The sequence below is a fragment of the Kosakonia sp. YIM B13571 genome (assembly GCF_042788095.1).
Classification (GTDB): domain Bacteria; phylum Pseudomonadota; class Gammaproteobacteria; order Enterobacterales; family Enterobacteriaceae; genus Kosakonia; species Kosakonia quasisacchari.
Genome location: NZ_JBHZPL010000002.1, coordinates 113,116 through 170,786, shown reverse-complemented (window position 1 = coordinate 170,786; position 57,671 = coordinate 113,116). Strand labels below are relative to the sequence as shown.

Below are 57,671 nucleotides of genomic sequence, written 5' to 3'. Positions count from 1 at the left end.
CAGAACGATGACGGTAGTAACTAAAGAATACTTCAGATCGGTGCTCATCAATTTTCCCCTTTTTAATTTCCCCACAAAAAGTGAGATAACGCATTTTTGCACAAATTATCTTAAAAATCTTGCGGGAATTCACAGGAGAAACGTTTTAATACTTCCCCTTTTGCTCAAGATCAGACAAAATTCGACGCTAAATTTATTAGCGTACCGGCCATTGACTCCCCTCCTGACGTCCCGTGTCGTTTTCCCGGCGTACCGCACCCCCTTTGATGGGTACAGGGTGATTAAAGGCAAACGTTTACCTAAAGTATTATCAGGAGCTTATGATATGGTCTGGAGTGATATCTGATGGCAACGATTAAAGACGTAGCGAAACGAGCAAACGTTTCCACTACAACCGTATCACATGTAATCAACAAAACCCGTTTCGTCGCCGAAGAGACACGCAACGCCGTGTGGGCGGCAATTAAAGAGTTGCACTATTCCCCCAGCGCCGTCGCTCGCAGCCTGAAAGTCAATCACACAAAATCGATCGGCTTGCTGGCAACCAGCAGCGAAGCAGCCTATTTTGCCGAAATTATCGAAGCCATAGAGAAAAAGTGCTTCCAGAAGGGTTACACCTTAATCCTCGGCAATGCCTGGAATAGCCTGGAAAAACAGGGCGCTTATCTGTCGATGATGGCGCAAAAGCGCGTCGATGGTTTACTGGTGATGTGTTCCGAATACCCGGAATCACTATTGAGCATGCTGGAAGAGTACCGTCATATTCCCATGGTGGTGATGGACTGGGGCGAATCGAAGGCCGACTTTACTGATTCCGTTATTGATAACGCCTTTGAAGGCGGGTACATGGCCGGGCGTTATCTTATCGATCGTGGACATCGCGATATTGGCGTGATCCCCGGGCCTCTGGAGCGTAACACGGGTGCTGGCCGCCTGGCAGGCTTTATGAAAGCGATGGAAGAAGCCCTTATTACTGTGCCGGAAAACTGGATAGTACAGGGTGATTTCGAGCCGGAATCCGGCTATCGCGCAATGCAGCAAATCCTTGGTCAAACGCATCGCCCTACCGCAGTCTTTTGCGGCGGCGACATTATGGCGATGGGCGCGCTTTGCGCTGCCGATGAAATGGGTTTACGCGTACCGCAGGATATTTCCCTGATTGGTTATGACAATGTTCGCAACTCACGCTTCTTTACCCCGGCCTTGACCACGATTCACCAGCCGAAAGATTCGCTGGGGGAAACGGCGTTTACCATGCTGCTTGATCGCATCGTCAACAAGCGCGAAGAGTCACAGTCTATTGAAGTGCACCCGCGCCTGGTTGAGCGCCGCTCCGTGGCCGATGGCCCGTTCCGCGACTACCGCCGCTAACCGCTTCTGACGGAGCCGTTAATTCGGCTCCCGTAACCACTCGTCATTCAGCGTTTCACTATCCCCCAGATATTCCAGCAGCCAGTTTAACGCTGGGGAAGCCTCATTTTGTTGCCACGTCAGACAGCACGCCGCATCCGGGAAGGGATTTTCCAGGGTCAGCGCAACCCAGTCGCCACTGTCGAGGCGCGGGCGGGCAAAGTGTGCCGGTACCATTCCCACGCATAACCCTGCAGATAAGCAAGCCTCTGATGATGCCCAATCAGGGACAATCACGCGTTTCTGATTATCCAGCAGCCAAGTAATACGTTTCGGCAACGAACGGGACGTATCTTCCTGGATAAGTGAAGGCCAGTTGCGCAAGGTGTCGTCGCTAAGCGGGCCTGCCATCGACGCCAACGGATGGCGGCTGGAAACCACACATTTCCAGCTCAGCATTCCCATATCACGAAACGCATAACGTCCACCGACGGGGATTGCTTGCGTTGCACCAATCGCCAGTTCAACCCGCCCATCAGCAAGCGCATCCCAGACTCCGTTAAAGACTTCCTGATAAACCTGCAACTCAACATCACTGAAATGGCGATAGAAATCGACGATCAATTGCCGGGTACGTTCAGGTTTTACAATGTTGTCGACGGCAATCGCCAGTTGCCCGCGCCAGCCATTGGCGATTTGCTGGCACTGCTGACGAGTGACCTGCATTTTTTTGATAACAGCTCGCCCTTCTTTCAAAAACCAGACCCCGGCAGGCGTAAGTTCTACATCCCGATGACGGCGCTCAAACAGCGGAACGGCAAGCCACTCTTCAAGCTGCCGCACGGTATAGCTCACCGCAGAAGGTACACGATGTAACTCCTGCGCCGCACCGCTAAAACTGCCATTACGCGCTACAGCATCAACCACTTCCAGCGAATATTCTGACCACATAATCTGCCTGCAAAAATTTTGAAACCACTACGCAAATATTAGCGTTTCACAAGCGCTAATGCACTCCTTACACTCGACAGCCCTGATTACCTGCAATAAAGAGAACCCCTAATGCAACCTGGCAACGGATTTTTAGTCTGGCTCGCGGGATTAAGCGTGCTCGGCTTTTTAGCCACTGATATGTACCTCCCCGCCTTCAGCGCGATACAGCAAGATTTACACACATCGTCTGCGGTGGTTAGCGCAACTTTAAGCCTGTTTCTGGCGGGCTTTGCCATTGCGCAATTGGTATGGGGGCCGCTATCAGATCGCTATGGTCGCAAGCCGGTTTTACTGGCCGGGCTGGCGATTTTTGCGCTGGGCTGTCTGGGAACATTATGGGTACGCGATGCAACCTTGTTACTGGTGCTGCGTTTTGTGCAAGCCGTGGGGGTCTGCGCCGCCACGGTAAGCTGGCAGGCGCTGGTGACGGATAACTACCCTGCACATCGCGTCAATCGCATCTTCGCCACCATTATGCCGCTCGTGGGTTTGACGCCAGCGCTGGCACCGTTGCTTGGCGCCTGGATCCTTGCGCATTTCAACTGGCAGGCCATTTTCGCCACCTTACTGGCGATTACGTTAATTCTGATGATCCCGGCATGGCGACTGAAATCACCGGCGAAGAAAATTGAACACCACGAACAACCGCTAACATTTATGGATCTGCTGCGCGCTCGATACTACCGCGGAAACGTAATTATCTATGCCGCCTGCTCTGCCAGCTTCTTCGCCTGGCTGACCGGCTCGCCGTTTATTCTGCATGAAATGGGTTATGGCCCATCGGTTATAGGCCTCAGTTATGTGCCGCAAACCATCGCCTTTTTAGTGGGCGGTTACGGTTGCCGTGCCGCGTTGCAGAAATGGCAGGGTTCTCGTTTGCTGCCGTGGCTGCTGGGGGCTTTCGCGTTAAGTGTCCTCGCCACCTGGGCCGTCGGTTTTATGCCGGACGTTTCGCTGACCGCGCTGCTCATCCCCTTCTGCTTTATGGCAATGGCGAACGGCGCGATTTACCCTATCGTGGTCGCGCAGGCTCTGCGCCCTTTCCCGCAGGCAACCGGTCGCGCGGCCGCATTGCAGAATACGCTACAGCTGGGTTTATGTTTCCTGGCAAGTCTGGTCGTCTCATGGCTAATCGCAACGCCACTGCTCACCACCACCAGTGTTATGGTGTCAATGGTGTTACTGGCCGCGTTGGGCTATCGGCTACAGCGCCGTACTCAGGATGAACTGGCTGATAAAAAGGTTGTGGCTCCCTCATCGCATTGATAATTGCGCAAGCGACTATCAATAACACAGTGATTAGCTTGCTACCTGCTTTTTATTGAATCACCCGATATTGAAGCCTATACTCATTTTCGGCTGTTTCATAAATACGATAAATATTATGCATTAACGGGTACCGGATTGTACCCGTTTACCCATGGAAGGCCTTTCGGCAAGGGTTCTCTCCCTTCCTCTGTTCTACGTCGGATATCAGCCTCACGGTGAAAACCGTGAGATTTCTCACAAGCCCGAAAAAGCGTCTACGCTGTTTGAAGGTTCTGATCACTGCGAGTGATGGAGAAGTTATGAGTTCATCGTGTATAGAAGAAGTTAGCGTACGGGATGACAATTGGTTCCGTATAGCAAACGAACTGCTGGGTCGCGCAGGTATCCGCGTCAACGGTCCCGCAGCGTCAGATATTCAGGTGAAAAACCCTGATTTTTTCAAACGTGTTTTACAAGAAGGTTCGCTCGGACTCGGCGAAAGTTATATGGACGGCTGGTGGGATTGCGCCCGCCTGGACATATTCTTTACCAAAGTCCTGCGCGCCGGGCTGGAAAACCAACTTCCACACCATCTCAAAGACACACTCCGCATTGCCGGAGCAAGATTATTTAATCTGCAAAGTAAAAAAAGGGCCTGGATTGTGGGCAAAGAACATTACGATCTCGGTAATGATCTGTTTACCCGCATGCTGGATCCGCAGATGCAATACTCTTGCGCCTACTGGAAAGACGCTGAAACGCTGGATGACGCACAACGGGCAAAATTGCGGCTTATTGGTGACAAGCTGCAATTGAAACCCGGTATGCGCGTGCTGGATATTGGCTGTGGATGGGGTGGACTGGCGCAGTTTATGGCGCAAAATTACGGCGTCAGCGTGGTGGGTGTGACAATTTCTGCAGAGCAGCAAAAACTGGCACAGAAGCGTTGCGAAGGGCTGGATGTCGATATTCGCTTGCAGGATTATCGCGACCTTGACGAGCAATTTGACCGCATTGTCTCCGTTGGCATGTTTGAACATGTCGGGCCAAAAAACTACGCGACCTACTTCCGCGTCGTCGATCGTAACCTGAAACCCGATGGCATTTTTTTACTGCACACCATCGGCTCAAAACGTACCGATCACAGTGTTGATCCGTGGATCAACCGCTACATTTTCCCGAATGGCTGCCTGCCTTCAGTGCGACAGATTGCGGATGCCAGCGAATCACATTTTGTGATGGAAGACTGGCACAATTTCGGCGCGGATTATGACCGTACGTTGATGGCGTGGCATGAGCGTTTTCTTAATAGTTGGCCGGAAATCGCCGACAACTACTCAGAACGCTTTAAACGGATGTTCAGCTATTATCTCAATGCCTGTGCAGGGGCGTTTCGTGCGCGCGATATTCAGCTCTGGCAGGTGGTTTTTAGCCGGGGTATTGAACACGGATTACGCGTAGCGCGTTAAAAAAATAAACCCCGGCATGCCGGGGTTTATTTTTACTCTTCGCTGGCTGCTGCGACGATCGCCGCTTCTTTCGAGGCCAGTACGCGCTCCACGGTGTCGACAACTGCCTGCGTTTGCGGGTCGATTTCGATATTCACGCGATGCCCCAGTTTTTTCGCGCCAAGTGTCGTGCGCTGCAACGTTTCCGGGATCAAATGCACACAGAACCGGCTACTGGTGACTTCGCCTACCGTCAAACTTATCCCGTCAATGCCAATAAATCCTTTGTACAAAATATATTTCATCAGCGCGGGATCCTGCACTTTGAACCAGATCTGGCGGTTATTTTCCGAGGTGAGAATTTTAACTATTTCGGCAGTGGTCATGATATGACCTGACATTAAATGACCGCCAATTTCATCACTGAATTTTGCTGCGCGCTCAACGTTTACCGTGTCGCCCACATTCAGATCGCCGAGGTTGGTGATACGCAGCGTCTCTTTCATCAGATCGAAACTAATATGGCTGCCATTAATCGCCGTCACTGTCAGGCAGCAACCATTATTGGCAATGGAAGCGCCAGTCTCAATACCATCCAGCATCGTCTCAGGCAGCTCAACAACGTGAGTGCGGAAATTGGGTTTATCATCAATTGACACCAGTTTCGCCGTGCCTTGTACAATACCCGTAAACATGCTTACCACTCCTGTTCCATTCATACGGCCATTACCGTGTTCTTTACGCACAATAACAGGTGAAATTTACCCTTGCCAGTTTCAATCGCCCTGCCGCCCTTTTTCCCGCCGCTCTGGCGAGAAGGTAAGCGTAGCGCCGCGTGCTAAAAGATAACTTTGCTTTATGACTGGCATGGCAAAAACAGGCTTAAGCAGGTAATATTTGTACACATGTCGCACTCATCGCTGTGCGGCATCCTTTTTAGCACAAGGAAAAACTCCTTCCTGATTAGTCGTTCCATTCTTTCTTATAACAACAAGATAAAGGTGTTCTACGTGCAGAAGTATGTGAGAGAAGCGGGTCAATTACTGGCGCTCGCCGTGCCGGTTATTTTCGCGCAGGTCGCCCAGACAGCCATGGGTTTCGTTGATACGGTCATGGCCGGCGGCTACAGCGCCACGGATATGGCGGCGGTGGCAATCGGGACGTCCATCTGGTTTCCCGCTATTCTGTTTGGTCACGGCCTGCTGCTGGCGATGACGCCAGTGATTGCCCAGTTAAATGGTTCTGGACGTCGCGACAGAATTGCCCATCAGGTTGGCCAGGGATTCTGGCTGGCGGGCGTAGTCGCGGTGTTGATCATGATTGTGCTGTGGAATGCCGGTCATATTATTTACGCCATGCATAATATCGACCCACAACTGGCGGATAAAGCCGTGCGTTTTTTGCGCGCGTTAATGTGGGGCGCGCCGGGCTATCTCTTTTTCCAGGTGATGCGTAATCAGTGCGAAGGCCTTGCCCGCACCATCCCGGGTATGTTGATGGGGTTTGTCGGCCTGCTGGTGAATATCCCGGTGAACTACATCTTTATTTACGGCCATTTCGGTATGCCAGAACTCGGCGGCGTGGGCTGCGGTGTGGCAACGGCATCCGTGTATTGGGTGATGTTTATCTGCATGCGCCTGTATGTCAAACGCGCCCGCGCGATGCGTGATATTCAAGAGATGCAACGTTTTGCCAAACCTGATTTCGCGGTGTTAAAACGTCTAACTCAGCTCGGGCTGCCCATTGCACTGGCGCTTTTTTTCGAGGTGACACTGTTTGCCGTGGTGGCACTGCTCGTTTCGCCACTGGGTATTGTCGATGTCGCCGGACATCAAATCGCGCTTAATTTCAGTTCGCTAATGTTTGTTCTGCCGATGTCGCTGGCGGCGGCAGTCACTATTCGCGTCGGTTTTCGCCTTGGGCAAGGCTCAACGCTGGAGGCGAAAACATCGGCGCGCACAGGGTTAATCGTCGGTGTTTGCATGGCGGCGCTGACGGCAATTTTTACCGCATTAATGCGCGAACATATTGCCCTGCTCTACAACGAGAATCCGGAGGTAGTGGCGCTGGCATCACACTTGATGTTGCTGGCGGCGATTTACCAAATCTCCGATTCCATTCAGGTGATTGGCAGCGGCATCCTGCGTGGTTATAAAGATACGCGCTCGATCTTTTTTATCACCTTTATTGCCTATTGGGTGCTGGGCTTACCGGTGGGTTACACGCTGGCGTTAACCGATTTAGTGGTCGACAGAATGGGCCCTGCGGGTTTCTGGATGGGCTTTATTATTGGCCTGACGTCGGCGGCGATAATGATGATGCTGCGGATGCGTTTCCTGCAACGCCAGCCCTCGGCGACCATTTTGCAGCGTGCTGCACGCTAACAAAAATAGCCGCCAAAAGGCGGCTATTTCTTTGTTCGCTAATTAAGTAATAAGCAAGAATAGATATATTCTATACAGCTTTATTTATATATCCTACATGCCAGATATATATTAACGAGCACACCAGCATTACTGTTGATTTTATTCAGTATAAAAATCTTCACAAATATTTATTTGAAAACAAACCAGGATAATTCTACTTTTAATTTGTTGGCAGAAAACTCACCTGCCAATAATGCAATTAACATTCAGCTTTCTACTCGTAGAGGATATTTTATATGTTCACGACAGCTTATGCTATGAATGCGTCCGCAGGTTTTCAGTCTTCCATTTCTGATGGCAGCAGAACAACACTGGGTAAAGGACAAGCAGTAACTTATACCAATCTGCCTAACCAGCCAGTAGCAATTGTGGTTTATAATAATACCGGTAACACCACACCCTTTAATGTCGCTTATAATAACCAAAAACCGCAAAATTACAGCGTGCAGTCAGTTCAGGGACAGGGTTTTTCGCTGGGTCTTGCGTATCTTATTGACCCAAGCGTAACGAAAGCGTTTGAAATTACCGTATCCGTGCCCGATCAGGCGCAGCAGAATTCGTCAGTCGACGTTTATGCCGTTAGCCTGTTCTTACCACTGAGCGGAATTAATAACATTCAAATTCCGACCAATGGTAATGCGGTTTCTTTTAGTGGGTATTCTCGCGCTTACGCAACACCGGATCTGGCATGGTACGATTTAAATATCAACTCAACCAGCACCGGTTTGGTTGGGCTATTTTTTGAAGACAGCACAATCACAGTGGTGGGTATTAATATGCCGAAAGAATCCAGCGCGGCATTGAAGAAAGTTGTTATTAATACATCCGGGAGCGGTGTTCCGGATAGCAATATTGCGATTGTGGTTGAAAGTGGCAACCTTTATCAGAACTCTATTTTCGGCACCTCCAGCCAAATTGTTTATTCTCCCGTATCACCGGTAAATACCGTTAGCGATGGTAGTATTTCACTACAAAAAATCTCATAAATAAACGCAGACTTATTTAACCTGTCATCGAAAGATAATAAAATAATCACAGGTTCATTTTTTATTTCTATGCACACTATTTTATGGGCCTTCACGTGAAGGCCCTCTATTTCTTATGTTGATTTGGACGCTGACTATTTACCGCGATCCACATTTTCACTTCATTCACGATGTCCTGTGGGCTATCTTCTCGCTCTTCCGGCGAAGAGATGTTTCATCTAAGGCAGCGAGATGCCCGGCCAGACGTTTTAAATTCTCCGCGCATTGTTCCAATCGCAGCGGCGGTTCGTTTAACGCCCCACAGAGATCCCGCAAAAATATTTAAAGTTAACTGAACGATGAACAAACTGCCGAATCATCCAGAATCAGAACAAAAACGAGGGAAACTCTGTGCTCAGAACAAGAAGTTGTGCAGTTGATATTGAGAGAGGCGCGCAGCCGACCAGGGTTAATTTGATGAATGATTAAGATTTATTCTTTTACATCAGTAAAATAGCCGCATCTTGCGTAAAAGTTCCGCAGTCGAGCGAATTGCGTAAGAAATTTGCCATTTTCCACTTGCCACATCTCCGGCCTGCCGCTAATATTCGTCCCCGTTGTCAACCACAACATTGCGTTCATAGCTCAGTTGGTTAGAGCACCACCTTGACATGGTGGGGGTCGTTGGTTCGAGTCCAATTGAACGCACCATTCCTTTTCAGTGCGTCCGTAGCTCAGTTGGTTAGAGCACCACCTTGACATGGTGGGGGTCGATGGTTCGAGTCCATTCGGACGCACCATTCTTGGTAACTCTCAGTTTTTTATCTTTCTTTATTCATCTCAGCATGATCATCACCGCCACGCCGACTGCGCGTTAGCAACAGTGATAAAACGCCCTTCCCCGTATGCGCTGCAATCACAGACAAAAAAGCCGCACCTTGCGGCACGGCTTTCGTGTTAACGCCGGGCTATCAGAAGCCGACTTTCAGCGTGATTTGACCGCCGTAGCCGCCGGTGCCTGCGTCGTCGATGCTCCGGGTGTAGCCCGCGCGCACCCCGAGGGTAACGTTATCGCGGATCTGACCGTCGATGCCGACATCCAGCGCCGCAGCGGTGCCGTCCTGATCCGGATTGAACGCAACCTCGCTGCCTGCTACGCCTGGCGCGCTGACGTTTAGCGTGCCCTTCGAGTCGAAGGTCTGGATGAAGGACGGACGCACCCACCAGCTTACCGGTACCGGTTTACCCGTCTCTTTCAGCGTCGCGTTGTTGCCCAGACGCAGACCGGCACGCACCTGCTGGCTGTGGCCGTCGCCGAACTGCACATCTGCAACGTCATCATTGCCATCTTTCAGGTTCACGCCGCGATACTGGTACTGCACCTGCGGTTCCAGCACCAGACCTCCGCCAATCTCAAATGGCAGACCGGTTTCGAAGGAGCCAACATAGCCCCAGCCGTGGGTTTTCAGGCCGTCACCATCGCGCGGGTTGGTATCGAAGTTGTGGCGTGTGCCCTGGGCCACCACATCCATCCACCAGCCGTTCTCATGCACACCGTTGAGATAGAGGCCGCCGCTGTAGGCGTCATCGCGTACCGTACCGGCTTTCGACTTGTCGTTGCGCTGCACGTCGACGGCAGAGAGCCCCGCCGCACCGTACACCCCAACGGTCCATTCCATGGCAGAGGCCGAGCCCTGCCACAGATCGCTACCGATCTGCAGGAAGGTATAGCCGCCTTTACTATCCGGCGTATTGCCGTTGCGCAGATCGTTGCTGCCGTGATCGTGGCTCAACTGACCGGCCTGGAAACGGGCCCACATGTTGCTACCGCTTTCGGCTGCAGTCCGTGCCGCATAGCGACGGGCATCCAGCGAGCCGAGCAGCGCACTGTCGTAGTCCATTGCCTGCGCATAGACGGAGCTATAGAGATACGTCGCCGAACGGTAGTTCTGCGGGCCGTTCTCGTTGCTGCCGGCAGCAGCGGTAGTCAGATACCAGCTCTCGTCGGCGCTGCCCTGTTGCAGAGTGTAGTTATACGCACCCGCCTGCAGGCTACCGTTGAGACTGAAGGCATCATCGGTCGTGGTCGCGCCGTTGATGGCATTCACCACCTGAATGCCGTTGCCGGTGGTACGCACACCCAGACCGCCCAGACTGCGAATGGCAATCTGCGTATTCCCGGTGGCGGTGCCGCCATCCAGCACCAGGCTGTCACTCACTGCGCTATTACCGTTAAACAGGGTGTTCAGGGTAATGGTGCCGCCATTGCCCACCAGGTTGGTGACGGTGAGGGTTTTTGGGACAAACGCCCCGGTCGGTGCCTGGTAATCGATCGAGCCGCCCAGCGTCAGGTTATTGAGCAGGGAGTTGTCGGTCATCAGCCAGTTTGAACCGGCATCAACGGTCAGATCGGTCGGGTCGATCATCCCGGTCAGCATGGTGCCGTTGGTCAACTGCAGCGAGGTGCCGCGCTGGGCGATGATGTCGGTCACGGCATCAAGCCCGCTGAACACCAGCGTACCGCTCTGCAGATAGGTACCGCCCGTCTGATTAAGCGCACCGCTCAGGGTCAGCGTGTTGTCACCTTCTTTATACAGTGTACCGTTGCCGTTGATGGCCGCGTTAACGGTGCTGGCGCTGGTATCGGTGGTGATGCGCAGTTCGCCGCTATTGTTAACATTACCGGCAAGCGTCGCCCCGTCGTTGACTTTGGTTACGCCGGTCAGCATACCGCCCTCGGCGACGCTCAGCGTACCGTTCTCACTGACCACGGTGTTGTTGGCGCTGCCGTCAGCGGCAACCGACAGCAGACCACCGCCTTCCAGCAGCACGCTTTCCGCAACCTTATTGGCAATGGAGAAGCGGCCAAGCGCGTTAGTACCGTTGAGCGTGGTGTCGGTGCCCGCCATCAACGCGGCGCCGGTATTGAGATTGATATTGGTGACCGTGGCGCCATCTTCCAGCGCCAGTATGCCGCCACGCTCAATCGCCGTCAGATCCGCCGCGCCCCCGGCGCGAACGAACTGGGCACCGCCTTTGCTGACGGTAGTGGCAATAGCCGTGCCGCCGAAGGTGACACTCTGGGTGCCGTTTTCGCTGACAGTGGACGAAGTGACGATGCCGCCCTGATTGACTACCTGATCGCCGACCACCTGATTGTCGATAACGATCGCTCCGTCATTAACGTTCTGGATCCCGCCCTCACGGATAATGGTGGAGATCACCGTCCCGCCGCTGTTGACGTTCTGAGTACCGCCACCGTTAATGGTGGTACGGGTAGCGGTACCGCCGTTCAGCACGTTCTGGATCCCGCCCGCCTGGATGACGGCAAGTATCGATTCCCCCCCGCTATAGATATTCTGGATACCGCGCTCGTAGATCATAGTGCGAGTCGCGGCCCCGCCCCGGTAGACGTTCTGCACGGCCTTCGCGGAAAGATCAGTATCAACGGCACTGCCGCGCACATTCTGTTGGCTGGAGTTGATCATCGAGGTGTTCACCGCCGTCGCGCCCGCAGCGATGTTCTGCACTGCAAAATCATCCATCAGGTTGTTTTGCGCACGCCCACCGCGGTACACATTCTGGATGCTGTTACGGTTACGGGTATCGGTCACCACCGCACCGTAGTAAATGCCCTGAACCGCACCGTCGCTCAGCACGGTAGAAGTGGCTGTTCCCCCGCTAAAGATGCGCTGTTCCGCACGGGTGATTTCCGACCCGGTGGTGGTGCCGAGAACGTCCTGAATGCCGCCATCAATCACAATAGAAACTTCGGCATTGGCGTTTTTATTGATCACCTGATGCCCGCCGTTTTTCACGATGCTGACAATCGAGGTACCGTCAACCACCTGCAGGCCGCCATCGACAAACGTGAAGTCGGTGACGCCGCCAGTCGCAACGTTTTGTCTGCCGCCGCTGGAGATGGTGCCACCGTAGGTGTAACCGCCCGCGTTGACGTTCTGCACGCCCCCCTTCTCGACGCGTGTTTCGAAGGCCTGCCCGCCGCTGCCGATATTTTGCGTACCGCCCAGCAGGCGCGCTGCGAAGGATTTCGCGCCGTTATTGACGTGCTGCTCACCGCCGTTCATCACGGTGGAGATCGCCACAGCGGAGTTACTGAGGATCTGCGTCCCGCCAGCGTTAATGACGCTCTGGCGGGCCCAGCCGTACGGGTCAACGATCTGCGCCCCGCCGTTATTAATCACCGCGTCGAACGACTGACCGTTTACGCGCTGTACGCCGCCGCTGTTAATCAGCGTGCCGCTGGCCTGACCGCTCTTGGTCACCAGTTGTACCCCGCCGTCGCTGATGCTGGTGCCGGAAGCCGAGCCTTCTACCAGTTGGGTACCGCCGCCGAACACCGTGCCGTCAGATGCCGCGCCGCCAGCGGAAATGTGTTGCACCCCGCCGTTATTCACGATCGAACCGGCAGCGAGGCCGCCGTAATTGACGATTTGCTGGCCGCCATCATTGATCACTGAGGAGATGGTCGTACCGTCTACACTCTGCACGCCACCGCTGTTGATATGGGTGTCGGTAGTTTTACCGCTCCCTGACACCAGTTGCGTACCCCCATCGTTCACGCTGGCACCGGAAGCGGTACCTTCCACCAGCTGCTTGCCGCCGCCGAAGATGGTGCCATCAGACGCCGCGCCGCCGAGGTTGATGTGCTGCAGGCCGCCGCTGTTCACCGTGGTGCCTGCCGCCAGACCGCCGTTATTCACCAACTGGATGCCACCGTTGCGCACCACCGCCGAGGTCGCGTTGCCATCAACGCTCTGCACACCGCCACTGTTGATCAGGGTGCCGGTCGCTTTCCCGGTGGTCGTGACGATCTGATAAGCACCGTCACTCAGGCTGGTACCGGACGCCGTGCCCGCTACCACCTGTTTACCGCCGCCGAAGACGGTGTTATCAGATGCCGCGCCGCCAAGGTTAATATGTTGCAGGCCGCCGCTGTGGACGGCGGTGCCTGCCGCCAGGCCGCCGTTATTCACCAACTGGATGCCGCCATTGCGTACCACGGATGAGGTAGCGCTGCCGTCGACACTCTGCACGCCGCCGCTGTTGATTTGGGTGCCGGAGGTTTTGCCGCTGGCCTGCACGATCTGCAGACCGCCATCGCTGACGCTGGTCCCGGACGCGGTCCCTGCCACCAGTTGTTTGCCGCCGCCGAAGATGGTGCCATCAGACGCTGCGCCGCCAAGGTTGATGTGCTGCAGGCCACCGCTGTTGACGATAGAACCCGCGGCCAGCCCACCGCTGTTCACCAGTTGCACGCCGCCGTTGTTCACGACGGCGGAGGTCGCCGAACCGTCAACACGCTGCAGACCGCCGCTGTTGATAAGCGCACCCGTAGCAATGCCACCCACCTGGACGTGCTGGATGCCGCCGTCGCCGATGACGGTGTCGCCCGCCATGCCCGCGACCTGCTGCGTTCCCCCTAGCAGCGTCGTTTTTGATGCCGCGCCGCCGGCACGCACAATCTGCACGCCATCTTTGTCGACGCGGGTATTGTTCGCATGACCACCGCTGCGGATCAGCTGTTTACCGCCGGTATAGACGGTCGTGCCATTAGCCGTGCCGTCAACATCCTGGAAACCGCCGTCATAGATTTTGCTGTCGATGGTTTTCCCGGTAACGTGGACTTGCTGCACACCGCCTGAGTCCACGCGGGTGTCGGATGCGGTGCCTTCAACAATCTGGCTACCGCCAAACAGTAGCGCATCCGAGGCAGCGCCGCCTTCGTTGATGTGCTGCAAACCACCGGAATTAACCAGCGAGCCTGCAGCAAGCGCGCCGGAGTGGATAAGCTGCACCCCGCCATCATTGACCACGGCAGAGATCGCCGTACCGTCTACTGCCTGAGTGCCACCGCTGTTGATGATGGTGTCGGTGGCTTTACCGGTGGCCTGCACAAGCTGGTGACCGCCGTTGTTGATGCTGGTGCCGGAGGTCGTACCGGCAACAACTTGCTTACCCCCGCCAAACACCGTGCTGTCGGACGCTGCGCCACCTTCATTGATGTGCTGCAGGCCGCCATTGTTAACGGTTGCGTCGTCCGCCAGCCCACCGCGGTTCACCAACTGGGTACCGCCGCTGTTGACGACTGCGGAGACAGCGGTGCCGTCTACGGTCTGCGTGCCGCGGTTGTTGATGATGGTGCCAATGGCTTTGCCGGTTTGCTGAACCAACTGTGCGCCACCATCGTTGAGGTGCGCACCGGATACCGTGCCGGCCACGATTTGATTGCCGCCGCCAAAGATGGTGGTGTCGTCAGCGGAACCGCCGACGTTAACGTGCTGGACTCCACCGTTGTTTACCGTTGCATCCTGAGAGAAACCGCCGCTGTTGATGAACTGGATGCCGCCTGCGTTAATGACGCCCTGGACTGAACTGCCGTTAACAGCCTGCACGCCGCCAGTGTTAATAATCGTCTGGCTTGCCAGCCCGCTTTCCAGCACAGTCTGCACACCGCCAGCGCCGACAATGGTGCCATTAGCCCTACCGGCGACCGCCTGCGTGCCGCCGCTGTTAAGCTGCGTGCCAGTTGCCGTCCCGTCCGCTTCAACAATCTGTGCCCCGTCAGTGACAACGGTACCGGTCGTCTGTCCGTTCTGCCGCACTATCTGCGAACCGCCGTCCTGAACGCGGGTATCCACGGTCTGACCGCCCGCCACTATCTGAGTGCCACGGGTGCTGATGGTATGGTTGGTGGTTAAGCCGCCAGGACGCACGTTCTGGACGCCCTCCTGCACCACTTCATCCCGCGTCGAGCCGGTGACATCAAGGGTGAACGCCATTGCCCCGCTGCTTGCGAAGATGCCACCCACCGCCGCCGAGATCAACACCGCGCCGCCTGCACGCTTGCCTTTCGCCCGGGTCAGTTCTGAAACCACCACAAACGCCCGCTGAACGTCATTCCACACCAGCCGGTAACTGCAGTTAAGACTTTTTTTCATTTCTATGTCCTCGAAACCCGTCTCTCATCCGTCAGGCGGCATGTTGATCGGGGTCTGCCAATGCTGTTGTTTTGATGCCAAAGGGATTGCTTCGCAGGGCAATCAGCCGACGAAGATGGCCGATGACCTGCTTGCCAGTGATAAAACGTGTGCATTCGTACTGCCGGTCCGTGCCTTTGTGGCGCGGACACCAGAAATAGTCCTGATGATCAAAATTAAACCGCACGTCATCCCAGCAGCCGTTGCAGACATGGGTGTTGATGACGCGCCAGGGGCTATGAAATTCGCTGTTCGGCAGGCTGAATCCACTGATCAGCACCACCGGAATCCGGCAGCCCCAGGCAAGCCAGGAGAGACCGCTGCCGAGGCCGATGAAAAATTCGGCGTGCTCCAACAGCGCCACGCGTTCAGAGAGGGGCAGACTGCCGGTGAAATCTTCTGCGCCGTGGGGGATTTTGTTCCAGATGTAACCGCGGCCTACCACGCGCTCTTTGTCGATACACAAAACGCGGTAGCCCTGCTCTTTCAGATAGTCGATGACTTCATGCCAGCCGTTGCCGTTGTTCCAGAATTTGGCCTGGCTAGTGGACTGGGTCGCGATGCAGACATAGGGTTCGGCGATACGACGCGGGCTGCGCTGGCGCAGATCCGGAACAATTTCCGTAGGGTCAACGCCAAGAATATGCCCGGCGGTTCGGTGCAGACCCACGGATCGAAAATCAAATGGCTGCTTGTCGAGATCGCCGTGGAAAAACAGCCCAACGCGCCAACAGGCGTAAGGCGGCTCGCTCACGCCCGACTCAGCCTGCCACTCTTCCGGGGTAGCGCAATTAAGCTGCGGATAGACCGGCTTGAAGAGATCGACGATCGGCTGCGCCATGGTGCAATAAACGTTGCACTGGTACGTCTGTCGAAAGCGTTCGGCGTAAGGAACCCAGCCGATGAGATCGCCCAGCGTACCGCTGGGAAATGAAACCAGTACCGTTTTGCCGCGCATATCCAGAACGTGGTCCAGCAAAGGCTCCGACTGGACACCGTCCCAGACCCGTAAACGAAACGGCACATAATATTTTTTTGTGCTGATCACCCAGCCCTGCACGACATCGTCGGCAAACAGGATATTTCCCGTTTCGTCATCGCTTATTTCTACCCGCCAATTACCGGCCGGCAACAGTAACCGGGCACCGTCATTAAAATCATACAGGATACCCATCGGCCCCTGCTGGGTCGGAATTTCTGGCGGCGGAATAAAAGCACATCCATGCCCAACAACGGCAGAAGTCGTCATTACCTAACCTTCATCATGAGTAAACGTATTAAATAAGGCTGGCAGTAAATAATAAGCAGGCACCAGCCGACCTCCGGAGGTAATAATCCGGAATGAATGTTTTTATAAATTCATTGTGTCTCATTCAGAGACGTTTAAGAGTAGTAACAAGGCGTTTTATTGCAAACTCTTTCAAAAAGTTAAGATCTATATATATCAATTATTTAGTTTTTATTCATTTACGCCACCCATTCACGTTTCACATAAAAAACAATGATTTAAGCATCAGAAAAAGCAAGCAATTTAGGATTATCCTTAAAGCAAACTTTATGCGAAAACATGATATCAATTCAAAAATATAAAATATATTTCTGGCTTTTTAAGGAGTGTTCAGCCGATATATCCGCTTCGCTGACATGACAGAGTGAAGTAAGAGAAAGGCTGTCTCGACAATTATTTAAAAAGCAAACTGGCGCACATTTTTCATTTAATTCATGCCAGCACATGCTGACTCGAAAAAATAAACGGAACAATCTTATTGTTTGTTTTTCTCATTCACGGAAGGCGCGGGTAAATAAGCGTAGTTGTAGCAGAGTAATCATGTCGCCACAGAGTCGGCCATACTGATGCCGCCACTATGGCCAGGCCACAGGCAGCCTCGGTTGTGCAACGGTTGCGCAATTATGTGATAACGGTTACACAACAAATCGATAATGACGATAAATTCGTATTTTGAAACAGCGTTTTTAATTCCTTTCTGTCACTGTCGACGCTATAATGCCGCCATCCTAATTTGAATGGATTCAGCTGATTGAACTGTAAAACAAATTACTCACATCAATTTTTCCCCGATCTGGCTGAATCTCAGGCACACATTCTTCTGCACGCTTTTTTGATGTCACCTATCCTTAGACTGTGGCATCGCTCTTTTCGCAACACAGGTTTGACTCCGGAGCCGTGCGTTAACCGGAGCGTAAATTCCCAATCCTTCTCAACTCAAACTTAAAGACCAGAACTGTCATGAAAAAGACCAAAATTGTTTGCACCATCGGTCCGAAAACCGAATCCGAAGAGATGCTGGCGAAAATGCTGGACGCTGGCATGAACGTCATGCGTTTAAACTTCTCCCACGGTGACTATGCTGAGCACGGCCAGCGCATCAAAAACCTGCGCAACGTGATGAGCAAAACCGGTAAAAAAGCGGCAATTCTGCTGGACACCAAAGGCCCGGAAATCCGCACCATCAAACTGGAAGGCGGCAATGACGTCTCCCTGAAAGCAGGTCAGACTTTCACCTTCACCACTGACAAATCTGTTGTCGGCAACGCGGATACCGTTGCCGTGACTTACGAAGGTTTCACCAACGATCTGAGCGTTGGCAACACCGTGCTGGTAGACGATGGTCTGATCGGTATGGAAGTGACCGAAATCGTTGGCAATAAAGTTATCTGTAAAGTGTTGAACAACGGCGACCTCGGTGAAAACAAAGGCGTAAACCTGCCTGGCGTTTCCATCGCCCTGCCGGCGCTGGCTGAAAAAGATAAGCAAGACCTGATCTTCGGTTGTGAACAAGGCGTCGACTTTGTTGCGGCCTCCTTCATCCGTAAACGTTCTGACGTCGTTGAAATTCGTGAGCACCTGAAAGCACACGGCGGCGAGAACATTCAGATCATCTCCAAAATTGAAAACCAGGAAGGCCTGAACAACTTCGACGAAATCCTCGAAGCGTCTGACGGCATCATGGTTGCGCGTGGCGATCTGGGCGTTGAAATCCCGGTTGAAGAAGTGATCTTCGCGCAGAAGATGATGATTGAAAAATGTATCCGCGCTCGCAAAGTCGTTATCACTGCGACCCAGATGCTCGATTCTATGATTAAAAACCCGCGCCCGACCCGCGCTGAAGCTGGCGACGTGGCGAACGCCATCCTCGACGGCACCGATGCAGTAATGCTGTCTGGCGAATCCGCTAAAGGGAAATACCCGCTGGAAGCCGTGACCATTATGGCCACCATTTGCGAACGTACCGATCGCGTGATGACCAGCCGCCTGGATTTCAACAATGACAGCCGTAAACTGCGCATTACTGAAGCAGTTTGCCGTGGCGCTGTTGAGACAGCTGAAAAACTGGAAGCTCCGCTGATTGTTGTTGCTACTCAGGGCGGCAAATCTGCTCGCGCAGTGCGTAAATATTTCCCGGATGCCACTATTCTGGCGCTGACCACCAACGAACTGACCGCGCGTCAGCTGGTGTTGAGCAAAGGTGTTGTCCCGCAACTGGTGAAAGAAATCTCTTCTACAGATGATTTCTACCGTCTGGGCAAAGAAGTGGCGCTGGAAAGTGGCCTGGCATGCAAAGGCGACGTAGTTGTCATGGTTTCCGGTGCACTGGTTCCGAGCGGCACAACAAACACTGCCTCCGTACACGTTCTGTAATAATAACCGGACAATTCGGACTGATTAAAAAAGCGCCTCTGTGGCGCTTTTTTTATATTCCCGCCTCCATTTAAAATAAAAAATCCAATCGGATTTCACTATTTAAATCGGCCATTATCTAAGATGAATCCGATGGAAGCGTGCTGTTTTAACACGCGTTTTTTAACCTTTTATTGAAAGTCGGTGTTTCTTTGAGCGAACGATCAAATTTAAGTGGATTCCCATCAAAAAAATATTCTCAACCTAAAAAACTTTGTGTAATACTTGTAACGCTACATGGAGATTAACTCAATCTAGAGGGTATTAATAATGAATCGTACTAAACTGGTACTGGGCGCGGTAATCCTGGGTTCTACTCTGCTGGCTGGTTGCTCCAGCAATGCTAAAATCGATCAGCTGTCTTCTGACGTTCAGACTCTGAACGCTAAAGTTGACCAGCTGAGCAACGACGTGAACGCAATCCGTTCCGACGTTCAGGCTGCTAAAGATGACGCAGCTCGCGCTAACCAGCGTCTGGACAACCAGGCTCACTCTTACCGTAAGTAAGAGTACCTGTAATGAAATGGCGCACTCGGTGCGCCATTTTTTTTGCCTTTAATTTGCCCGTCCTTTCGTCTACTGCATTACCGTCTCATGTTGGGATTCTGCATCCACCGTTGTTCCTTTCGCACTGTTCAGTACGGATAACACACTTTCTTGCGACGCTGCCGCCGCTGTCTTGACCGGAATCGCAATCGGGTAACCTGCCCGACGATTCAACGCTTGCGTAATCATTCCACTATCGCCGCCGGCATGGTGAATAAAAGTATCAAGCGCCGGAGAGAAGTTGATAGGCACCGTCTGCGTATTTTCTTCAACATTTTGTGCCAGCGGACGATGCACCTCAATAAAATGTCGCCCATCAGGCTCTACAGCGTATTTCACCGGTTCGTTGATAATCGTCACGCGCGTACCAGCCGCAACTTGAGCAAACAGCGCCTGGATATCCGGTGCATTCATACGAATACAACCAGAACTGACGCGCAACCCAACGCTGTCAGGCGCATTCGTACCGTGAATGAGATATTCACCATTGCCAATCCCCAGACGCAGCGCAAAGCGCCCTAGCGGGTTGTTTGGCCCTGCGGGTATTACCGGTGGCAATTCAATGCCGTTCGCCAGTGAACGTGCACGAATACCTGCCGTTGGTGTCCAGGTTGGGTTCGGGATCTTCTGGCTGACCCGCGTCACAGAAACCGGCGTTTCCAGTCCCTGTTGACCAATACCTATCGGGTAAACCTGCACACTATTTTTTCCCGTCGGGAAATAATACAGCCGCAATTCAGCCAGATTAACCACAATCCCTTCGCGCGGCGTATCGGGCAAAATCATTTGTGAAGGGATGGTGACGATCGTGCCCGGTCTCGGTATGGGCGCAATCGTGTTATTGGCTTCAAGGATCAACATTGCTGCTGTGTCGAAATGGCGGGCGATCGCCTGCAGGTTTTTATCCCCCGCCTGCACGGTATAAGTCTGGTTTTGCCCAATTACACGGCTACCGTCGGCAGGCAGGGGATATTCTGCCGCACGAGCCACCTGGAGTGCGCTTAAAGCGCCGAAAAGACATAAGGAGAGCAAAGGCACGCGTTTCATACGGGAGTTCCTGTATCCACTGACAAGGTGTCAGAAAGCTGAAGATCCAGCGAGGCGTTCAATGCCTCGCGTCGTAACAGGATGAAAAATGGTCTTTTAAGTTTAGCTAATGTTGGCGGCTTTGTTGCGAATCGCGCGAATCATTGCTTCAAGCCCTTGCGAGCGGGAGGGGGTCAAATGTTGCGTGAGGGACATTTTTTCAAACCACGGGCGTACATCAAACGCCACAATATCTTGCGCGGTCATCTGCTGATAGAGCACAAAGACGATGGCAATAAGTCCTTTGACAATAGCAGCGTCGCTATCGCCAGCAAGCTCCATAACGCCCGCTTCATTACGGTGCATGACAATCCAGACCTGGCTCTGACAGCCCTGGATAATGTTCTCAGGATTGTGTGCTTCGGCACTTAATTCCGGTAGCCGCTGCCCCAGTTCAATAATATAGAGATACTTCTCTTCCCAGTTGGCACAGCGGCTAAAATTGCGCAGCAATTTCTCTTTATCGGGTAATGCGGCCATTTTTGCCTCTCAGGTTAGCCCAGCAACTGATGAATGCGTTTCAGGCCAGCCACCAGACGATCCACCTCTTCTTCCGTATTGTACATAACCAGCGACGCGCGACACATAGCGGGCACATTGTAAAACGCCATTAGCGGCATCGCGCAGTGGTGCCCCGTGCGCACCGCAATGCCGTAATTATCGAGGAAACTGCCAACATCATAGGCGTGATGTTTCCCGAGATTAAACGCGATTACCCCCTGGCGCTGCGCCGGGCCATAAAGCGTCAGATCCGGCACGTCCGCCAGTGTGTTGAGTGCGTAATGCATCAGCGTCTGCTCGTATTCACCTATCGCCTCCAGCCCCAACTTGCGGACATACTCAATTGCCGCGCCAAGCCCGATAATACCGCCCGTATTGGGCGTACCGGCCTCAAAACGCCACGGCGCTTTCGCATAGGTTGTGCCTTCAGTCAGGCTAACGGTGGCGATCATTGAGCCGCCCCCTTCCCATGGCGGCATATCCTGCAAAATGTCCTCTTTGGCGTACAGCACGCCAATACCGGTTGGCCCATACAGTTTATGGCCGGAGAAAACATAGAAGTCGCAGTCCAGCGCCTGCACATCCACTGGATGGTGCATTACCGCCTGCGCGCCATCCACCAGCACTTTCGCGCCATGCTGATGCGCCAGCGTAATGATGTCCGCTACCGGGTTTTCGGTCCCCAGCACGTTTGACACCTGAGTTATCGCCAGTAGACGCGTGCGTTCATCGAGCAGCGTTGGCAACACGTCCAGTTGCAGCGTGCCATCCTGGTTGAGCGGGATCACGCGCAACTCAGCGCCCACGCGCTCGCACAGCATCTGCCACGGAACAATATTGGCGTGGTGTTCCATCGCGCTAATAATAATATTGTCGCCCGCTCGCACCTGGCTGGTCCCCCAGCTGTTCGCCACCAGGTTAATTCCCTCGGTAGTACCGCGCACAAACACCAGCTCTTCAGGCAAACGTGCATTAAGAAACGCCGCCACCTGCACCCGCACGTTTTCCATCCGCTGGGTGGCTTCCGCGCTCAGCGTATGAATACCGCGGTGTACCGCCGCATAACCGTGGCGGAAAAATTCAGCTTCGGCATCAATCACCTGGTTCGGCTTTTGCGCACTGGCCGCACTGTCGAGATAGGCCAAAGGGAGTCCGTTCACTTCACGCTGTAGCACCGGAAAATCGGCACGAACGGCGTTCACGGGAAAACTCATATTCTGCCCCCTGCCAGGCGTTGGCTGATACGCGCCAGAACCTGTTGTTTCAATGCTTCGTCGCTAATGGCTTCCGTAAGCTCAGCCGCGAAAGCATGGATTATCATCTGTTGCGCTGCCTGTTGATTGATCCCGCGCGAGCGCAAATAAAACATCTGTTCATCGTCGATGCGACCAATGGTCGCGCCGTGGCTACATTTCACATCGTCGGCATAAATTTCCAATTGTGGCTTGGTATCCACTTCCGCCAGACGCCCGAGCAACAAATTATTGTTGGTCATCTGCCCGTCGGTTTTGATGGCGTGTTGCGCAACCTTGATCAGGCCATTAAACACCGCGCGGCCTTTATCGCTGACGATGGTTTTATGTAGCTGACGGCTGTTGCAGTAGCCCTGATTATGCTCAAGCCAGGTGCGGGTATCGCACACTTCCGATTTCACGGGCATCGCCAGGCTGTTGATGCGCAACTGCGTGTTTTCGCCATTAAGTTGCGTGCTGGTGTTATGGCGCAACACGGCCCCGCCGAGCAGGAAACTGTGGCTGTCTGCCGCCGCATCTGCCGCAAGCAAAATGTCATTATGCGCAAAGTGGTAGCTATACGGGTTTTCAAACGCCAGTTTGACGTGGTGCAGATGCGCATTCGCCGCCACATTCATCGTCAGGCGTGAACCGGTAAAGTGGCGCGCGTCGTTCAGGCTGACGTAGTGTTCGTAAACCGTCGCTTCCGCGCCCTGGGCAAGCTCAAGATGGTGGCGGTAATGGGCTGTATTCATCTCGTCGCCCGCCAGCCCTTGAGTAATATGCATAAGCAGCAATGGCTTAGCCGGCCGCTGATTACGCGCCACCTGAATCCAGGTCACACTCTGCGCCAGGCTTTCTGTCAGATGCAGGAATACTTCCGGCTGCACCGGCGCAGGCAGATCAGCCCGCACATCAGCAAAACTGATCTCAAAACCGGAACCGGCAGTGTCGTCGCTCAGCGCCGCGTTAAACTGACCATCGACAAACACCAGCCGCACGGCATCCACTGGCAATGCCAGCGCATCGCGCTGTGCGGCACCAATCGTGCCGGAGGTGCTAACAAACTGGCTATTCAGCAAGCCTTCCAGCGGCGTGTATTTCCAGTTTTCATGTTGGCGTGTCGGCAACCCTAAACGCAGCATTTGCTGCAGATGCTGCTGCGCCGATTCAGAACGCGCCCCGCCCTGGGTTTCAAACAGATGATGCCATTGCTGCAGCGCGTTACTGCTGTTCGGTAAGCCAGCCATAGCCCTGCTCCTCCAGTTGCTTAACCAGCGTGAAATCACCGGATTTCACGATGCGCCCCTGATACAACACATGAACGAAATCCGGCTTGATGTAATCCAGGATCCGCTGGTAGTGCGTCACAATGATAAATGCGCGTTTTTCATCACGCAGCGCATTCACCCCTTCAGCAACAATTTTTAGCGCATCAATATCAAGGCCGGAGTCCGTTTCATCCAGAATGCACAGTTCAGGTTCCAGCACCGCCATTTGCAGAATGTCGTTACGTTTTTTCTCACCGCCAGAGAAACCAACATTGACCGAGCGGGTAAGCAAATCTTCCGGCATCTTCAGCAGCTTGATTTTGTCTTCCATCAGATCCTGGAAGTCAAACCGATCCAGCGCCTCTTCGCCGCGATATTTACGGACCGCATTAAGCGCAGTTTGCAGGAAGAATTGGTTACTGACCCCGGGGATCTCCACCGGATACTGAAAAGCCATGAACACGCCTTCACCGGCACGGTCTTCCGGCGATAGCTCCAGCAGGTCTTTGCCTTTAAACTCAATGCTGCCGCCCACCACTTCGTAATCTTCACGTCCGGCCAGCGTCGCAGAAAGCGTACTTTTTCCGGAGCCGTTCGGCCCCATAATTGCGTGAACTTCACCGGGGCGCACGTCCAGGCTCAGGCCACGCAGGATCTCTTTATCTTCAACGCTTACCTGCAAGTCTTTAATACTTAACATTTCTTATCCTTTCATTCTTAACCGACGCTGTGTTCAAGGCTGATAGCCAGCAGTTTTTGTGCTTCAACGGCAAACTCCAGCGGCAGTTCAGAGAAGACGTCTTTACAGAAACCATTGACGATCATGGAAATGGCATCGTCTTCACTGATTCCGCGTTGCAGGCAGTAGAACAGTTGGTCTTCACCGATACGCGATGTTGTGGCTTCATGCTCAAGCTGCGCGCTGTTATTGCGGCACTCAACATACGGGAAGGTATGCGCGCCGCAATCTGGGCCAATCAGCATTGAGTCGCACTGCGTGAAGTTGCGGGCATTGGTCGCCGTCGGCATGATTTTCACCAGCCCGCGATAGCTGTTCTGGCTATGCCCGGCGGAGATCCCTTTCGAAATAATCGTCGATTTGGTGTTCTTCCCGATATGGATCATCTTGGTGCCGGTATCCGCCTGCTGATGCCCGCTGGTCAGCGCGACAGAGAAGAATTCACCGATCGAGTTATCACCGCGCAGAATACAGCTCGGGTATTTCCAGGTAATGGCGGAGCCCGTCTCAGACTGCGTCCACGACATCTTGCTGTTTTCGCCTTCACACAGCGCACGCTTGGTCACAAAGTTGAGGATCCCGCCGGTGTTGTTATCCCCCGGGAACCAGTTTTGCACCGTGGAGTATTTCACTTCCGCGTCTTTGTGGATGATGACTTCCACCACCGCTGCGTGCAGCTGATAGCTGTCGCGCACCGGTGCCGAACATCCTTCGATATAGCTGACGTAGCTCCCTTCATCCGCCACCAGAATGGTGCGCTCGAACTGGCCAGTTTTTTCTGCATTAATGCGGAAATAGGTCGACAGTTCCATCGGGCAACGCACGCCTTTCGGGATATAGATAAAAGTGCCATCTGAGGCAACGGCAGCGTTAAGCGCGGCGAAAAAGTTGTCGTTAGAAGGCACCACCGTTCCGAGGTATTTTTTTACCAGTTCCGGATGGTCATGAATCGCCTCACCGAACGAACAGAAGATGATGCCTTGCTCTGACAATTTTTCACGGTACGTCGTCGCCACGGAGACGGAGTCAAAAATGGCGTCGACCGCGACTTCTTTACCTTCGCGCACTGGTACGCCGAGTTGGTTAAAGGCCTCTTCAACTTCTTCCGTCAGCCAGGCATTTGAACCGGTCTGTTGCACTGCACCAGGCTGAGAGGCACAGGTGTCGTCGCAATTACCGCAAGAAGGCGCAGAGTAGTAACTGTAATCCTGGTAATCCAGTTTTTCGTAATGGGCTTTCAGCCAATGCGGTTCTTCCATCTCCTGCCATGCCCGGAAGGCATTCAGGCGAAACTCAAGCATCCATTCCGGCTCGTTGCGTTTCGCAGAAATGGCCCTCACGACATCTTCACTGATGCCTTTTGCCAGCTCGTCGGTGCTCAACCGGGTAAAAAAGCCCTCTTTATAATTGAGGTTGCCACCGGTCCAGGTTTTGACATCGTCAGTTGCTTCAGTATTACGAGACATAGTACCGCCTATACCCCGAAACTTTCGCCACAGCCGCATTCGTGCTGTGCTTTCGGGTTATGAAATTTGAAGATCTGATTTAAACCTTCGCGCACGTAATCTACTTCGGTGCCGTCAATAAACGGCATCGCTTGTAGCGGTACGTAAAGGCGTGCACCGTCAGATTCGTAAAGCAAATCGTCTTCGTTCGGCTCCGTCACGGTATCGAGTACATAACCAAAACCTGCGCAACCGGTCTGCTTGATACCAAGCCGCACGCCGAGCACACCAGCCTGCTTACTGGCTAACGCACGGATGTGTTCTGCGGCAGCGGGCGTCATGCTTAGCCCCCGCCACGTAAAATCTTGCGGATTAAATGATTCCATCGTTTACCTCACATCATCAGATCAAAGGCTCATAATGCTATGTTAGTGATAATGATTATCACTTCAACCTCTTTTCCGAAGGGTTATTACCCACAAGCCCTTTTTTTCGGCACATGCTATAAGCATAGACTCTGTGCAAGGGCTTTACAGGCAAGTGAAAATTTGTTTAATAAATTGATAAATAATGACTTTAGAAGGTACAACGGTGGGTAAACGGTGAAAAAGAAAAGATGCATAGCTAATACCTATTATTGAGATAGGATTTTGGAATTTTTTAATGCGAAAAGTGACTCGCTTATCAAACCATTATCTTTTCGCAAAACGGCGTCCTAACGGCGCAGCCCCACTTCAGCGCTTTGTGCTTTAAAATTAATCTCCAGTGATATCAATAGCCCGCACGTCGCTGACAAAATAGTCATAGTAAAAAGTTGAACCGGATGCTGGAATGAGTGTCCGAAAACGAGAATTTCTTACCACATTTGAGCATGTTATGGATAAAACGGCGTTGATTTTGCTGCTGCTCGCGGTGGTGGTTTTGGTGGTGGGTTTATGGTCAATATTCAGCGAAACGCTGTGGCTGGTTGTGAGTTTCCTGGAAACGTTGCTTTACCCAACTATCTCCACGCCGGGGTGACATTATGACGTTGAGCTGTTCTGGTCGCTATAGCAAAAATAGCATTGGGATAAGAAAAAACGTTCGAAAAGAGAAGATTAACCTTTTCATTTCTGAAATGAAGTCAGTAAATGTTCAGTTTTTGAAAATGTGCTCACGTCGTTGAGCCATCAAACAAGGAGAGTATTGATGAATGCAAAACCAATGATGTCTTTTTTAGATAGCGGAACGGGTTTTCCCGTGCTGTTGGGCCATAGCTATTTGTTTGATAAATCGATGTGGTTGCCGCAAATGGAAATGCTCAGCCAACACTTTCGTGTGATAGCGCCAGATTTGTGGGGTCATGGTGATTCTCCCGCGTTGCCCGGCACGCCCTCTTCTTTGACCGATATTGCCGCAGACCATTTAGCCTTAATGGACTCGCTCAATATCGACCAGTTTGCCGTGGTCGGCTTGTCGGTTGGTGGAATGTGGGGAGCAGAACTCGCTGCCGCCGCACCGGCACGGGTTAAGGCTATGATGTTATTTGATACCTTTATTGGCGATGAAACCGATCTGGCGCGTGAGCGCTACTTCGCGATGCTCAACGCCATCGATGCAACGGGCACCATTCCCCCTGCGTTACTCGACTATATTGTCGGCCAATTCTATTCGCAGTTCGCCTTGCCTGCAGACGTTCAGCAGCTCACCGCTTACCTTTCCTCCCTTTCTGCAGAGCAGTTACGCAGCAGTATTGTGCCGCTCGGTAAATTGATTTTCGGCCGACCGGATCGTATGGCCATTCTGGATTCTGTAACATGCCCGGCGCATGTGGCAACTGGCGAGCTGGATCTGCCGCGCCCGCCAGTGGAAGGGCGGCAGATGGCAGAAGCATTAGACTGTGAATTCACTCTGATTCCGAATGCGGCGCATATCAGTAACAGAGAGAACCCTGAATGTGTTTCGCAGTTGATTGTCGATTTTCTGAAACAACATTGCTGATCCTTCATCACATTGCCAAAGTCGGACAATGAGCACATCCGGCGATAGTATATTGCTAACCATTTAATTAACCGGGCGGGAAACAGGATCAGACGATAAGTTTTCCGTTCGTTTTTTATTATTACCGACCAAGCTATAACTGTCATAAAACTGTCATTATATTTTTATTTTCGGCAGTCTATTTTTACGCCTATCCCAAATACACCTTTAATTCGGCTGATAATCAGCGATACCAAAGAAAGCAATAATGCCTGGGGTTTATAAGTATTTACGCATTGTCAGCAAACATCTTACTCATGGTTAATATTGCTCATTCACTCGTGGTTTATTGTCGTAACCTAAACTTCGAGCTGGAACACGTTAAGCATATTCACGGCGAATTCTCTTTCTCGCTATAAAACAACAATCTAATGCAAACTAAATGCGATAAATACGATCATAAAATCGACGAAATATAAATAAGAAGAATAAACCACTTTGCCAATTTATAGATTTAAGCGATCATTTTCATGATAGCAATAGATACAGGCTATCAAAATAGGATAATCGATCATTCAAAACAATTTTCAATCGTTATCCGGGCCTGTGTAGAATTGAAAATTGTCCATTAGGAATGTCCTGATCTTTTGAGTGGGGGCTAAATTAGGGAAATGAAAATTAACACACTGGAAATTAAAGGCAAAAAATTCCTGATGACGGCAGAGTTTCACCCCATCATTAATCTTTCAGGAAAAAATATTCTCAGCTATCAAGCAGTGGCACAATTTTTTAACACTGAGGATTTTCTCATTCCCGCAAAGCAGATAGCAACGCTGTTCGAAGAAACGGCGGTCATCAGAAAAGTAACCGATTTTATTTTTGAGGTTATTTGTCACGTTCTAAAAATGAAGGAAACAATGGTGGTTTCATTCATTTTATCGCCGCAGTTGATTAATGATATGGGTTATCTCACCCAGCTCAGAGAACGCTGCCAGCGCAATAATATTGCCCCGCAGCGTATCGAAATAGAAATCAGCGACAAAATTACTTACTCTCAATTTATCAGTAGCTTACCTTTATTAAAGAAAGCCAAAGAAGACGGTTTTATGGTGTCACTCGGAAAGTTTGGCAGCGGACATGACCATGCGGAGCGCCTGCAGCTATTTGCATTCAATACCATTAAAATCGATCGTTCCATTGTTGATGGTATCGCCCGTCACCCGGCAAAACTTTCTACACTGTACCGTTTCATTGACAACGTGATACCTGCCGGTACGAACGTTATCTGTGAAGGCGTAGATAGCGCCGCCGACCTCGCTCTGCTTAACAGATATAACGCTGGCGGTATTCAGGGATACACATTTTCCCGTCCGCTAACTTTTAAGCAGCTCCAGCTACTGGAAGGGTTGTGAGCTCACACAAAAGCCGCTGGCGGAGGATCGGGTAAACACTCAGCATCAAACAGGCAACGCTTGTGCTATTCCTCTTCGTTTTCGCGTGTGCAGATGATCGCTTTATCGTTAGTATGCTTGCTATCCGCATAGAAGAAGGCTTTTTTACCCGTTTCAATCTGCGTGATGATATGAATCGCCGCCCAGTTGGTATCCTTGTTTTGATCCTGGCTGTCGGTATAAATCAGCGAGCGCCCGGAATATTGATCGGAAATGTCATACGGCTTCTCCTGTGGGTTCGTGTAATGCCGGCCATTGATAGTGAGCCCATCGGGTTCGACGCTGGCACGGTATTCATCGCACTGCAGCGTGATACCCGCAGCAGATGAATACGCCGATAACATGGCTAAACAGCAGCCCGCAATAAACTTGACCATAACCATCCCGTATACGTCTTGTTGGCAACAGAATAATACAACGCCCCTAAGAAGGGGCGCGTTAACAAAGGTTAGTTATAAAGCGAAGGTTCGCCGACCGGGCGAGTTTTAAAGCGCCGGTGGATCCACAGGTACTGCTCCGGTGCGCGCAGAATTTCGCACTCAATCACTTTGTTCATGTAGCTGGCGGCGGCGAACTCATCCTCAACCGGATAGTCATTCAGCGCTTGGCCGATATGCAGCGAATAACCGGAGAAATCCTCTTTGCGCACCATCGTGACCGTCAACATTTTTGCCCTGGAAAGGCGCGATAAAACATATGTGCCGTTGGTGGTTGCCGCGTTTTTAACACAGAAGAACGGTGCGAAAATACTGCCTTTGCGCCCGTAATCCTGATCCGGCGCGAACCAAACGGCTTCACCTTGTTTCAGCGCATTGACCAGCCCCTTCAGATTACGGCGATCAATCATCGATTTATTTGAACGCATACGCCCACGCGTCTGCACCCATTCCATCAGCATATTATTATGGGGACGGTAAGTTGCCATCATTGGCTGACAGAGCCCCATTACGCGCCCACCCAGCTCCAGCGACATAAAATGCACACCAACCACCATTACGCCACGCTGGCTGGCCTGAGCAGCCTGCAAATGCTGATAACCTTCGACATCAAACCAACGGCGTACACGCTTATCCGACCAAAACCACGCCATGCCGGTTTCAATCAACCCCATGCCCAATGACATAAAGTTTTTCGCGATCAGCCGCTCGCGCTGCTCATCATTCATATCGGGAAAGCATAATTCGAGATTACGGCGAGCGATACGCTCACGCCGTTGCAGAAATCGGCGTGATTGCCGACCCAGCCCCGCGCCAAGGCGGGCAAGAATAGGATAAGGAAGTTGAACGAGAAGCCAGAGCAAACCTAACCCGGCCCATGTCACCCAATGTCGCGGGTGTAAAAATGCAAACTTGAACGATGTCATCACTGTTACCTAAAAGCCTCTATTCAGTAGCGCTTAAGAGACAATGAATCACTTCATCAAGTCATTACGCGTTACAATCACTCGCTCCGGTTGCAGGCAACTGAGCGATATATCCATTGCTGAGCAATATAGCACGGAGGGCTAAAATCTTAAGCCAGGAATAATGAATAAAACATGAAGTTTTTTCGGCGGCATAACCGCCGAAAATGATCAGACAATGGCCGTGGTCAACCGGGATGAACAACACAAGCGGGATTGTTCGTCGTAAATATCGATTTGCCAGACCTGGTGCCGACCGCCCGTATGCAACGCCCGACAAACGCCGCGCACGCGCCCGCTGCGCACCGAGCGCAAATGGTTGGCATTAACCTCCAGCCCCACCACCTTCTGCTCCCCCTCCGTACACAGATAGCCAGCAACAGAACCGAGCGTTTCCGCCAGCACCACCGACGCGCCACCGTGTAGCAGACCAAACGGTTGATAGGTTCGTTGATCCACCGGCATACTCGCCTCAAGCGCATCGTCACTGATACGCTCAAAACGAATATCCAGAAGCCCCACCATATTGCCATCGCCCATTGCATTCAGGGCTTCCAGCGTAACCGCGCGTTTCCAGATCATCCCAAAATCTCCAGTAAAGCCTGTAGTGGATGGCGCACGCCATTCCCTTCGATTCGTTTAACCTGGCTGCGACAAGAGTAGCCGGTCGCCAGACAGCGATTCCGCGGCAAACGTTGCATCGCCTGATGCCAGGAAAGCTCATAAATGCCCAGCGAACTGGCATGGTTCTTCACTTCATGTCCATATGTTCCGGCCATACCGCAGCAACCAACGCTGACATTTTCCAGTACTGCACCAAAGCGCGCAAAAATCGACGCCCATTGCCCTGTCGCGCCGGGTAGCGCAGTCACTTCAGTACAGTGGCCGAACAGATACCAGGGTTCGCCGCTGGGCACTCGCTCACCGATGTTATCCAGCGCCGCGGGCAGCCATTCATGCACCAGTTGCACATGAAAATCACCGCGCTTATCGCCTAACGCCAGCTTGTACTCATCGCGGTAGCAGAGCACCAATGCGGGATCAACACCTACCATCGGCATACCCAGTTGTGCTACGCGGTTAAGGAAATCTGCGGTTTTTTGCGCCGTTTTGGCAAAGCGATCCAGAAAACCTTTAATGTGTTGCGCCTTGCCATTTGGCGAGAAAGGCAGCACCACCGGCTGGAAGCCCAGCCGTTCGACCAGACGAACAAAATCGGTCACCACCTGCGCATCGTAGTAGCTGGTAAACGGATCCTGCACCACCAGCACGGTTTTCACTTTCTGCGCGGCATTGAGCTGCTCAAGCTGCTCAAGCGTCATGTTCGCGGTGCGATGCCCGACCATCTGACGCTGCAATGACGGCACCGACAGCAGCGGCAAATCCACCATGCCAATATGCTTCGCGGAAAGGGAACGTACCCACGGCTGGCTCATAAAAAAGTTAAACGTTTTCGGCGCGCGCGCCATCAGTGGCGCATAGCTCTCGACCGTGGCAACCAAATGGTCGCGTACCGGGCGCAGATAACGGCTGTGATAGAGCTGTAAAAAGCGTGACCGGAACTCCGGCACATCAATCTTGATCGGGCACTGCGTTGAGCACGCTTTACAGGCCAGGCAGCCGGACATCGCCTCTTTGACTTCATGCGAGAAATCATACTCACCGCGACGTGCGTGCCAGCTATTGCGCGTACGCTCAATTAATGTACGCAAACTCGCCCGTTTTTCCGGCAACTCTTTTTCCAACTTAATGGGGTCGATCCCACGATCTGCCAGCAGACGCAGCCATTCGCGCACCAGCGTTGCCCGCCCTTTTGGCGAATGAATACGGTTCGCCGAGATTTTCATCGAGGGGCACATCGGGCTTTTCACATCGAAGTTAAAGCACAAGCCATTACCGTTACACTCCATGGCGCCACGCCATGACGAACGCACAGCGATAGGAATTTGCCGATCAAGCGTACCGCGTTTGACGTCATCCACCTTCTTCATCGGGGCATCGATGCCTTCAGGCGGGCAGATTTTACCGGGGTTCAGACGGTTTTCCGGATCAAAGGCCGCTTTGATTTTGCGTAACTCACCATATAGCTGCTCGCCAAAAAAGGCCGGGCTATATTCTGCGCGAAAACCTTTCCCGTGTTCGCCCCACAGCAAACCGCCATATTTCGCCGTCAACGCGACCACATCATCGGAAATGGATTTCATCAACACTTCTTGCTGCGGGTCGCACATATCCAGCGCCGGCCGCACGTGCAGCACCCCAGCGTCAACATGACCAAACATGCCGTAGCTCAGGCCGTGCCCATCAAGTAGCGCACGGAATTCAACGATGTAGTCCGCCAGATGTTCCGGCGGCACGCAGGTATCTTCCGCAAAGGGAATCGGCTTAGCCGCGCCTTTGGCGTTCCCTAACAGACCCACGGCTTTTTTACGCATGGCATAAATGCGCTCAATGCCCGTCAGATCTTCACACAATTGCCAGCCAATCACGCCACCTTCACCATTGGCCATTAACGTATCGAGGCGCTGGCACAGCGACTGCACTTGCGCATCAATCAGCGGCTGATCGTCACCGGCAAACTCAACAATATTCAGCCCAAGCAGGTTTTTGTCCGGCACATCGGTAATCAACTCTTTTACCGAATGCCAGACAATGTCTTCACGCGCCAGGTTAAGCACTTTCGAATCCACGGTTTCGACGGATAGCGCACGCGCTTCCACCATAAATGGTGCATTGCGCAGCGCGGAATCGAAAGAGTCGTATTTGATGTTCACCAGACGGCGAACTTTTGGCAGCGGCGTGATATCAAGGCGCGCTTCGGTAATAAACGCCAGCGTCCCTTCTGAGCCGGTCAGAATGCGGGTTAAATCAAATTCGGTCATTTCGTCGTTAAACACATGACGCAGATCGTAACCGGTGAGAAAACGGTTCAATTTGGGGAATTTATCCAGAATCAACTGGCGGTTATCGCGACAGCGTTCCAGCACCGTTTTATAGATCCTCCCGATAGCGGTGCTGGTATTACCCAGCGTTTGAGCCAGCGCCACCGGCATCGCCTGCGTATCGAGGATATCGCCGCCCAACAACACAGCGCGGACACCCAGCACATGGTCGGAGGTTTTCCCGTAAACCAGAGAACCCTGACCGGAGGCGTCGGTGTTGATCATTCCTCCCAGAGTCGCACGGTTGCTGGTCGACAACTCCGGCGCGAAAAAGAAGCCATAAGGTTTCAAATACTGGTTGAGCTGATCTTTGATAACGCCCGCCTCAACGCGCACCCACCCCTCTTCGGGGTTAATTTCCATAATGCGGTTCATATAGCGGGACATATCAACGATGATGCCCTGGTTCAGTGCCTGGCCATTGGTGCCGGTTCCGCCGCCGCGCGGAGTAAAGACCAGCGTGCGAAAACGCGGCTCGGCAGCGAGGCGTGTGATCAAGGCAACGTCGGACGTTGAACGAGGGAAAACGACGGCATCGGGTAATAGCTGGTAAATACTGTTGTCTGTCGCCATCGTTAGCCTGTCGGCATAGCTGGTGGCGGTATCACCGGTAAAACCTTGTTGCTCCAAAGCCTGCAAAAAATTCAGCACCAGTTGAACGACGCCCGGTGCCTGGGAAATCTGTGGGATCATTATGCTTGACCCTGCCTGACTGTTAGTGTTGTGAATAGTTAATCGTTTGCTTTAAGCATTCATCGTTGTATCACATTTTTTTCTTATGCGCCCATGAGAATTACAGGCAGAATCGGACTGTCCAAAACTGCTGAAATCATTAATCATTATCACTGGTGATTTCCAGAAACACCGAATTTTCAGCCACTCAATAAGGTGAGTAAATCGTATGGTTGATCTACGTCAGTCCAGGGATGTACCGCAAATCATGCTGTCGGTACTGTTTTTAGCAATCATGATTATCGCCTGTCTGTGGGTCGTCCAGCCCTTCATCCTCGGTTTTGCCTGGGCGGGCACGGTGGTGATCGCCACCTGGCCACTGCTGGTGCGCCTGCAACGCGTGCTGTTTGGCCGCCGCTCGCTGGCGGTGTTAGTGATGATGCTGCTGTTAATCCTGCTGTTTATTATTCCGGTCGCGCTACTGGTTAATAGCCTGGTGGACTCCAGCGGCCCGGTAATCCATGCCATCAGCACCGGCGCCATGTCGCCGCCGGATTTAGCCTGGCTAAACAGCATTCCTTTCGTTGGTGAGAAGCTCTACGCGGGCTGGCACAGTCTGCTGGATATGGGCGGCAGCGCCATTATGGCCAAACTGCGCCCGTACGTAGGCGCGACAACCACCTGGTTTGTCGGCCAGGCCGCACATATTGGACGCTTTATGCTGCACTGCGGCCTGATGTTGCTGTTCAGCGCCCTGCTCTACTGGCGCGGTGAGCAAGTTGCCAGAGGGATCCGGCATTTTGCCATTCGCCTTGCCGGAAAACGTGGCGATGCCGCCGTGCTGCTGGCAGGCCAGGCGATCCGCGCCGTAGCGCTGGGCGTGGTGGTCACTGCGCTGGTGCAGGCCGTACTTGGCGGCGTTGGCCTGGCCATTTCCGGCGTGCCCTACGCTACGTTGTTTACCGTGGTCATGCTGATGACCTGTCTGGTGCAGCTCGGGCCGTTACTGGTACTGGTCCCGGCCATTATCTGGCTTTACTGGAGCGGAGATTCCACTTGGGGCACCGTGCTGCTGGTCTGGAGCTGCGTTGTCGCCACGCTGGATAACTTCATCCGCCCGGTACTGATCCGCATGGGCGCGGATTTACCGCTGATCCTTATTCTTTCAGGGGTCATTGGCGGACTGGTCGCTTTCGGCATGATTGGCCTGTTTATAGGCCCGGTATTACTGGCCGTCTCCTGGCGGCTATTCTCCGCGTGGGTGAATGAAGCGCCCGAACCGGCAGCAACAGATAATGCATTAAGCGAAGTCGACAATGTAGATAACCCTTCCTGAAAATAATTGAGGCGGGGTAGCCCGCCTTAATTATTATTAAGCACTACTTATCATTTCAAACGCGAAACCCCATTCAGATCCCTCTGAAAGCGGAATAATGCGCGGTTTAACCTATATATTCTTCACGTCCGTTTAACTAATGAGACGAATCTGATCGACGCAAAAAATCGACATGCCTACTATTAGCTCACGGTTATAAATCAACACCTTGATTTATAAGCATGGAAATCCCCTGAGTGAAACAACGAATTGCTGTGTGTAGTCTTTGCCCATCTCCCACGATGGGCTTTTTTTTCGCCGCTTTCCGTTCAGGCACTTATTTGCCGGATGCAGACGCGCTCCCCTTGTTGCTCACCGCGCAGGCACCATTATCAATAGCCGCACCAATCGGTAGATAATCGAATGCTAAATGCATCGTGCTCACATCGTGTCCATCACAGGCACGAATATGATCGTTATAAGACGCGCAGCCATTAAGCCCCGCGCATGCGAGCACGATAAACATGAATAAAAAACGTTTCATTTGAATAACCTCACGACTATTGCAGGCAAATAAAAGATATATACTTTCCGCTACAGCGAAATAAAAACTGCAATAGTTAATAAATTAAAACGACGAAAAGACAATTAACATATACCCGCTTACGTATTTACCTGTGCCAGCTGCTGATAAGATTATGCTGAGACAGCACGTGATCAACGACGTTACGTAACCGGCCCTGCAATGCTCTATAAATCCTGCGTTCGCCCGCATAGTTCACCCACCGGATACCGTCGGGTTCAACTTCGACAAACCCCGTCACGCCATTACAAATAAAATGGACATAATGGCGCTCAGCTATTTTCCCCATTACGTAAAACCTCAATATAATTTTCTCTGCAAGCACAGAAGAAAATAGAAAACCACGAACAGATAAGTCACTGGAGAGAATTATATGCAGGGTAATTATCAATACAATAAATATATACCAGGGGCAGGCACAAATAGCTTACGATCACACAAATACCTTACGCAATTGTAAGCCATGCAGCGCGGTTGTTATTTCAGCAGGGTTATTGTTGCCCGTTTGTGCAAAAAATAGCCCATCATTCGATGGGCTACGATTTTATCACTGGCTGACTTCGCACTGGCTCATCATTTTCCAGGCGGAGGGAAGTTCGCGGGTTTCGCCGTAAACGTTCACCGTGAGCGTTGCGCGGATATCAGCAGATGAGGCGCCCATTTGCAGCTCAAACTCACCCGGTTCGACAATGCGCTGCCCGTCACGACGCGTAAAGTTGAGCATATCCACTGGCACGATGAACGTTAGCGTTGCCGTTTCACCTGGCGACAACGCCACACGCTGGAACGCTTTTAGCTCATGTACCGGGCGCACCATCGACGCTACCTTATCCCGGACATACAACTGCACTACCTCGCTGCCGCTGCGCTCTCCGGTATTTTTCACCTGCACCTGTACGCGAATATCGCCATCGATCGCCACATCTGGCGTCAGCAGCACCGGGTTCACATACGCAAACTGCGTCCAGGTTTGTCCGTAGCCAAAGGGGTAACGTGAACCAAAATGGAAGGCAAATGGCGTACCGCCGCTTTTCAGTTTGTGGTTGTAATAATAGGGCATTGCACCCGCGCTTTTCGGCACGCTGACAACCAGACGTCCCTGCGGCTCTGCTCGCCCGGTCAACACATCGGCAATCGCCCAGCCCCCCTCCTGCCCCGGTGCCCACGCCATCAACCATGCGGCAACGCGCGACTCCAGCCCTTGCAGGTTATAAGGCCGCCCACCAGTCATGACCACGACTACCGGTTTCCCGGTTGTCACTAACGCCTCCAGCAACTGTTGTTGCACACCCGGCAACGTCAGACTGTCCGTGTCAGAACCTTCCCCCACCGTCCCGCTCTGGAATAACCCGGCAAGATCGCCCACGCAGGCAATAATCACGTCGCTTTCTTGCGCTACGCTAACCGCGTGCGGGATCAGGCTCAAATCCACGGAGACCGGCGACTGCTGCATCGGTTTGCCCGAAGCGTCTCCAGGGAAAACGGGGGCACCTGCCATACGTTTTTCAATAATATGGCAGCCTTTGGCATAGCGGACATTCCCCTCTCCCAGCGTCTGGCGTAGCGCCGCAAGCGGTGTGGTAACCTGCGTGGTCTCCTCCAGCATATCGCTGATGATCAAATGCACCGGGAAACTGTAGCCGCTGAGCAAAGCCAGCGGATCGTCGGCGGTCGGGCCAATCACCGCCACCTTCGGCGAACCGTTCAACGGCAGGATGCCGTTATTTTCCAGCAGCGTCATTGAACGCGTAGCGACCTCACGTGCTACCTGCCGCGTCTCAACCGACTGCAAGTCGATGCCCTGTTCATCGGTATAGGGATGCTCGAACAAACCGAGACGAAATTTCACTTCCAGTACGCGAGCGACAATTTCATCCACTTTTGCCATGGAAATAAGGCCGCGCTCGACGGCCTCTGCCAAATGGCGCGCACAGTCATCTTTTGGCAGTTCAACATCCAGCCCGGCATTAAATGAGAGCGCAGCGGATTCTGCGGCATCGTGAGTCACGCCATGATGTTGATGCAACAGGCTGACACCGCCGTAATCGGCGACAATAATGCCATCAAAGCCCCACTGTTCACGCAGCAAGGTGGTGAGCAAGAAGTGGTCACTGTGTCCCGGCTGGTTATCAATGTCATGATAGGCTGGCATTACCGATCCGGCTTTCGCCAGTTTCACCGCCATCTCGAACGGCAGCAAAAAGATGTCGTTCAGCTCGCAAAAGCCCAGGTGCACAGGCGCATGGTTACGTGCGCCTTCGCTAAACGAGTGACCAACGTAGTGTTTGAGCGTCGCCAGCATATCGCCCTTTTCACCCTGCAGACCTTTCACGTAGGCGCAAGCCATCACCCCCACTAACCATGGATCTTCGCCAAATGTCTCTTCCGTGCGCCCCCAGCGGACATCGCGCGAGACATCCAGCACCGGAGCCAGCCCCTGCTTGCAACCGGTTGATCGCGCTTCCAGCCCAATATGATGAGCGGCACGCTGCACGAGTTGCGGATCCCAGGTGGAGCCGTAGTTCAGCGAGGAGGGAAATAACGTCGCGTCTTTACACAGTAAACCAACCAAACACTCCTCATGGAACAGCGCCGGGATACCCAGTCGCGTCTCTTCCACTAGCGTTTTTTGCAGCCGATTAGCCGCGCGCACGCCGCTTTTTGCCTCCACAATATGCGTGCCCAGCGGGCGGGTTATCTGCCCGACCCCCAACGTAAGCCGCTGCGCCAGCGCCGCCTGAGCACTGACACCGGCAAATTCATCACTGAGATCGGTACGCTCGCGGTGATTACCCTCTTCTGAGAGCATCAGCCACAAAGCATGCATTTGCGCGAATTTTTCTTCCGGCGTCATCCGCGCCAGTAAGTCTGCCACGCGTTCAGCTACGGGGCGGTGTGCGTCCTTGTAAATTGCGGTCATCGGGTCACTCCTGTGTGATTGAAATCCGGGGAGGTTTGCGGTGCGGTATCGCGGTCATCGCGTTTGCGTATTAACTCTTGCGCGATACTGTCGGCAACCTGGCTATTCAGTTTGTAGCGGGTCAGCAGCAGCGCCATGCAGATAAACAGCAGGCAGGGGATCAGCGTAAACAGCGCGTTAATGGTCGTCAGCACCGTCGCACTCTGGGCTGCCTGGTTCGGCGCATAGTCCACTGCGCCAAGTACCCAACCGACCACTGCGCCGCCGAGCGCCAGGCCAAACTTAATGGCGAACAACGCCGTAGAGAACACCAGTCCGTCAAGACGACGCCCGCTGCGGTGCTCTTCATAATCGACAACGTCAGAGAACATGGTCCATTGCAATGGCGTGGTCAGATTCTGAATAAAGCTAAAAACGATATTGAGGCCAAAAATAAGCCACACTTGTGAAGGTGGAATAATAAAGATCAGCGCAGCGAAAACGACGAAGGTAATAATTGTCCACTGGTAGGCGCGTACCCGGTCGAATTTCCCTAACAACCGTGCCGATAATAGCGCTCCGCTTAGGGCAGCGATCATGCCAGACACAATAAAGGTAAACACCATATCCGGGCGCTGTAATACATATTTGACGTAATACATTGTGGCAGAACCGCGCGTCACCACAGCGGTTAACAGCAAAATATTAAACAAAAAGACAATGCGCCACTGCGTATTTGCCGTCAGCAGTTTGAGATCGCTGAGCAACGAACCGGAGCTATCATTGCGCGGCGTAAAACGCTCGCGGGTCATAAAGAAACAGCCAAAGAACAGAAAAATGCCTAACACGCCCATCATGCTCATGGCATAGAAATACCCTTTTTGATCGTTACCCGCCCCCAGATGCGCCACCAGCGGCAGAGCAATAACGGTTACGATCAGGCCGCCGATAAACGATAAACCAAAGCGCCAGGACTGCAGAGAGTGGCGCTCGTGCGGATCCATCGTCAGTGCACCGGGCATCGCGCAGTAAGGTACGTTAATCGCAGAATAGATAAAACTAAGGATGGCGTAAGTAACGCAGGCATAGAGGATTTTTGCCGTTGCCCCTGCGTCCGGGACATAAAAGGTAATAATGCAGCTCACACCAAACGGTATTGCAAACCACAGCAGCCAGGGGCGAAAACGCCCGTGCCGCGTTTGTGTGCGATCGACCAGTGCGCCGATACAAGGATCGACAAAAGCATCAATTGCACGCACGACCAAAAACATGGTTCCCATAATTGCGGCGGGTAACCCAAACACATCCGTATAGAAATAAGCGAGAAACAGCGTTGCGGTTTGCCAGACCAGGGCGCTTGCCATATCACCCAGACCGTAACCTATTTTGTCTTTTGTACTCAGGACAGAGGAGATTGTCATTTTTATTAGCCTTGTGAGGTCAAAAAATATTTCAACATGGCGCGACAGATTAACGTCGCGCTGCTCACTACAGGCTCAAGTATTGGAAGAAGCCTACGAGGGGACAATTGCAATAATTGCCAGGCTTTTTACGTTTTTTAGTAATTGTGATCGCCGCCGAGTTCGCGGCTGAAATAAAAAAATCCCCGACATTATGCCGGGGATTTTACTTTCGCCTTTATTTTTTCAGTTCGGCGAGGCTTAACCAGGTCTGCACAACGGTATCCGGATTGAGCGAGAGGCTATCAATGCCCTCATCCATCAACCATGCAGCAAAGTCTTCGTGATCCGAAGGTCCCTGCCCGCAAATACCGACATATTTTCCCTGCTTTTTCGCCGCACGAATCGCCATGGAAAGCAGCGCTTTCACCGCGTCGTTACGTTCGTCGAACAGTTCAGAGACCACGCCAGAATCGCGATCGAGGCCCAGCGCCAACTGGGTCATGTCGTTGGAGCCGATAGAGAAACCATCGAAATACTCGAGGAACTGCTCCGCCAGCAGGGCGTTGGACGGGATTTCGCACATCATGATGATTTTCAGGCCATTCTCACCGCGTTTCAGCCCCTGACGCGCCAGCTCATCAACGACCGCTTTTGCCTGTTCAACGGTGCGGACAAACGGGACCATGATCTCGACGTTGGTCAGCCCCATCTCGTTACGCACGCGTTTTACCGCTTCACATTCAAGAGCGAAGCAATCGCGGAAGCTGTCCGCCACGTAACGACCGGCACCACGGAAGCCAAGCATCGGGTTCTCTTCTTCCGGCTCGTAACGCTCACCGCCAACCAGATTGGCGTATTCGTTCGATTTAAAATCGGACAGACGCACAATCACGCGTTTAGGCCAGAATGCTGCACCCAGCGTCGAAATACCTTCCGTCAGGCGACCGACATAAAACTCAACCGGCGAATCGAAGCCTTTCATCATTTCGCGGATTTCGTTTTGTAATTTCGCGTCCTGGTCATCAAACTCCAGCAACGCGCGCGGATGCACACCGATCATACGGTTAATGATGAATTCCAGCCGCGCAAGGCCTACACCTTCGTTTGGCAGGCAAGCAAAATCGAAGGCGCGATCCGGGTTGCCGACGTTCATCATGATCTTCAGCGGCAGGTCCGGCATAGTGTCCACGCTTGAACTTTTCACGCTGAAATCCAGCAGATCGGCATACACGTAACCGGTATCGCCTTCGGCGCAGGAGACGGTAACCTTCTCGCCGGTTTTAATGCGTTCCGTCGCATCGCCGCAACCCACCACTGCCGGAATACCTAACTCACGCGCAATGATCGCCGCGTGACAGGTTCGACCGCCGCGGTTGGTGACAATGGCCGCCGCTTTTTTCATGATCGGTTCCCAATCCGGGTCGGTCATGTCGGTAACCAGCACATCGCCCGGCTCGATCAGGTTCATCTCGCTGATATCGTGAATCACTTTCACTGTGCCTGCGCCAATGCGATGCCCAATAGCACGACCTTCAGAGATAATGCGCCCCTGGGCATGCAGCGTGTAACGCTCCATCACCTGGCCACGCGAGCGCACCGTTTCCGGGCGCGCCTGTACAATAAACAATTTGCCAGTATGACCGTCTTTCGCCCATTCAATATCCATTGGACGGCCATAATGTTTCTCGATTTGCACCGCCTGCTTCGCCAATGCTTGTACTTCTTCATCGGTCAGGGAGAAGCGATCGCGATCGGCCTGCGCAACATCCTCAATTTGCACCTGTTTGCCATGCTCTTGCGTCGGCGCATAGATCATGCGGATTTTCTTCGAGCCCATGGTACGGCGCACAATGGCCGGACGATTTGCCGCAAGCGTTGGCTTGTGAACATAGAACTCATCAGGGTTAACGGCGCCCTGCACCACCATTTCGCCCAGCCCCCAGGCTGAGGTGATAAACACCACCTGATCAAAACCGGATTCCGTATCGATGGTGAACATCACGCCAGAAGAGCCGATATCCGAACGCACCATGCGCTGCACACCGGCGGAAAGCGCTACGCCGCGGTGATCGTAGCCCTGGTGCACACGATAGGAGATGGCGCGATCGTTAAATAATGATGCAAACACATGCTTAACCGCCACCAGCACGGCGTCATACCCTTGCACGTTGAGGAACGTTTCCTGCTGACCGGCAAACGAGGCATCCGGCATGTCTTCTGCTGTCGCAGAAGAGCGCACCGCGAAAGAGGCTTCAGCGTCGTCTTCGGAGAGTTTGGCATAGGCTTCGTGAACAGCTTTTTCCAGCTCGGGCTGGAAAGGCGTGTCGACAATCCACTGGCGGATCTGCGCACCGGCTTTTGCCAGTTCGGAAACATCATCGATGTCGGTTTTATCCAGTAATTCGTAAATGCGCTGATTTAGCCCGCTTTGTTCCAGAAACTGGTTAAACGCATCGGCCGTGGTCGCAAACCCATTCGGTACGGAAACACCCACACCGGACAGATTAGTAATCATTTCACCAAGGGAGGCATTTTTGCCCCCAACTCTGTCTACATCATTCATGCCGAGTTGGTCATACCAAAGCACCAGCGGAGACGAGCCATTGTTGGACATCGAAACAATCCTTTTGTGATATATGAATGGGTAAAAACGTCGAACTACTTTTTTATCCTGGCATAATTAATTCCGTTGAAAAAACGGTGAATCGTGTAAGCAATTACGATTTCTGGTTTTTCGGATAGATTCCCATCAATAAATCACCTTGAGTAATTTCTCATTTTTGTATCTCCTTATTTTTTATAGGGTAAACTAAAAAAATGAACCATAGAGTTCATTAAAAATAAAAACACCATTTCATTTTGAAAATGAGAAAAAGGAGATACGCATGCGAAGGGTTTTAATTTATGCTTTCAGAGAATTACGCATGTCATTCAGGATGGGTTAAATGGACAGTTCAGTTGATCGCCACGTCTTTTATATTTCTGATGGAACCGCTATCACCGCTGAAGTATTAGGCCATGCGGTAATGTCACAGTTCCCGGTTGCCGTCAGCAGTATTACGCTGCCGTTTGTAGAAAACGAGAGCCGTGCCCGTGCCGTCAAAGAACAAATAGACGCCATTTACCAGCAAACCGGCAATCGCCCACTGGTGTTCTACTCCATTGTGATACCGGAAATTCGCACCATTATTTTGCAAAGCGAAGGATTTTGTCAGGATATCGTCCAGGCACTGGTTGCGCCGCTGCAGGAGGAATTAAAACTCGATCCGACCCCCATTGCGCACCGGACACATGGGCTTAATCCAGGCAATTTAACGAAATATGACGCGCGTATAGCGGCAATTGATTACACCCTTGCGCACGATGACGGTATTTCTTTACGTAATCTTGATCAGGCACAGGTGATTTTACTGGGCGTTTCCCGCTGTGGAAAAACACCGACCAGTCTGTATCTGGCGATGCAATTTGGTATTCGCGCAGCAAATTATCCTTTTATTGCCGACGATATGGATAACCTCGTACTCCCTGCTGCGTTAAAACCACTGCAGCATAAATTATTTGGTCTGACCATTAATCCGGAACGTCTTGCCGCTATTCGTGAAGAGCGCCGGGAAAATAGCCGCTACGCGTCGTTGCGCCAGTGCCGGATGGAAGTCGCAGAAGTGGAAGCGCTTTACCGCAAGAATCAGATCCCCTGCCTTAATAGTACCAATTACTCTGTTGAAGAAATTGCCACCAAGATGCTCGATATTATGGGGTTAAATCGCCGCATGTACTAACAAGCTAGTACATTGATTCAACCTGCGCTATGATACGGCCCGGAAATGTGATGTGCTTTGCAACCCCTCTTGAAATAAGCCGGGATTGGTTTAAGGTGTTGCGCATCACTTCCGGCATACCTGCCGATGAAGCACCTAATTTTTGAGATTCTTGATGAACAAAACCGATGAACTTCGCACTGCGCGTATCAACAGCCTGGTGACACCAGCTGAACTTGCGCAGCGCTACCCTGTTACCTCAAAGGTAGCGGAGCATGTGACCGTATCCCGTCGGCGGATAGAAAAAATCCTGAATGGTGAAGATCGCCGCCTGTTGGTAATTATTGGTCCCTGCTCGATTCACGATCTTGACGCCGCCATTGATTACGCGAGCCGTTTACAAGTTTTACGTGAAAAACACCACGCGCAGTTGGAAATAGTCATGCGCACCTACTTCGAAAAACCACGCACCGTAGTGGGCTGGAAAGGGCTGATTTCCGATCCGGATCTGAACGGCAGTTACCGCGTGAATCACGGTCTTGAATTGGCACGTAAACTCCTGTTGCAGGTCAATGAGCTGGGAGTGCCCACCGCGACCGAATTTCTCGATATGGTAACCGGTCAGTTTATTGCCGATTTAATTAGTTGGGGAGCGATTGGTGCGCGCACCACGGAAAGCCAGATCCACCGCGAAATGGCCTCGGCACTTTCCTGCCCGGTCGGTTTTAAAAATGGCACAGACGGAAACACCCGTATCGCCGTTGACGCAATCCGCGCCTCACGCGCCAGCCATATGTTTCTCTCGCCGGATAAAAGCGGGCAAATGACCATTTATCAGACCAGCGGCAACCCGTACGGCCACATCATTATGCGTGGCGGTAAAAAACCGAATTATCATGCCCAGGATATCGCCAGCGCGTGCGATACGCTGCGCGAATTTGGTTTACCGGAACATCTGGTGGTGGATTTCAGCCATGGCAACTGCCAGAAAGAGCACCGCCGCCAGTTGGATGTCTGTGACGACATTTGTACACAAATCCGTAATGGCTCGATGGCGATCTCTGGCGTGATGGCGGAAAGTTTCCTGCAAGAAGGCACGCAAAAAATCGTCAGCGGCCAGCCGCTGGTATACGGGCAATCCATTACCGACCCATGTCTGAACTGGGAAGACAGCGAACTGCTGCTGGAAAAACTCGCAACTGCGGTTGCCACCCGCTTCTGATCTTTCCCGCCAGTAACGCCAGAATTACGCGTTCCCCCTACTTTTTCCTGGGGGAACTGCGTTTATGTAAATAATCAACCTTGCTTCATATCGCCATACTATTGATAATCATTATCATTGTTGGTTTGTTTTTAAACGGATATGTCGCAAATGGATAGCACGCCTGCATCACCCGTCACGCCTCAAGAAAAGCCCACACACATCAATCCAACCGATCGCCGCATTCACAGCCGCTCACTATTAGGTGATGAAGGGCGCATCGTTATTGAGCACAACGGTCAGCAATACCTGCTGCGCCAGACGCATGCCGGAAAATTGATCCTGACAAAGTAGGCCGTTTTCAACTCGAACAGCTCACTTCTAGCCGTTTGCCCCAGTCAGGCGGGCGGCTGACATAATCATCGCTGCGATCGCTGAAGGGCTGCCGTAGTGCCTCATGAAGCCGTTCCAGCTCACTGCTATCGCCTTTCTCTGCGGCATCAATGGCGCGCTGCGCCAGCCAGTTTCGCAATACCATTGCCGGATTAACACGTTGCATATGCGCCTGTCGCTGTGCGTCTTCGATATTTTCCGGCTGTAAGCGCGCCCGATACTGGGTAAACCAGTCATCAAATGCGCCGCGATCGATAAACTCATCGCGTAACGGCGACGAAGCACTTTGCTGCTCAGTCAGGCTGAGCATGCGGAACGTACGCGTATAATCGCTGCCTTCGCGCGCCATCAGGGCAAACAGCGAATTCAGAAGATCGTTATCCCCTTGCTGCCGAGTAAAAAAGCCCAGCTTACTGCGCATTAACAGGCCATATTCGGTGAGTAACTGGTGTGGGTAATCATCCAGCGCAGCGTTTAAGTCCTCAACAGCAATAAAGGGCGATAACGACTGGGCTAAACGCTGGAGATTCCAGAGCGCCACTGTCGGCTGGTTTTCAAAGCTGTACCGCCCCTGGTAATCAGAGTGGTTGCAGATAAAACCGGGCTGGTAATCATCAAGAAAACCGAACGGACCATAGTCGATCGTTAAACCAAGAATCGACATGTTATCGGTATTCATTACGCCGTGTGCGAACCCTACCGCTTGCCAGCGCGCAATCAGCTGCGCGGTACGTCGCACAACATCCCGGAACCATGCGACATATTTATCGCTCTCGTTTTGCAATTCCGGCCAGTGATGATGGATAACAAAATCAGCCAGTTGACGGACTTTTTGCGGATCGCGTCGGTAGTAAAAATGTTCGAAATGACCAAACCGCACATGGCTTTCGGCAATACGCATCAGCATCGCGCCCTGCTCCTGCGTTTCACGCATGACTGGCGTATCGCTGGTCACAATGCTTAATGCGCGTGTGGTCGGGATCCCCAGATAATGCATCGCCTCCGAAGCCAGACTTTCGCGGATGGTTGAGCGCAGCACCGCGCGGCCATCCCCCATGCGCGAATACGGCGTCAGCCCAGCACCTTTCAAGTGCCAGTCGCGGGTTGTGCCATCCGGGAGCTGTTGCTCGCCGAGCAACATCCCACGCCCATCGCCCAATTGCCCGGCCCAGACACCAAACTGATGTCCACTGTAGACCTGCGCCAATGGGGACATGCCGGGTAACAGCGTTTCACCGCCCCAAATGCCTGCTCCCGAGGCCGGATAAAACAGCGCGTCCGGTACAGCCAGCGAATGTGCCAACGGCTCATTGCGCCACAGTAGCCGGGCGTTGTGCAGCGGCGTTGGGGATAATGCGGTATAAAAATCTGGCAACTCATCTCGCCAGTGGGTAGTAAAAGACAGGGTCATGGTTCCTCCTGCCTTTAGTGTAGTGCTAACGTTGATGTTTAAACACCGGACAAAAGCAGGGCTATGGCTGCACCAGCGTCGTTAATTGTTCGACGGTGACTGGTGGCCACATTGCGCCCTGCATAGCGCTGAAGGGAAAAGCTGACGCCCGGTTGAGTGCGTGTTCATCATCGATGCCTGCAATCATCAAAGAATCACAATAGGGTTCAAGTTGCGAAACAATCACCCGCATAAAAGGTTCGAATGAAGCAGAAACCAGCCGTTGATGAACAAAATTTTTATCCAATACCACCCGCTTAAACAAGCCATCAAAAATGGCTTTTGTTGAAGCGGTACCGGCACCAAAATTAGCCAGTACCAGTGAATATTGTTTCGCCAATAGAAACAATGGATGATTATCTTTTCCCTTATTTAAATCGGGAAAACTCTCATTAATGGTAAATTCGAGAAAAGGAAATTTCCTAATGTTTGTCGCAAGCGTTTCATCTGCCAGCAGGACATCAACTAAAGAGGGTGCAATATTAATCCAGGCCGTTAATTGATGTTGGATAAAAAAGAGTTGGCAGGCTTCAAGCAGTGTCAGTTGTTCATTGAACAAGGTGAGTATTTCTGCAGGTGTCAGGCGTGGAATGACCAGCTCTGTAGGCGTGCGGACATTGCTGTCGGGCCCCACAAAGTTCACGATAATTTCCAGTCCCCGTAGCATTCCGTTACTTTTTCTCGCAGGCAGTAATAGAAGCTCAGAGCGATATGTGTCATCCAGCGATACTATCATTGCGCCAGCCCCGCATTAAGGGTGATATCCGGCATTGTCAAACACAGGTGAAGATATTTCAAATGTATTGTTTTAAATGAGATTAACTTCATTTTTTTCCCGTTTTATTTTTTGGTTTCTCCTTAATCTTTATTAGCCTGATAACGAATTGATGGATGTCCAGATCCCAATGTACACAGATCTTAATTAATATAAACGTGATTAATTAGTGGAAATTTCCTGGTTTAAAAAAAGCCCTTGCGGGCTTTATCATTCAGATGCGACGTGCTTGCCAGAAATTTTTACGCCAGTAGACATTATCCAGCGAAGAACGCATCACTCCCCGGCTGGTTGAAGCATGAATAAATTCATTATCCGTATCGTAAATTCCAACGTGCAACCCACTGTCGCCGGAACCGGTTTTAAAGAAAACTAAGTCGCCAGGCAACAAATCATCTTTATCGATTTTTGTGCCGATTTCCGCCTGCTGCCGCGTCTCGCGTGGCAGTTGCAAAGAAAACTTATCGCGAAACGTCATCATAACGAAGCCAGAACAATCAACGCCGGAACGGCTCATTCCACCGTAGCGATACGGCGTACCATGCCACTGGCTAAGTTGATCATTCAGGCCAGCAATAACGGTTATCGAATCGGACAATCTTGGGTTTGGCGGCGGCGCGCGATGAGAACTACACCCTGCAAGGAATAGCGCCACTGCCAGCAAAAACCAGATACGCATCCTGGATCAAGCCTCTTTGTTTCTTTTTCTCAGAATAATCTACCGTGTGAATCAGATACGTGGCAAGTCACGTTTTCGTCACGTTACAGGGATCAGCACGCGGTGACCTTCCACATCCAGTTGACGAAAAGCCAAACCATACGCCATCGCCAGATGTGATGGCGTCAATACCTCGGTCTGTCGCCCGCTCATTAATAATTTGCCAGCGCTGAGTAGCCACACCTGGCGCGCATGACGCAATGTATGGTTCAGATCGTGGCTACTCATCACCACGGTGATACCTGCGGCGACCAGCTCGTTTAAAAGTTTATCCAGTGCAGCCTGCTGCGCAACATCGAGGCTATTCATCGGCTCATCCAGCAATAAAAGCTCCCCGGTAGGGTTACCGGCGGGGTGAATTTGTAAAATCACCGCCGCTAAGCGCACCCGCTGCCACTCACCGCCTGACAGGTGATTAACCGCCCGCCCCAGCTTATCGCCAAGACCGAGCTTGCCCGCAATCTGTGCAAGGATCGCGGTTTGTGCATTATCGCGCTGATGAAGCGTCAAGTACTGCCAGACAGGCATCGCGAACGGCGGTGTCTGCTGCTGGGCCAGGTAAGCACGATGCTGCGCCAGTTGCGATGCTGGCCACTGCGTCAGATAACGAGCATTAAACAGCACGCTTCCCTGCCCGCTTGATAACCCAGCAATGCGTGCCAGCAGTGTGCTTTTCCCCGCACCATTCGGCCCGACAAGATGCAGGATTTCTCCCCGGCCGACCGATGCCGTTATTGGCCCCAGCCTGCCGGGTTCAGCCACATCCTGAAGCTGCAAGAGCATCGACATTACTTCGCAAGCGCCTGTTTCACCGCCTCAACGAGAATCGGATCTTCCGGGGTCATATCCGGAGAGAAGCGTTGAATCACGTTGCCGTCACGACCAATCAGGAATTTTTCAAAATTCCACAGAATATCGCCAGGCTCTTTCGGCGCACGACCTTTGCTCTCCATGCGTTCGTAGAAACCACTTCCCTCGGGTGTAACAGCCTTCGGCGCTGCGGCAATGAGTTTTTTATACAACGGGTGGCGCGCTTCGCCATTGACATCGATTTTGCTAAACAGCGGAAAGGTTACGCCATACGTGGTGCTACAAAAGGTTTTGATCTCCTCTTCTGAACCCGGTTCCTGGCCAAGAAACTGGTTGCAGGGAAAACCGAGCACAGTGAAGCCTTCGTTTTCCCATGCTTCCTGAATCTTCTCCAGCTGTTCGTACTGCGGCGTCAGCCCACATTTAGAGGCGACGTTGACCAGCAGCAACACCTTGCCGTGGTAACCTGCAAGCGTTGTCTGCTCACCATCAATAGTCTTAACCTCAGTATTCAGAATATCCTGTTGCATAGCGTACCCTTGATAAATGTTATGGATTATGGGCTCAACGCCCGGCTCTCAATAATAGCCAGATAAATACCGGCGCGCCCAGCGTTGACGTCACAACACCTATCGGCAACTCGGCTGCACTGAGCGCCAGACGCGCTATCACATCGGCAAATAAGAGTGCTACCGCCCCTGCCAGCGCGCAGCCTGGCAGCAATGCCCGATGATCGGTCAAACCGCACAGGCGTAAGATATGTGGGATGACCAGACCGATAAAACCAATTGACCCTGCCAGCGCGACGCTTACGCCTACCAGCCAGCCCGTGGCTATTACCAACACGTTTCGCCATAACCACATCGGTAACCCTAACTGGCGCGCGGAAATGTCTCCCAGCGCCAGCATATTCAGTGGCTGAGACTGGAAACAGACCCAAATGATGACCGGCACCAGCGCCACCATCAGCCAACTTTGTTGCCAGTCCACCCCGCCGAAACCGCCCATCATCCAGTACATAAGCTGGCGCAAATCGAAGGAGGAAGAGAAATAGACGGCCCAGGTCATCAATGCGGTACAGATGATACCCAACGCGACACCAGCCAACAGCAAACGGCTGGTTGAGATGTGGCGGCGCGCGAAACGCAGCAGGATTAGCGTCACAACAAGCGCCCCGGCGATTGCACAAACGCCCAGCGCCCAGCCAGGCAGCAATCCGCCGCCCAGCAATACAGCAGCAATTAACCCAACACCTGCACCGCTGGAGACGCCAAGCAACCCAGGCTCCGCAAGCGGATTTTCAAATAGCGCCTGCATCACCGCACCGCACAACGCCAGTGCAGCTCCAACCAACAGCACTGCCAGCGTACGCGGCAGACGAATTTGCCAGACAAACAATTGCCCATCAGGTGTAAACCAGGCGTTGGGAGAAATCCATTGATCGCCCGCGCAGAGACTAAACAGCAGCGCGAAGAGTAAGAGCAGCAGCAATCCACCCAGCCAGCGGCGGTTGCGTTGCTGTTGAAGATGAGCGTATGCCAGCATGTTTTCCGTTTTATTGGTCAGCAAGGCCACTGATTTTAAGGTTGATGCCGGATGCTGAAAAGAAAAAAGGCCGCGATGCGGCCTTTTTAATTAGTTCATATCATTCAGCTTTGGGCGAAGCGTTTTCGACACGGCTCTTTAACTTCTGGCCGGGTCTGAAGGTCACCACGCGCCGGGCTGTAATGGGAATATCTTCGCCCGTTTTTGGATTACGACCCGGACGTTGATTTTTGTCGCGCAAATCGAAATTGCCAAAGCCGGAGAGTTTTACCTGCTCACCGTTTTCCAGAGCACGACGGATCTCTTCGAAAAACAGCTCTACCAGCTCTTTTGCGTCCCGTTTGCTAAGCCCAAGCTTATCAAACAGATATTCTGACATTTCAGCTTTTGTAAGCGCCATAGGTTCAATCCCTCAATGATGCCTGGAATCGCTCTTTTAATGCCTCTACACATCTGGCAACGGTAGCGGCAATCTCCTCTTCTTCGAGTGTACGGCTGGTATCCTGAAGGATCAGGCTAATGGCAAGGCTCTTATACCCTTCCGCTACACCCTTACCGCGGTACACGTCAAACAAGTTTACGCCAACTACCTGATTTACGCCAACTTTCTTACATTCGCCCAAAACATCTGCTGCAGGCACATTTTCTGCGACCACGACAGCAATGTCACGGCGGTTCGCCGGGAAGCGCGAAATCTCCTGAGCCTGAGGAACGACGCGGTCTGCAAGCGCATTCCACTCCAGTTCAAATACCAGTGTGCGGCCGTTCAGATCAAACTTACGTTCCAGTTCCGGGTGAACAACACCAATAAAACCAATGCGCTTATCTTTCAGATAAATCGCTGCAGATTGGCCTGGGTGCAGTGCAGGATTGGTTTCAGCGCGGAATTCAACGGCGGAAAGTTTACCCGTAAGTTCCAGTACGGACTCGAGATCGCCTTTTAAATCGAAGAAATCGACGCTGCCTTTTACCAGGTCCCAGTGTTCTTCATAACGGTTACCGCAAATCGCACCCGCCAGCATCACATCCTGACGGATGCCAAGATTAGCTTGCGTATCAGGCACAAAGCGAAGGCCCGTTTCGAAAATACGCACACGGCTCTGCTGACGATTCTGGTTATAAACAATAGTGCCAAGTAAACCGGTCCACAGAGAGAGACGCATCGCCGACATTTCGCTGGAGATGGGGCTTGGCAGGATGAGAGCTTCCTCGCCCGGATGAATCAATTGCTGCAGCTTAGGATCGACAAAGCTATAAGTAATGACTTCCTGGTAGCCTTTATCGTTAAGGATGGTTTTAACGCGCTTCAGCGACAGGTTTGCTTCGCGGTGTTCACCCATAATCAGACCAGCCTGCACAGGCTCATCGGGAATATTGTTGTAGCCATAAATGCGAGCGACTTCTTCGACCAGATCTTCTTCAATTTCCATGTCGAAACGCCAGCTCGGGGCAACAGCCAGCCACTCATCCTGTCCTTTCGTGACGTCGCAACCGAGACGGTTCAAAATATCGCTGACCTGCTCGTCGGCAATATGATGTCCAATCAGGCGATCCAGTTTGCTACGGCGCAGACGGATAGTTGCGCGTTTCGGCAGCGTAGCTTCGTTCGTGACATCAATCACCGGGCCGGCTTCACCGCCGCAGATATCAAGCAGCAGACGCGTGGCGCGTTCCATCGCTTTGTATTGCAGTTGCGGATCGACACCACGCTCATAACGATGAGAAGCATCAGTATGCAAACCGTGACGGCGCGCGCGGCCGGTAATGGACAGCGGGTTGAAGAAAGCACATTCCAGCAGCACGTTCTGCGTTTCGCTGTTCACACCAGAGTGTTCGCCACCAAAGATACCGCCCATCGCCAGAGCTTTGTTATGGTCGGCAATCACCAGGGTATCCGCGTTCAATTTTGCTTCATTACCGTCCAGCAGCACCAGGGTTTCGCCCTCTTTCGCCATACGCACCACGATGCCGCCATCCAGACGATCGCGGTCAAACGCATGCATCGGCTGCCCCAGTTCCAGCAGAACGTAGTTGGTCACATCCACAACGGCGTCAATCGAGCGAATGCCACAACGGCGCAGCTTCTCTTTCATCCACAGCGGTGTTGGCGCTTTGACGTTGATACCTTTCACTACACGGCCAAGGTAGCGCGGACAGGCCTCTACCGCTTCTACGGTAATCGGCAGCGTATCGGCGATGGTAGCGGCTACAGGTGCGATATCCGGCGCGATCAGAGGAGATTTGTTTAGCACCGCAACATCACGCGCCACACCAATGATACCGAGGCAATCTGCACGGTTTGGCGTAACGCTGATTTCGATGGTGCTGTCATCAAGTTTTAAATATTCACGGATATCAGTACCGATCGGCGCATCGGCTGGCAGTTCAATAATGCCGTTATGATCGTCAGAAATCCCCAATTCGGAGAAAGAGCAGAGCATGCCTTCCGAAGGCTCGCCACGCAGTTTTGCCGCTTTGATTTTAAAATCGCCCGGCAATACCGCACCGACAGTCGCGACCGCGACTTTGAGCCCGAGGCGGCAGTTTGGCGCGCCACAGACGATGTCCAGCAGACGTTCACCGCCCACGTTTACTTTCGTTACGCGCAGTTTATCGGCGTTCGGGTGCTGAGCGCACTCCATCACTTCGCCAACGACCACGCCATTAAACGCACCGGCAACCGGCTCAACACCGTCGACCTCGAGGCCCGCCATGGTGATTTGCCCGCACAGCGCTTCACTATCAATGGCGGGATTAACCCATTCGCGTAACCACAGTTCACTGAATTTCATTGTTTTGCCTGCCTTTATTTAAACTGTTTGAGGAAACGCAAATCGTTTTCGAAGAACGCGCGCAAGTCGGTGACACCGTAACGCAGCATAGTCAGGCGCTCCATACCCATACCGAATGCAAAACCTGAATACACTTCTGGATCAATACCGACGTTACGCAGTACATTCGGATGCACCATCCCGCAGCCGAGCACTTCCAGCCATTTGCCGTTCTTACCCATTACATCGACTTCCGCAGAGGGCTCAGTAAACGGGAAATAGGACGGGCGGAAACGGATCTGCAAATCTTCTTCAAAGAAGTTACGCAGGAAGTCGTGCAGCGTGCCTTTCAGATTGGTGAAGCTGATATTTTTATCAACAATCAACCCTTCCATCTGATGGAACATCGGAGTGTGCGTCTGGTCGTAGTCGTTACGATACACACGGCCCGGGGCAATAATGCGGATCGGTGGCTGCTGATTTTCCATCGTGCGGATCTGCACGCCTGAAGTCTGGGTGCGCAGCAAACGGGTTGCGTCAAACCAGAAGGTGTCGTGATCAGCGCGCGCCGGGTGGTGGCCCGGGATGTTCAACGCATCGAAGTTATGATAATCATCTTCGATTTCCGGACCGGTGGCGACAGTAAAGCCAAGCTCACCGAAGAAGCTTTCGATGCGGTCGATAGTGCGAGTCACCGGATGTAAACCGCCATTCTCCACACGACGCCCCGGCAGCGACACATCAATAGTTTCCGCTGCCAGGCGTGTATTTAAAGCCGCATTTTCAAGATCGGATTTACGCGCGTTCAGCGCTTGCTGCACTTGCTCTTTCGCTTCGTTGATCACCGCACCTGCAGCCGGGCGCTCTTCTGGCGGCAACTCACGCAGGGTGGTCATCTGAAGGGTCAGGTGCCCTTTCTTGCCCAGGTATTCGACGCGTACGTTGTCCAGCGCGGCGACATCTGAAGCATCGTTAATGGCTGCCTTCGCACTGGCAACCAGCTCTGCGAGATGTGACATGGTTTTCCTCGTTATATGACGATATTTACAAGCGGCAGATACAAAAAAAGCCTCCACAAGGGAGGCTTTCTGGCGCTGTTTTCCGTTTCTTCTTTCACGCGCTAGCCTCCCGGGTTCAGGTGCTAAAGTAAAAAAAGAAGCGGAAAATAGCAGCATTCATGCTTGCGTTACCTTAACAGGGTAAGTGGCGGCGATGGCTTATTGAAAACGCATCACGGCAAAATGTCAATGTATTGATAATGTTAAAGCAAAAGAGGGAGCTAAGCTCCCTCTCTTAAACTGGCTTACGCCAGAGCTGCTTTCGCTTTTTCAACCAGGGCAGTAAATGCCACTTTGTCGAATACTGCGATGTCAGCCAGGATCTTACGGTCGATTTCAACAGAGGCTTTTTTCAGGCCATTGATGAATTTGCTGTAAGAAATACCGTTCTGACGTGCTGCTGCGTTGATACGTGCAATCCACAGTTGACGGAACTGACGCTTTTTCTGACGACGGTCACGATAAGCGTACTGACCTGCTTTGATAACAGCCTGGAAGGCAACACGGTAAACGCGTGAACGCGCGCCGTAGTAACCTTTAGCTTGTTTCAAAATTTTCTTATGTCGTGCACGTGCAATCACACCACGTTTTACGCGAGCCATATGCTCTCTCCTGTATCTATATTCTTAAAAAAGTTAAAAGGTTAACGACTTATGCGTACGGCAGGCACGCGATTACCAGGCCCAGATCGCCTTTAGAAACCATGGCTTTCGGACGCAGGTGACGTTTACGCTTGGTAGCTTTTTTGGTCAGAATATGACGCAGGTTAGCGTGCTTGTGCTTAAAACCACCTTTACCGGTTTTTTTGAAGCGCTTAGCAGCACCGCGTACGGTCTTAATTTTTGGCATTTTTTAACTTCCACTTCGCATTGTTAATAAACGAAACAAAGGCGAATTAAACCCGTGAGCTTGCGGCCCACAGGTCTAATTACTTGATGGCCTTACTGTTTCTTCTTCGGAGCAAGCACCATAATCATCTGGCGGCCTTCGATCTTCGTTGGGAAGGATTCGACCACTGCCAGTTCAACCAGATCTTCTTTCACGCGATTAAGCACTTCCATACCGATCTGTTGGTGGGCCATTTCACGACCGCGGAAACGCAGTGTGATTTTGGCCTTATCGCCCTCTTCGAGAAAGCGAATCAGGCTGCGGAGTTTTACCTGATAGTCGCCTTCATCTGTACCAGGTCGGAATTTAATTTCCTTAACCTGAATAACTTTTTGCTTCTTCTTCTGTTCCTTAGAAGATTTGCTCTTTTCATAGAGGAACTTGCCGTAATCCATTATACGGCAAACGGGCGGCTCGGCGTTAGGGCTAATTTCGACTAAATCGACCCCGGCTTCTTCAGCTTTTTCCAGAGCTTCTCTGAGACTCACAATACCAAGCTGCTCGCCTTCCAGACCTGTTAAGCGAACTTCCGTGGCGCGAATCTCGCCATTAATACGATTGGGACGCGCCGTTTGAACTCGTTTTCCGCCTTTAATACCTTATTCCTCCAGTTGTTGAAGACTGCGGCTGCGAATCTCTTGTTGCAGCTTCTCGATAACATCATTTACGTCCAGGCTACCCAAGTCTTTACCGCGACGGGTACGCACAGCAACTTTGCCGGCTTCAACCTCTTTGTCACCACAAACCAGCATATAAGGGACACGACGTAAAGTGTGCTCGCGGATTTTAAAGCCAATCTTCTCGTTTCTCAAGTCTGCTTTTACACGAATACCCGCATTTTGCAGTTTACGGGTCAATTCGTTAACGTATTCAGCCTGTGAATCAGTGATATTCATCACAACTACCTGCACTGGCGCAAGCCAGGTTGGGAAGAAGCCCGCAAATTCTTCTGTCAGGATGCCGATAAAGCGCTCCAGAGAACCAAGAATTGCACGGTGAATCATTACTGGAACTTGTCGCTCGTTACTTTCGCCAACATAAGAGGCATTCAGACGAGACGGCAAGGAGAAGTCCAGCTGGACAGTACCGCACTGCCATGCACGATCGAGGCAGTCATACAGTGTAAATTCAATTTTCGGACCGTAGAATGCGCCTTCACCCAGTTGATACTCAAACGGGATATTATTCTCTTCCAGCGCCACAGCCAGGTCCGCCTCAGCACGATCCCACATCTCGTCACTGCCAATACGTTTTTCCGGACGAGTGGAGAGTTTGACGACGATCTTCTCGAAGCCAAAGGTGCTGTACATATCGTAGACCAAACGAATACAAGCGTTCACTTCATCACGCACCTGCTCTTCTGTACAGAAGATATGCGCGTCATCCTGAGTGAAGCCGCGTACACGCATTAAGCCATGCAGAGCGCCTGATGGCTCGTTACGATGGCAACTTCCGAACTCCGCCATACGTAACGGCAGGTCGCGGTAAGATTTTAAGCCCTGATTAAAGATCTGTACATGACCCGGGCAGTTCATCGGTTTGATGCAATATTCACGGTTCTCAGAAGAAGTCGTAAACATGGCATCTTTATAGTTGTCCCAGTGGCCAGTTTTTTCCCACAGCACACGGTCCATCATGAACGGGCCTTTCACTTCCTGATACTGGTACTCTTTCAGTTTAGAACGTACGAAAGTTTCCAGTTCACGGAAGATAGTCCAGCCATCGTT

General features: G+C 52.3%; 48 protein-coding genes, 2 tRNA genes, 1 other RNA gene and 1 other annotated feature (2 of these 52 only partly in view). Of the genes, 17 read left to right on the top strand and 34 right to left on the bottom strand.

Going from position 1 to position 57,671, the window contains the following annotated elements; translation table 11 throughout:
* Nucleotides 1-48: the 5' portion of a YnhF family membrane protein gene (locus ACFX4O_RS05935; protein WP_090137008.1), read on the bottom strand. It extends 42 nt beyond the left edge of the window; 48 of the gene's 90 nt are visible here — the first part of the coding sequence; its start codon is at nucleotides 46-48; its stop codon lies off the left edge, out of view.
* Nucleotides 49-345: 297 nt separating this feature from the next.
* Between ACFX4O_RS05935 and purR the strand changes: the two genes are divergently transcribed.
* Complete coding sequence (gene purR / locus ACFX4O_RS05930) at nucleotides 346-1,371, top strand: HTH-type transcriptional repressor PurR (protein WP_131412234.1); 1,026 nt, start codon at nucleotides 346-348, stop codon at nucleotides 1,369-1,371.
* Nucleotides 1,372-1,389: 18 nt separating this feature from the next.
* Here the strand turns inward: purR and punR are convergent, their stop codons facing one another.
* A complete protein-coding gene (gene punR, locus ACFX4O_RS05925; protein WP_131412232.1) occupies nucleotides 1,390-2,301 on the bottom strand; it encodes a DNA-binding transcriptional activator PunR in 912 nt (303 codons plus the stop codon).
* Between the two features lie 111 nt (nucleotides 2,302-2,412).
* Here punR and punC point away from each other — a divergent pair, with 111 nt between their 5' ends.
* Both punC and cfa read left to right on the top strand, forming a co-directional pair.
* A complete protein-coding gene (gene punC / locus ACFX4O_RS05920) occupies nucleotides 2,413-3,609 on the top strand; it encodes a purine nucleoside transporter PunC (RefSeq protein WP_380207733.1) in 1,197 nt (398 codons plus the stop codon).
* A 302-nt stretch (nucleotides 3,610-3,911) separates the two neighbouring features.
* Nucleotides 3,912-5,060, top strand: a complete 1,149-nt coding sequence (cfa, locus tag ACFX4O_RS05915; protein WP_380207732.1) for a cyclopropane fatty acyl phospholipid synthase — start codon at nucleotides 3,912-3,914, stop codon at nucleotides 5,058-5,060.
* Nucleotides 5,061-5,092: 32 nt separating this feature from the next.
* Here the strand turns inward: cfa and ACFX4O_RS05910 are convergent, their stop codons facing one another.
* Nucleotides 5,093-5,734, bottom strand: a complete 642-nt coding sequence (locus tag ACFX4O_RS05910) for a riboflavin synthase subunit alpha (protein WP_200551815.1) — start codon at nucleotides 5,732-5,734, stop codon at nucleotides 5,093-5,095.
* Between the two features lie 315 nt (nucleotides 5,735-6,049).
* On the opposite strand from ACFX4O_RS05910, the gene mdtK reads away from it, so the two are divergent.
* The 4 genes from mdtK to ACFX4O_RS05890 all read left to right on the top strand — a co-directional run bounded on the left by mdtK (nucleotide 6,050) and on the right by ACFX4O_RS05890 (nucleotide 9,230).
* Nucleotides 6,050-7,423 carry an MATE family efflux transporter gene (mdtK, locus tag ACFX4O_RS05905; protein ID WP_131412226.1) on the top strand — a complete coding sequence of 458 codons (1,374 nt, stop codon included), beginning with the start codon at nucleotides 6,050-6,052 and terminating at the stop codon, nucleotides 7,421-7,423.
* Between the two features lie 278 nt (nucleotides 7,424-7,701).
* Nucleotides 7,702-8,451, top strand: coding sequence for a hypothetical protein (locus tag ACFX4O_RS05900; RefSeq protein ID WP_380207731.1), 750 nt, complete (start codon nucleotides 7,702-7,704; stop codon nucleotides 8,449-8,451).
* Between the two features lie 613 nt (nucleotides 8,452-9,064).
* A tRNA-Val gene (locus tag ACFX4O_RS05895) sits at nucleotides 9,065-9,141 on the top strand.
* Between the two features lie 12 nt (nucleotides 9,142-9,153).
* Nucleotides 9,154-9,230: transfer RNA gene (locus ACFX4O_RS05890), tRNA-Val, on the top strand.
* A 171-nt stretch (nucleotides 9,231-9,401) separates the two neighbouring features.
* Here ACFX4O_RS05890 and ACFX4O_RS05885 read toward each other — a convergent pair.
* The gene (locus ACFX4O_RS05885) at nucleotides 9,402-15,392 is read right to left on the bottom strand and encodes an AIDA repeat-containing protein (RefSeq protein ID WP_380207730.1); all 5,991 of its coding nucleotides are present in this window, start codon (nucleotides 15,390-15,392) and stop codon (nucleotides 9,402-9,404) included.
* A 31-nt stretch (nucleotides 15,393-15,423) separates the two neighbouring features.
* Entirely contained in the window at nucleotides 15,424-16,680 is a 1,257-nt protein-coding gene (locus ACFX4O_RS05880) for an autotransporter strand-loop-strand O-heptosyltransferase (protein ID WP_380207729.1), read from the bottom strand.
* Between the two features lie 999 nt (nucleotides 16,681-17,679).
* Here ACFX4O_RS05880 and pykF point away from each other — a divergent pair.
* Both pykF and ACFX4O_RS05870 read left to right on the top strand, forming a co-directional pair.
* Nucleotides 17,680-19,092 carry a pyruvate kinase PykF gene (pykF, locus tag ACFX4O_RS05875; protein WP_131411465.1) on the top strand — a complete coding sequence of 471 codons (1,413 nt, stop codon included), beginning with the start codon at nucleotides 17,680-17,682 and terminating at the stop codon, nucleotides 19,090-19,092.
* Between the two features lie 309 nt (nucleotides 19,093-19,401).
* Entirely contained in the window at nucleotides 19,402-19,638 is a 237-nt protein-coding gene (locus tag ACFX4O_RS05870) for a major outer membrane lipoprotein (RefSeq protein ID WP_007374746.1), read from the top strand.
* Nucleotides 19,639-19,707: 69 nt separating this feature from the next.
* Here the strand turns inward: ACFX4O_RS05870 and ACFX4O_RS05865 are convergent, their stop codons facing one another.
* The 7 genes from ACFX4O_RS05865 to sufA form a co-directional block, all read right to left on the bottom strand.
* The gene (locus ACFX4O_RS05865) at nucleotides 19,708-20,724 is read right to left on the bottom strand and encodes a L,D-transpeptidase family protein (protein WP_380207728.1); all 1,017 of its coding nucleotides are present in this window, start codon (nucleotides 20,722-20,724) and stop codon (nucleotides 19,708-19,710) included.
* A 102-nt stretch (nucleotides 20,725-20,826) separates the two neighbouring features.
* Nucleotides 20,827-21,243 carry a cysteine desulfuration protein SufE gene (sufE, locus tag ACFX4O_RS05860; protein ID WP_017456581.1) on the bottom strand — a complete coding sequence of 139 codons (417 nt, stop codon included), beginning with the start codon at nucleotides 21,241-21,243 and terminating at the stop codon, nucleotides 20,827-20,829.
* A 14-nt stretch (nucleotides 21,244-21,257) separates the two neighbouring features.
* Nucleotides 21,258-22,478, bottom strand: a complete 1,221-nt coding sequence (gene sufS, locus ACFX4O_RS05855; protein ID WP_380207727.1) for a cysteine desulfurase SufS — start codon at nucleotides 22,476-22,478, stop codon at nucleotides 21,258-21,260.
* Complete coding sequence (gene sufD / locus ACFX4O_RS05850) at nucleotides 22,475-23,746, bottom strand: Fe-S cluster assembly protein SufD (protein ID WP_380207726.1); 1,272 nt, start codon at nucleotides 23,744-23,746, stop codon at nucleotides 22,475-22,477. The genes sufS and sufD overlap by 4 nt, the downstream gene beginning before the upstream one ends.
* A complete protein-coding gene (sufC, locus tag ACFX4O_RS05845; protein ID WP_131411473.1) occupies nucleotides 23,721-24,467 on the bottom strand; it encodes a Fe-S cluster assembly ATPase SufC in 747 nt (248 codons plus the stop codon). The genes sufD and sufC overlap by 26 nt, the downstream gene beginning before the upstream one ends.
* A 17-nt stretch (nucleotides 24,468-24,484) precedes the next feature.
* Nucleotides 24,485-25,972: a Fe-S cluster assembly protein SufB gene (gene sufB, locus ACFX4O_RS05840; protein ID WP_380207725.1), complete on the bottom strand. Its 1,488-nt coding sequence runs from the start codon at nucleotides 25,970-25,972 to the stop codon at nucleotides 24,485-24,487.
* 8 nt (nucleotides 25,973-25,980) lie between these two features.
* Nucleotides 25,981-26,337: a Fe-S cluster assembly scaffold SufA gene (gene sufA, locus ACFX4O_RS05835; RefSeq protein WP_131411477.1), complete on the bottom strand. Its 357-nt coding sequence runs from the start codon at nucleotides 26,335-26,337 to the stop codon at nucleotides 25,981-25,983.
* A 445-nt stretch (nucleotides 26,338-26,782) separates the two neighbouring features.
* Between sufA and ACFX4O_RS05830 the strand changes: the two genes are divergently transcribed.
* The 3 genes from ACFX4O_RS05830 (at nucleotide 26,783) to ACFX4O_RS05820 (ending at nucleotide 29,322) form a co-directional block, all read left to right on the top strand.
* A complete protein-coding gene (locus tag ACFX4O_RS05830) occupies nucleotides 26,783-26,971 on the top strand; it encodes an Ecr family regulatory small membrane protein (protein WP_380207724.1) in 189 nt (62 codons plus the stop codon).
* A gap of 168 nt (nucleotides 26,972-27,139) precedes the next feature.
* On the top strand, nucleotides 27,140-27,931 hold the full coding sequence (locus ACFX4O_RS05825) for an alpha/beta fold hydrolase (RefSeq protein WP_380207723.1): 792 nt from the start codon (nucleotides 27,140-27,142) through the stop codon (nucleotides 27,929-27,931).
* A gap of 650 nt (nucleotides 27,932-28,581) precedes the next feature.
* On the top strand, nucleotides 28,582-29,322 hold the full coding sequence (locus ACFX4O_RS05820; RefSeq protein ID WP_380207722.1) for an EAL domain-containing protein: 741 nt from the start codon (nucleotides 28,582-28,584) through the stop codon (nucleotides 29,320-29,322).
* A gap of 65 nt (nucleotides 29,323-29,387) precedes the next feature.
* Here the strand turns inward: ACFX4O_RS05820 and ACFX4O_RS05815 are convergent, their stop codons facing one another.
* The 4 genes from ACFX4O_RS05815 to ACFX4O_RS05800 all read right to left on the bottom strand — a co-directional run bounded on the left by ACFX4O_RS05815 (nucleotide 29,388) and on the right by ACFX4O_RS05800 (nucleotide 34,398).
* The gene (locus tag ACFX4O_RS05815; protein ID WP_235855251.1) at nucleotides 29,388-29,738 is read right to left on the bottom strand and encodes a hypothetical protein; all 351 of its coding nucleotides are present in this window, start codon (nucleotides 29,736-29,738) and stop codon (nucleotides 29,388-29,390) included.
* Between the two features lie 71 nt (nucleotides 29,739-29,809).
* On the bottom strand, nucleotides 29,810-30,724 hold the full coding sequence (gene lpxP / locus ACFX4O_RS05810) for a kdo(2)-lipid IV(A) palmitoleoyltransferase (RefSeq protein ID WP_380207721.1): 915 nt from the start codon (nucleotides 30,722-30,724) through the stop codon (nucleotides 29,810-29,812).
* Nucleotides 30,725-30,934: 210 nt separating this feature from the next.
* Complete coding sequence (menI, locus tag ACFX4O_RS05805; protein ID WP_131411489.1) at nucleotides 30,935-31,345, bottom strand: 1,4-dihydroxy-2-naphthoyl-CoA hydrolase; 411 nt, start codon at nucleotides 31,343-31,345, stop codon at nucleotides 30,935-30,937.
* Nucleotides 31,342-34,398, bottom strand: a complete 3,057-nt coding sequence (locus ACFX4O_RS05800) for an FAD-binding and (Fe-S)-binding domain-containing protein (RefSeq protein WP_380207720.1) — start codon at nucleotides 34,396-34,398, stop codon at nucleotides 31,342-31,344. The genes menI and ACFX4O_RS05800 overlap by 4 nt, the downstream gene beginning before the upstream one ends.
* A 208-nt stretch (nucleotides 34,399-34,606) precedes the next feature.
* On the opposite strand from ACFX4O_RS05800, the gene ydiK reads away from it, so the two are divergent.
* Entirely contained in the window at nucleotides 34,607-35,713 is a 1,107-nt protein-coding gene (gene ydiK / locus ACFX4O_RS05795; protein ID WP_380207719.1) for an AI-2E family transporter YdiK, read from the top strand.
* Between the two features lie 189 nt (nucleotides 35,714-35,902).
* An RNA gene (gene rprA / locus ACFX4O_RS05790) (antisense sRNA RprA) lies at nucleotides 35,903-36,010 on the top strand.
* Between the two features lie 19 nt (nucleotides 36,011-36,029).
* On the opposite strand, the gene ACFX4O_RS05785 is transcribed toward rprA, so the two are convergent.
* From ACFX4O_RS05785 to ppsA, 4 genes are all read right to left on the bottom strand, one after another.
* Complete coding sequence (locus tag ACFX4O_RS05785; RefSeq protein WP_380207718.1) at nucleotides 36,030-36,236, bottom strand: hypothetical protein; 207 nt, start codon at nucleotides 36,234-36,236, stop codon at nucleotides 36,030-36,032.
* Between the two features lie 586 nt (nucleotides 36,237-36,822).
* Nucleotides 36,823-39,195, bottom strand: a complete 2,373-nt coding sequence (locus ACFX4O_RS05780; protein WP_380207717.1) for a glycoside hydrolase family 3 N-terminal domain-containing protein — start codon at nucleotides 39,193-39,195, stop codon at nucleotides 36,823-36,825.
* Nucleotides 39,192-40,595 carry an MFS transporter gene (locus ACFX4O_RS05775; protein ID WP_131411499.1) on the bottom strand — a complete coding sequence of 468 codons (1,404 nt, stop codon included), beginning with the start codon at nucleotides 40,593-40,595 and terminating at the stop codon, nucleotides 39,192-39,194. Before ACFX4O_RS05775 ends, ACFX4O_RS05780 begins: the two co-directional genes overlap by 4 nt.
* Nucleotides 40,596-40,812: 217 nt before the next feature.
* Entirely contained in the window at nucleotides 40,813-43,191 is a 2,379-nt protein-coding gene (gene ppsA / locus ACFX4O_RS05770) for a phosphoenolpyruvate synthase (RefSeq protein ID WP_131411501.1), read from the bottom strand.
* 331 nt (nucleotides 43,192-43,522) lie between these two features.
* Here ppsA and ACFX4O_RS05765 point away from each other — a divergent pair, with 331 nt between their 5' ends.
* The 3 genes from ACFX4O_RS05765 (at nucleotide 43,523) to hemP (ending at nucleotide 45,890) form a co-directional block, all read left to right on the top strand.
* Nucleotides 43,523-44,356: a pyruvate, water dikinase regulatory protein gene (locus tag ACFX4O_RS05765; RefSeq protein ID WP_131411503.1), complete on the top strand. Its 834-nt coding sequence runs from the start codon at nucleotides 43,523-43,525 to the stop codon at nucleotides 44,354-44,356.
* A 154-nt stretch (nucleotides 44,357-44,510) separates the two neighbouring features.
* A complete protein-coding gene (aroH, locus tag ACFX4O_RS05760; RefSeq protein WP_131411505.1) occupies nucleotides 44,511-45,557 on the top strand; it encodes a 3-deoxy-7-phosphoheptulonate synthase AroH in 1,047 nt (348 codons plus the stop codon).
* A gap of 141 nt (nucleotides 45,558-45,698) precedes the next feature.
* The gene (gene hemP, locus ACFX4O_RS05755; RefSeq protein ID WP_131411507.1) at nucleotides 45,699-45,890 is read left to right on the top strand and encodes a hemin uptake protein HemP; all 192 of its coding nucleotides are present in this window, start codon (nucleotides 45,699-45,701) and stop codon (nucleotides 45,888-45,890) included.
* 7 nt (nucleotides 45,891-45,897) lie between these two features.
* On the opposite strand, the gene selO is transcribed toward hemP, so the two are convergent.
* From selO to thrS, 14 genes are all read right to left on the bottom strand, one after another.
* Complete coding sequence (gene selO / locus ACFX4O_RS05750; protein ID WP_380207716.1) at nucleotides 45,898-47,340, bottom strand: protein adenylyltransferase SelO; 1,443 nt, start codon at nucleotides 47,338-47,340, stop codon at nucleotides 45,898-45,900.
* A 61-nt stretch (nucleotides 47,341-47,401) separates the two neighbouring features.
* Nucleotides 47,402-48,115 carry an EAL domain-containing protein gene (locus ACFX4O_RS05745; protein ID WP_380207715.1) on the bottom strand — a complete coding sequence of 238 codons (714 nt, stop codon included), beginning with the start codon at nucleotides 48,113-48,115 and terminating at the stop codon, nucleotides 47,402-47,404.
* A gap of 253 nt (nucleotides 48,116-48,368) precedes the next feature.
* Complete coding sequence (locus ACFX4O_RS05740) at nucleotides 48,369-48,833, bottom strand: C40 family peptidase (protein WP_131411513.1); 465 nt, start codon at nucleotides 48,831-48,833, stop codon at nucleotides 48,369-48,371.
* A 78-nt stretch (nucleotides 48,834-48,911) separates the two neighbouring features.
* The gene (gene btuD, locus ACFX4O_RS05735; RefSeq protein WP_380207714.1) at nucleotides 48,912-49,661 is read right to left on the bottom strand and encodes a vitamin B12 ABC transporter ATP-binding protein BtuD; all 750 of its coding nucleotides are present in this window, start codon (nucleotides 49,659-49,661) and stop codon (nucleotides 48,912-48,914) included.
* Complete coding sequence (locus tag ACFX4O_RS05730; protein ID WP_131411517.1) at nucleotides 49,661-50,212, bottom strand: glutathione peroxidase; 552 nt, start codon at nucleotides 50,210-50,212, stop codon at nucleotides 49,661-49,663. The genes btuD and ACFX4O_RS05730 overlap by 1 nt, the downstream gene beginning before the upstream one ends.
* Nucleotides 50,213-50,246: 34 nt before the next feature.
* The gene (btuC, locus tag ACFX4O_RS05725; protein ID WP_380207713.1) at nucleotides 50,247-51,227 is read right to left on the bottom strand and encodes a vitamin B12 ABC transporter permease BtuC; all 981 of its coding nucleotides are present in this window, start codon (nucleotides 51,225-51,227) and stop codon (nucleotides 50,247-50,249) included.
* 100 nt (nucleotides 51,228-51,327) lie between these two features.
* Complete coding sequence (ihfA, locus tag ACFX4O_RS05720; protein ID WP_006820203.1) at nucleotides 51,328-51,627, bottom strand: integration host factor subunit alpha; 300 nt, start codon at nucleotides 51,625-51,627, stop codon at nucleotides 51,328-51,330.
* Nucleotides 51,628-51,631: 4 nt separating this feature from the next.
* Nucleotides 51,632-54,019 (bottom strand): phenylalanine--tRNA ligase subunit beta, encoded by a 2,388-nt coding sequence (gene pheT, locus ACFX4O_RS05715; RefSeq protein WP_380207712.1) that lies wholly within the window; start codon nucleotides 54,017-54,019, stop codon nucleotides 51,632-51,634.
* A 14-nt stretch (nucleotides 54,020-54,033) separates the two neighbouring features.
* Nucleotides 54,034-55,017 carry a phenylalanine--tRNA ligase subunit alpha gene (pheS, locus tag ACFX4O_RS05710; RefSeq protein ID WP_380207711.1) on the bottom strand — a complete coding sequence of 328 codons (984 nt, stop codon included), beginning with the start codon at nucleotides 55,015-55,017 and terminating at the stop codon, nucleotides 54,034-54,036.
* Nucleotides 55,018-55,057: 40 nt separating this feature from the next.
* Nucleotides 55,058-55,182 (bottom strand) — a sequence feature (Phe leader region).
* Complete coding sequence (pheM, locus tag ACFX4O_RS05705) at nucleotides 55,133-55,177, bottom strand: pheST operon leader peptide PheM (protein ID WP_001386830.1); 45 nt, start codon at nucleotides 55,175-55,177, stop codon at nucleotides 55,133-55,135. (Overlaps the previous feature by 45 nt.)
* Nucleotides 55,183-55,301: 119 nt before the next feature.
* The gene (gene rplT / locus ACFX4O_RS05700; RefSeq protein WP_013366084.1) at nucleotides 55,302-55,658 is read right to left on the bottom strand and encodes a 50S ribosomal protein L20; all 357 of its coding nucleotides are present in this window, start codon (nucleotides 55,656-55,658) and stop codon (nucleotides 55,302-55,304) included.
* Between the two features lie 49 nt (nucleotides 55,659-55,707).
* The gene (gene rpmI, locus ACFX4O_RS05695; RefSeq protein ID WP_001124225.1) at nucleotides 55,708-55,905 is read right to left on the bottom strand and encodes a 50S ribosomal protein L35; all 198 of its coding nucleotides are present in this window, start codon (nucleotides 55,903-55,905) and stop codon (nucleotides 55,708-55,710) included.
* A gap of 92 nt (nucleotides 55,906-55,997) precedes the next feature.
* Nucleotides 55,998-56,540, bottom strand: coding sequence for a translation initiation factor IF-3 (gene infC / locus ACFX4O_RS05690; RefSeq protein WP_071908164.1), 543 nt, complete (start codon nucleotides 56,538-56,540; stop codon nucleotides 55,998-56,000).
* A 3-nt stretch (nucleotides 56,541-56,543) separates the two neighbouring features.
* Nucleotides 56,544-57,671, bottom strand: the 3' portion of a protein-coding gene (gene thrS / locus ACFX4O_RS05685) for a threonine--tRNA ligase (protein ID WP_131411525.1). It continues 801 nt past the right edge of the window; 1,128 of the gene's 1,929 nt are visible here — the last part of the coding sequence; the start codon falls outside the window, past its right edge — the gene reads right to left on this strand; the stop codon is at nucleotides 56,544-56,546.

Bases quoted from the DNA above. Each gene is read 5' to 3' on its own strand.
- btuD (WP_380207714.1), bottom strand. From the start codon at position 49,661: ATGTCGATGCTCTTGCAGCTTCAGGATGTGGCTGAACCCGGCAGGCTG.
- sufE (WP_017456581.1), bottom strand. From the start codon at position 21,243: ATGGCCGCATTACCCGATAAAGAGAAATTGCTGCGCAATTTTAGCCGC.
- pheT (WP_380207712.1), bottom strand. From the start codon at position 54,019: ATGAAATTCAGTGAACTGTGGTTACGCGAATGGGTTAATCCCGCCATT.
- pheS (WP_380207711.1), bottom strand. From the start codon at position 55,017: ATGTCACATCTCGCAGAGCTGGTTGCCAGTGCGAAGGCAGCCATTAAC.
- ihfA (WP_006820203.1), bottom strand. From the start codon at position 51,627: ATGGCGCTTACAAAAGCTGAAATGTCAGAATATCTGTTTGATAAGCTT.
- cfa (WP_380207732.1), top strand. From the start codon at position 3,912: ATGAGTTCATCGTGTATAGAAGAAGTTAGCGTACGGGATGACAATTGG.
- aroH (WP_131411505.1), top strand. From the start codon at position 44,511: ATGAACAAAACCGATGAACTTCGCACTGCGCGTATCAACAGCCTGGTG.
- sufS (WP_380207727.1), bottom strand. From the start codon at position 22,478: ATGAGTTTTCCCGTGAACGCCGTTCGTGCCGATTTTCCGGTGCTACAG.
- ACFX4O_RS05800 (WP_380207720.1), bottom strand. From the start codon at position 34,398: ATGATCCCACAGATTTCCCAGGCACCGGGCGTCGTTCAACTGGTGCTG.
- ACFX4O_RS05880 (WP_380207729.1), bottom strand. From the start codon at position 16,680: ATGACGACTTCTGCCGTTGTTGGGCATGGATGTGCTTTTATTCCGCCG.
- pykF (WP_131411465.1), top strand. From the start codon at position 17,680: ATGAAAAAGACCAAAATTGTTTGCACCATCGGTCCGAAAACCGAATCC.
- ACFX4O_RS05910 (WP_200551815.1), bottom strand. From the start codon at position 5,734: ATGTTTACGGGTATTGTACAAGGCACGGCGAAACTGGTGTCAATTGAT.
- ppsA (WP_131411501.1), bottom strand. From the start codon at position 43,191: ATGTCCAACAATGGCTCGTCTCCGCTGGTGCTTTGGTATGACCAACTC.
- ACFX4O_RS05885 (WP_380207730.1), bottom strand. From the start codon at position 15,392: ATGAAAAAAAGTCTTAACTGCAGTTACCGGCTGGTGTGGAATGACGTT.
- ACFX4O_RS05865 (WP_380207728.1), bottom strand. From the start codon at position 20,724: ATGAAACGCGTGCCTTTGCTCTCCTTATGTCTTTTCGGCGCTTTAAGC.
- sufC (WP_131411473.1), bottom strand. From the start codon at position 24,467: ATGTTAAGTATTAAAGACTTGCAGGTAAGCGTTGAAGATAAAGAGATC.
- ACFX4O_RS05825 (WP_380207723.1), top strand. From the start codon at position 27,140: ATGAATGCAAAACCAATGATGTCTTTTTTAGATAGCGGAACGGGTTTT.
- ACFX4O_RS05815 (WP_235855251.1), bottom strand. From the start codon at position 29,738: ATGGTCAAGTTTATTGCGGGCTGCTGTTTAGCCATGTTATCGGCGTAT.
- ACFX4O_RS05730 (WP_131411517.1), bottom strand. From the start codon at position 50,212: ATGCAACAGGATATTCTGAATACTGAGGTTAAGACTATTGATGGTGAG.
- purR (WP_131412234.1), top strand. From the start codon at position 346: ATGGCAACGATTAAAGACGTAGCGAAACGAGCAAACGTTTCCACTACA.
- ydiK (WP_380207719.1), top strand. From the start codon at position 34,607: ATGGTTGATCTACGTCAGTCCAGGGATGTACCGCAAATCATGCTGTCG.
- sufB (WP_380207725.1), bottom strand. From the start codon at position 25,972: ATGTCTCGTAATACTGAAGCAACTGACGATGTCAAAACCTGGACCGGT.
- ACFX4O_RS05780 (WP_380207717.1), bottom strand. From the start codon at position 39,195: ATGACCGCAATTTACAAGGACGCACACCGCCCCGTAGCTGAACGCGTG.
- ACFX4O_RS05870 (WP_007374746.1), top strand. From the start codon at position 19,402: ATGAATCGTACTAAACTGGTACTGGGCGCGGTAATCCTGGGTTCTACT.
- ACFX4O_RS05745 (WP_380207715.1), bottom strand. From the start codon at position 48,115: ATGATAGTATCGCTGGATGACACATATCGCTCTGAGCTTCTATTACTG.
- rpmI (WP_001124225.1), bottom strand. From the start codon at position 55,905: ATGCCAAAAATTAAGACCGTACGCGGTGCTGCTAAGCGCTTCAAAAAA.
- punC (WP_380207733.1), top strand. From the start codon at position 2,413: ATGCAACCTGGCAACGGATTTTTAGTCTGGCTCGCGGGATTAAGCGTG.
- ACFX4O_RS05820 (WP_380207722.1), top strand. From the start codon at position 28,582: ATGAAAATTAACACACTGGAAATTAAAGGCAAAAAATTCCTGATGACG.
- menI (WP_131411489.1), bottom strand. From the start codon at position 31,345: ATGATCTGGAAACGCGCGGTTACGCTGGAAGCCCTGAATGCAATGGGC.
- punR (WP_131412232.1), bottom strand. From the start codon at position 2,301: ATGTGGTCAGAATATTCGCTGGAAGTGGTTGATGCTGTAGCGCGTAAT.
- ACFX4O_RS05765 (WP_131411503.1), top strand. From the start codon at position 43,523: ATGGACAGTTCAGTTGATCGCCACGTCTTTTATATTTCTGATGGAACC.
- sufD (WP_380207726.1), bottom strand. From the start codon at position 23,746: ATGGCTGGCTTACCGAACAGCAGTAACGCGCTGCAGCAATGGCATCAT.
- ACFX4O_RS05785 (WP_380207718.1), bottom strand. From the start codon at position 36,236: ATGAAACGTTTTTTATTCATGTTTATCGTGCTCGCATGCGCGGGGCTT.
- ACFX4O_RS05900 (WP_380207731.1), top strand. From the start codon at position 7,702: ATGTTCACGACAGCTTATGCTATGAATGCGTCCGCAGGTTTTCAGTCT.
- lpxP (WP_380207721.1), bottom strand. From the start codon at position 30,724: ATGACATCGTTCAAGTTTGCATTTTTACACCCGCGACATTGGGTGACA.
- ACFX4O_RS05775 (WP_131411499.1), bottom strand. From the start codon at position 40,595: ATGACAATCTCCTCTGTCCTGAGTACAAAAGACAAAATAGGTTACGGT.
- hemP (WP_131411507.1), top strand. From the start codon at position 45,699: ATGTCGCAAATGGATAGCACGCCTGCATCACCCGTCACGCCTCAAGAA.
- ACFX4O_RS05740 (WP_131411513.1), bottom strand. From the start codon at position 48,833: ATGCGTATCTGGTTTTTGCTGGCAGTGGCGCTATTCCTTGCAGGGTGT.
- ACFX4O_RS05830 (WP_380207724.1), top strand. From the start codon at position 26,783: ATGAGTGTCCGAAAACGAGAATTTCTTACCACATTTGAGCATGTTATG.
- selO (WP_380207716.1), bottom strand. From the start codon at position 47,340: ATGACCCTGTCTTTTACTACCCACTGGCGAGATGAGTTGCCAGATTTT.
- rplT (WP_013366084.1), bottom strand. From the start codon at position 55,658: ATGGCTCGCGTAAAACGTGGTGTGATTGCACGTGCACGACATAAGAAA.
- btuC (WP_380207713.1), bottom strand. From the start codon at position 51,227: ATGCTGGCATACGCTCATCTTCAACAGCAACGCAACCGCCGCTGGCTG.
- sufA (WP_131411477.1), bottom strand. From the start codon at position 26,337: ATGGAATCATTTAATCCGCAAGATTTTACGTGGCGGGGGCTAAGCATG.